General features: G+C 70.4%; 48 protein-coding genes (1 of these 48 cut by a window edge). 31 read left to right on the top strand and 17 right to left on the bottom strand.

From position 1 onward, the window contains the following. The 3 genes in view from ACFXC1_RS31640 to ACFXC1_RS31630 are tightly spaced (at most 32 nt apart) and all read right to left on the bottom strand, a layout consistent with a single transcriptional unit that may run on beyond the window. Window positions 1-411, bottom strand: the 5' portion of a protein-coding gene (locus ACFXC1_RS31640; protein WP_381248965.1) for a carbohydrate ABC transporter permease. It extends 489 nt beyond the left edge of the window; only the first 411 of its 900 coding nucleotides appear in the window; it begins with the start codon at window positions 409-411; its stop codon lies beyond the left edge, outside the window. Between the two features lie 4 nt (window positions 412-415). Continuing rightward, window positions 416-1,306: a carbohydrate ABC transporter permease gene (locus ACFXC1_RS31635; RefSeq protein WP_381248962.1), complete on the bottom strand. Its 891-nt coding sequence runs from the start codon at window positions 1,304-1,306 to the stop codon at window positions 416-418. Window positions 1,307-1,338: 32 nt separating this feature from the next. Then, entirely contained in the window at window positions 1,339-2,643 is a 1,305-nt protein-coding gene (locus ACFXC1_RS31630) for an ABC transporter substrate-binding protein (protein ID WP_381248959.1), read from the bottom strand. Window positions 2,644-2,750: 107 nt separating this feature from the next. Here ACFXC1_RS31630 and ACFXC1_RS31625 point away from each other — a divergent pair, with 107 nt between their 5' ends. The 5 genes from ACFXC1_RS31625 (at window position 2,751) to ACFXC1_RS31605 (ending at window position 8,695) form a co-directional block, all read left to right on the top strand. After that, the gene (locus ACFXC1_RS31625; RefSeq protein WP_381248956.1) at window positions 2,751-3,782 is read left to right on the top strand and encodes a LacI family DNA-binding transcriptional regulator; all 1,032 of its coding nucleotides are present in this window, start codon (window positions 2,751-2,753) and stop codon (window positions 3,780-3,782) included. A gap of 101 nt (window positions 3,783-3,883) precedes the next feature. Continuing rightward, complete coding sequence (locus ACFXC1_RS31620; protein WP_381248953.1) at window positions 3,884-5,218, top strand: endo-1,4-beta-xylanase; 1,335 nt, start codon at window positions 3,884-3,886, stop codon at window positions 5,216-5,218. A 112-nt stretch (window positions 5,219-5,330) separates the two neighbouring features. Then, window positions 5,331-6,383, top strand: coding sequence for an LCP family protein (locus tag ACFXC1_RS31615; protein WP_381248950.1), 1,053 nt, complete (start codon window positions 5,331-5,333; stop codon window positions 6,381-6,383). A gap of 573 nt (window positions 6,384-6,956) precedes the next feature. Then, window positions 6,957-7,313 (top strand): YciI family protein, encoded by a 357-nt coding sequence (locus ACFXC1_RS31610; protein WP_019066747.1) that lies wholly within the window; start codon window positions 6,957-6,959, stop codon window positions 7,311-7,313. Window positions 7,314-7,387: 74 nt separating this feature from the next. Continuing rightward, window positions 7,388-8,695, top strand: a complete 1,308-nt coding sequence (locus ACFXC1_RS31605) for an RNA polymerase sigma factor (protein WP_381248947.1) — start codon at window positions 7,388-7,390, stop codon at window positions 8,693-8,695. An 11-nt stretch (window positions 8,696-8,706) separates the two neighbouring features. On the opposite strand, the gene ACFXC1_RS31600 is transcribed toward ACFXC1_RS31605, so the two are convergent. Then, window positions 8,707-9,078: a S24/S26 family peptidase gene (locus tag ACFXC1_RS31600; RefSeq protein WP_381248944.1), complete on the bottom strand. Its 372-nt coding sequence runs from the start codon at window positions 9,076-9,078 to the stop codon at window positions 8,707-8,709. A gap of 56 nt (window positions 9,079-9,134) precedes the next feature. After that, a complete protein-coding gene (locus ACFXC1_RS31595; protein WP_381248942.1) occupies window positions 9,135-10,316 on the bottom strand; it encodes a THUMP-like domain-containing protein in 1,182 nt (393 codons plus the stop codon). A gap of 101 nt (window positions 10,317-10,417) precedes the next feature. Here ACFXC1_RS31595 and ACFXC1_RS31590 point away from each other — a divergent pair, with 101 nt between their 5' ends. The 5 genes from ACFXC1_RS31590 (at window position 10,418) to groL (ending at window position 14,928) form a co-directional block, all read left to right on the top strand. Then, a complete protein-coding gene (locus ACFXC1_RS31590) occupies window positions 10,418-11,374 on the top strand; it encodes a polysaccharide deacetylase family protein (RefSeq protein WP_381248940.1) in 957 nt (318 codons plus the stop codon). Next, window positions 11,371-12,057 carry a hypothetical protein gene (locus ACFXC1_RS31585; RefSeq protein ID WP_381248937.1) on the top strand — a complete coding sequence of 229 codons (687 nt, stop codon included), beginning with the start codon at window positions 11,371-11,373 and terminating at the stop codon, window positions 12,055-12,057. The genes ACFXC1_RS31590 and ACFXC1_RS31585 overlap by 4 nt, the downstream gene beginning before the upstream one ends. A gap of 79 nt (window positions 12,058-12,136) precedes the next feature. Beyond that, window positions 12,137-12,559, top strand: a complete 423-nt coding sequence (locus tag ACFXC1_RS31580) for a hypothetical protein (protein ID WP_381248934.1) — start codon at window positions 12,137-12,139, stop codon at window positions 12,557-12,559. A gap of 319 nt (window positions 12,560-12,878) precedes the next feature. Further along, window positions 12,879-13,187, top strand: a complete 309-nt coding sequence (groES, locus tag ACFXC1_RS31575; RefSeq protein WP_019066754.1) for a co-chaperone GroES — start codon at window positions 12,879-12,881, stop codon at window positions 13,185-13,187. A 115-nt stretch (window positions 13,188-13,302) separates the two neighbouring features. Continuing rightward, window positions 13,303-14,928 carry a chaperonin GroEL gene (gene groL, locus ACFXC1_RS31570; protein WP_381248931.1) on the top strand — a complete coding sequence of 542 codons (1,626 nt, stop codon included), beginning with the start codon at window positions 13,303-13,305 and terminating at the stop codon, window positions 14,926-14,928. Window positions 14,929-15,022: 94 nt separating this feature from the next. On the opposite strand, the gene ACFXC1_RS31565 is transcribed toward groL, so the two are convergent. The 3 genes from ACFXC1_RS31565 to ACFXC1_RS31555 all read right to left on the bottom strand — a co-directional run bounded on the left by ACFXC1_RS31565 (window position 15,023) and on the right by ACFXC1_RS31555 (window position 17,352). After that, complete coding sequence (locus tag ACFXC1_RS31565; RefSeq protein WP_381248929.1) at window positions 15,023-15,730, bottom strand: ester cyclase; 708 nt, start codon at window positions 15,728-15,730, stop codon at window positions 15,023-15,025. 71 nt (window positions 15,731-15,801) lie between these two features. Continuing rightward, entirely contained in the window at window positions 15,802-16,575 is a 774-nt protein-coding gene (locus ACFXC1_RS31560; protein WP_381248926.1) for an SDR family NAD(P)-dependent oxidoreductase, read from the bottom strand. 108 nt (window positions 16,576-16,683) lie between these two features. Then, the gene (locus ACFXC1_RS31555; protein ID WP_381248924.1) at window positions 16,684-17,352 is read right to left on the bottom strand and encodes an MOSC domain-containing protein; all 669 of its coding nucleotides are present in this window, start codon (window positions 17,350-17,352) and stop codon (window positions 16,684-16,686) included. 80 nt (window positions 17,353-17,432) lie between these two features. Between ACFXC1_RS31555 and ACFXC1_RS31550 the strand changes: the two genes are divergently transcribed. Next, complete coding sequence (locus ACFXC1_RS31550) at window positions 17,433-18,341, top strand: LysR family transcriptional regulator (protein ID WP_381248921.1); 909 nt, start codon at window positions 17,433-17,435, stop codon at window positions 18,339-18,341. A gap of 41 nt (window positions 18,342-18,382) precedes the next feature. On the opposite strand, the gene ACFXC1_RS31545 is transcribed toward ACFXC1_RS31550, so the two are convergent. Next, window positions 18,383-18,712: a WhiB family transcriptional regulator gene (locus ACFXC1_RS31545; protein WP_381248918.1), complete on the bottom strand. Its 330-nt coding sequence runs from the start codon at window positions 18,710-18,712 to the stop codon at window positions 18,383-18,385. Between the two features lie 380 nt (window positions 18,713-19,092). Here ACFXC1_RS31545 and ACFXC1_RS31540 point away from each other — a divergent pair, with 380 nt between their 5' ends. From ACFXC1_RS31540 to ACFXC1_RS31525, 4 genes are all read left to right on the top strand, one after another. After that, complete coding sequence (locus tag ACFXC1_RS31540) at window positions 19,093-19,704, top strand: response regulator transcription factor (protein ID WP_003948568.1); 612 nt, start codon at window positions 19,093-19,095, stop codon at window positions 19,702-19,704. A 266-nt stretch (window positions 19,705-19,970) separates the two neighbouring features. Further along, complete coding sequence (locus ACFXC1_RS31535) at window positions 19,971-20,558, top strand: sigma-70 family RNA polymerase sigma factor (RefSeq protein WP_200715865.1); 588 nt, start codon at window positions 19,971-19,973, stop codon at window positions 20,556-20,558. Between the two features lie 161 nt (window positions 20,559-20,719). Then, window positions 20,720-22,225, top strand: coding sequence for an IMP dehydrogenase (guaB, locus tag ACFXC1_RS31530; protein WP_019066762.1), 1,506 nt, complete (start codon window positions 20,720-20,722; stop codon window positions 22,223-22,225). Between the two features lie 105 nt (window positions 22,226-22,330). After that, window positions 22,331-23,455, top strand: a complete 1,125-nt coding sequence (locus ACFXC1_RS31525) for a GuaB3 family IMP dehydrogenase-related protein (RefSeq protein WP_381248914.1) — start codon at window positions 22,331-22,333, stop codon at window positions 23,453-23,455. Window positions 23,456-24,034: 579 nt separating this feature from the next. Here the strand turns inward: ACFXC1_RS31525 and ACFXC1_RS31520 are convergent. Together ACFXC1_RS31520 and ACFXC1_RS31515 are read right to left on the bottom strand one after the other, a co-directional pair. Beyond that, window positions 24,035-24,586 carry a hypothetical protein gene (locus ACFXC1_RS31520; RefSeq protein WP_381248912.1) on the bottom strand — a complete coding sequence of 184 codons (552 nt, stop codon included), beginning with the start codon at window positions 24,584-24,586 and terminating at the stop codon, window positions 24,035-24,037. 136 nt (window positions 24,587-24,722) lie between these two features. Then, window positions 24,723-25,931 carry a nucleotide sugar dehydrogenase gene (locus ACFXC1_RS31515; protein ID WP_381248909.1) on the bottom strand — a complete coding sequence of 403 codons (1,209 nt, stop codon included), beginning with the start codon at window positions 25,929-25,931 and terminating at the stop codon, window positions 24,723-24,725. 271 nt (window positions 25,932-26,202) lie between these two features. On the opposite strand from ACFXC1_RS31515, the gene ACFXC1_RS31510 reads away from it, so the two are divergent. Beyond that, a complete protein-coding gene (locus ACFXC1_RS31510; RefSeq protein WP_381248906.1) occupies window positions 26,203-27,918 on the top strand; it encodes a glycerol-3-phosphate dehydrogenase/oxidase in 1,716 nt (571 codons plus the stop codon). Between the two features lie 93 nt (window positions 27,919-28,011). Here ACFXC1_RS31510 and ACFXC1_RS31505 read toward each other — a convergent pair whose 3' ends face one another. Then, complete coding sequence (locus ACFXC1_RS31505; protein ID WP_381248903.1) at window positions 28,012-29,055, bottom strand: serine hydrolase domain-containing protein; 1,044 nt, start codon at window positions 29,053-29,055, stop codon at window positions 28,012-28,014. Between the two features lie 171 nt (window positions 29,056-29,226). Here ACFXC1_RS31505 and ACFXC1_RS31500 point away from each other — a divergent pair, with 171 nt between their 5' ends. From ACFXC1_RS31500 to ACFXC1_RS31475, 6 genes are all read left to right on the top strand, one after another. Next, a complete protein-coding gene (locus tag ACFXC1_RS31500) occupies window positions 29,227-31,623 on the top strand; it encodes a serine/threonine-protein kinase (RefSeq protein ID WP_381248901.1) in 2,397 nt (798 codons plus the stop codon). A gap of 164 nt (window positions 31,624-31,787) precedes the next feature. Then, window positions 31,788-34,514, top strand: a complete 2,727-nt coding sequence (locus tag ACFXC1_RS31495; RefSeq protein WP_381248898.1) for a protein kinase domain-containing protein — start codon at window positions 31,788-31,790, stop codon at window positions 34,512-34,514. A 157-nt stretch (window positions 34,515-34,671) separates the two neighbouring features. Further along, on the top strand, window positions 34,672-36,393 hold the full coding sequence (locus tag ACFXC1_RS31490) for a serine/threonine-protein kinase (protein ID WP_381248895.1): 1,722 nt from the start codon (window positions 34,672-34,674) through the stop codon (window positions 36,391-36,393). Window positions 36,394-36,422: 29 nt separating this feature from the next. Continuing rightward, window positions 36,423-38,126 (top strand): serine/threonine-protein kinase, encoded by a 1,704-nt coding sequence (locus tag ACFXC1_RS31485; protein ID WP_381248892.1) that lies wholly within the window; start codon window positions 36,423-36,425, stop codon window positions 38,124-38,126. Window positions 38,127-38,242: 116 nt separating this feature from the next. Continuing rightward, the gene (locus ACFXC1_RS31480; protein WP_381248889.1) at window positions 38,243-39,829 is read left to right on the top strand and encodes a serine/threonine-protein kinase; all 1,587 of its coding nucleotides are present in this window, start codon (window positions 38,243-38,245) and stop codon (window positions 39,827-39,829) included. 87 nt (window positions 39,830-39,916) lie between these two features. Then, entirely contained in the window at window positions 39,917-40,249 is a 333-nt protein-coding gene (locus ACFXC1_RS31475) for a hypothetical protein (RefSeq protein ID WP_381248886.1), read from the top strand. Here ACFXC1_RS31475 and ACFXC1_RS31470 read toward each other — a convergent pair. Then, window positions 40,246-41,142, bottom strand: coding sequence for an AraC family transcriptional regulator (locus tag ACFXC1_RS31470; RefSeq protein ID WP_381248884.1), 897 nt, complete (start codon window positions 41,140-41,142; stop codon window positions 40,246-40,248). The two genes, ACFXC1_RS31475 and ACFXC1_RS31470, sit on opposite strands and share 4 nt — an antisense overlap. A gap of 102 nt (window positions 41,143-41,244) precedes the next feature. Between ACFXC1_RS31470 and ACFXC1_RS31465 the strand changes: the two genes are divergently transcribed. The 4 genes from ACFXC1_RS31465 to ACFXC1_RS31450 all read left to right on the top strand — a co-directional run bounded on the left by ACFXC1_RS31465 (window position 41,245) and on the right by ACFXC1_RS31450 (window position 47,250). Next, the gene (locus tag ACFXC1_RS31465; RefSeq protein ID WP_381248881.1) at window positions 41,245-42,105 is read left to right on the top strand and encodes an MBL fold metallo-hydrolase; all 861 of its coding nucleotides are present in this window, start codon (window positions 41,245-41,247) and stop codon (window positions 42,103-42,105) included. Window positions 42,106-42,149: 44 nt separating this feature from the next. Then, entirely contained in the window at window positions 42,150-43,652 is a 1,503-nt protein-coding gene (locus ACFXC1_RS31460; protein ID WP_381248878.1) for a serine/threonine-protein kinase, read from the top strand. Window positions 43,653-43,800: 148 nt separating this feature from the next. Beyond that, window positions 43,801-45,432 carry a succinic semialdehyde dehydrogenase gene (locus ACFXC1_RS31455; RefSeq protein WP_381248876.1) on the top strand — a complete coding sequence of 544 codons (1,632 nt, stop codon included), beginning with the start codon at window positions 43,801-43,803 and terminating at the stop codon, window positions 45,430-45,432. A gap of 39 nt (window positions 45,433-45,471) precedes the next feature. Continuing rightward, a complete protein-coding gene (locus ACFXC1_RS31450) occupies window positions 45,472-47,250 on the top strand; it encodes a GMC family oxidoreductase N-terminal domain-containing protein (protein WP_381248873.1) in 1,779 nt (592 codons plus the stop codon). A 134-nt stretch (window positions 47,251-47,384) separates the two neighbouring features. Here the strand turns inward: ACFXC1_RS31450 and ACFXC1_RS31445 are convergent, their stop codons facing one another. Continuing rightward, window positions 47,385-48,449 carry an LAETG motif-containing sortase-dependent surface protein gene (locus ACFXC1_RS31445; protein ID WP_381248870.1) on the bottom strand — a complete coding sequence of 355 codons (1,065 nt, stop codon included), beginning with the start codon at window positions 48,447-48,449 and terminating at the stop codon, window positions 47,385-47,387. Between the two features lie 210 nt (window positions 48,450-48,659). Between ACFXC1_RS31445 and ACFXC1_RS31440 the strand changes: the two genes are divergently transcribed. Then, complete coding sequence (locus ACFXC1_RS31440) at window positions 48,660-49,793, top strand: hypothetical protein (protein ID WP_381248867.1); 1,134 nt, start codon at window positions 48,660-48,662, stop codon at window positions 49,791-49,793. A gap of 619 nt (window positions 49,794-50,412) precedes the next feature. Here the strand turns inward: ACFXC1_RS31440 and ACFXC1_RS31435 are convergent. Continuing rightward, complete coding sequence (locus ACFXC1_RS31435; RefSeq protein WP_381249036.1) at window positions 50,413-50,793, bottom strand: chorismate mutase; 381 nt, start codon at window positions 50,791-50,793, stop codon at window positions 50,413-50,415. A gap of 219 nt (window positions 50,794-51,012) precedes the next feature. Here ACFXC1_RS31435 and guaA point away from each other — a divergent pair, with 219 nt between their 5' ends. Next, window positions 51,013-52,584 carry a glutamine-hydrolyzing GMP synthase gene (gene guaA / locus ACFXC1_RS31430; RefSeq protein ID WP_381248864.1) on the top strand — a complete coding sequence of 524 codons (1,572 nt, stop codon included), beginning with the start codon at window positions 51,013-51,015 and terminating at the stop codon, window positions 52,582-52,584. Window positions 52,585-52,596: 12 nt separating this feature from the next. Here the strand turns inward: guaA and ACFXC1_RS31425 are convergent, their stop codons facing one another. Further along, on the bottom strand, window positions 52,597-53,070 hold the full coding sequence (locus ACFXC1_RS31425) for a pyridoxamine 5'-phosphate oxidase family protein (protein ID WP_381248861.1): 474 nt from the start codon (window positions 53,068-53,070) through the stop codon (window positions 52,597-52,599). Between the two features lie 119 nt (window positions 53,071-53,189). Here ACFXC1_RS31425 and ACFXC1_RS31420 point away from each other — a divergent pair, with 119 nt between their 5' ends. Beyond that, window positions 53,190-53,984: a class II aldolase/adducin family protein gene (locus tag ACFXC1_RS31420; protein ID WP_381248858.1), complete on the top strand. Its 795-nt coding sequence runs from the start codon at window positions 53,190-53,192 to the stop codon at window positions 53,982-53,984. 21 nt (window positions 53,985-54,005) lie between these two features. Here ACFXC1_RS31420 and ACFXC1_RS31415 read toward each other — a convergent pair whose 3' ends face one another. Continuing rightward, window positions 54,006-54,905, bottom strand: coding sequence for a DUF4429 domain-containing protein (locus tag ACFXC1_RS31415; RefSeq protein WP_381248855.1), 900 nt, complete (start codon window positions 54,903-54,905; stop codon window positions 54,006-54,008). Between the two features lie 218 nt (window positions 54,906-55,123). Here ACFXC1_RS31415 and ACFXC1_RS31410 point away from each other — a divergent pair, with 218 nt between their 5' ends. Both ACFXC1_RS31410 and ACFXC1_RS31405 read left to right on the top strand, forming a co-directional pair. Continuing rightward, window positions 55,124-56,404, top strand: a complete 1,281-nt coding sequence (locus ACFXC1_RS31410; RefSeq protein WP_381248852.1) for a hypothetical protein — start codon at window positions 55,124-55,126, stop codon at window positions 56,402-56,404. 208 nt (window positions 56,405-56,612) lie between these two features. After that, the gene (locus ACFXC1_RS31405) at window positions 56,613-57,143 is read left to right on the top strand and encodes a DoxX family protein (RefSeq protein WP_381248850.1); all 531 of its coding nucleotides are present in this window, start codon (window positions 56,613-56,615) and stop codon (window positions 57,141-57,143) included. Window positions 57,144-57,261: the final 118 nt, after the last annotated feature.

The raw sequence follows: 57,261 nt of genomic DNA, 5'->3' as shown, positions 1-57,261 counted from the left end.
TCCCAGCAGGAACAGGCGGAAGGCCGCGCTCGACCAGACCGTGCGGGTGCGTACGGCGACGTAGGCGAGCGGCACGCACAGCACGAGCACGATTCCTACGACCGCTGCCGCCACCAGTGCCGTGTTGGCGAGGAAGTGGCCGAAGCCGTTGTGGAGAACGGTGTTGTAGTTGGCGAAGGTCGGATTGGTGGGCGGCTTCAGGGCGTTGTTGCCGAGGGCCTTGTCCTGGCGGGTGAGCGAGGCCGAGATCATCGCGTAGATCGGGACGATGACGACGGCCAGCCAGAGGAGGGAACCGAGACCGGCGAGGGGGTTGGGGCGCCTGCTCCAGTGCCGGCGCCGTCGGGGCCGCGGCTCTTCCACGGGCCTCTCCTCCGTCTTCACCGGACGCGGCAAGGTGTCGTGTGACACTCCGTCACATCCCTTCGCGGGTACTGCGCATGGCGCCGAAACCGGTGAGCCGGACCAGGACCAGGGACAGCGCGGTGGCGGCCACGACCAGGAAGGTCGCGATCGCGCTCGCGTAGCCGAAGTCGTAACTCTTGAAGCCGGCCTCGTACATCAGGTACGGCAGGATCGCCGTGTCCGTACCCGGGCCGCCCTGGGTGAGGATCAGGACGGTCTCGAAGTAGGTCAGCGAGCCGACGATCATCAGCACACTGGAGGTCGTGGCCGTGTTGCGGAGCTGCGGCAGCGTGATCGAGAAGAACTGGCGGTAGCGGCCCGCGCCGTCGATTGCCGCCGCCTGATAGAGCACTTCGGGTATCTGGCGGGCCCCGCCCTGGTAGATCAGCGTGTGGAAGGGGATGAACTGCCAGCCCCCGACGAACACGATCGCGAGGAACGCGCCACTGGTTGAGCCGAGCGTGTCCTGGTGGATGACGCCGAAGTTCGGGTCGAGCAGCGCGTAGAAGAGCAGCGCGATGGCCGTCGAGGACAGCAGGAACGGCACGAAGAAGATCGCGGAGAGGACGGCTCGGTTGCGCTGGCGGCCGGCGGCCCAGACACCCAGCAGCAGCGACACGACCGTTTGGAAAGCCCAGCTGGTGACCGTCAACAGGACGGTGACGGTGAGGGATTGGGTGAGCCGGTCGTCGTGCAGAAGCTTCTGCCAGTTGGCGAGCCCGACGGGTTTCGGGTCCCCGAGCCCGTTCCAGGTGGTGAAGGAGAGATAGACGGCGAGGACCATGGGGGCGACGGCGAAGAAGACGAAGAACAGAACTCCGGGCACAGCCCAAACGCCGTGAGGTGCAGCGCCCCGATAGGGGCGCGGGGAACTGCGCGACCAGCCACGACGCGCCGGCACCCGACGAACCACCCCCGCCGCGGAGCGATTACTCACTTCAACCCCTTCAGCGCCGACACGAACTCCGCCGGCGAACTCTTCCCCACGAACAGCTTGTTGATCTCCGTGAGCATCGGCGTGGACACATCCGGATCCACCGCCTGGTCCCAGCTCAACGTGAACGCGGGTGCCTGCTGCACCAGTTGGTACTGGAACTTGGCGAACTCGGGGTTGGGGGAGGAGTCGAGCAGCTTCTCCGCGTTGGAGGTGGTCGGGATGTCGCCGTTGGCGACCAGATCCTTCGCGTACGCCTCCGACGCGCAGTCCCGCAGAAACGCGATCGCCGCGTCCTTGTTGCCCGTACGGGCGTTCACGGACCAGTAGTTGGTGGGGTTGCCGACCACGTTGCGGATGTCGCCCGCGCCACCCTCGTACTTCGGGAACGCGGCCCACCCGAGGTTCGTCTTGGCGAAGTCCGGGAACTTGCCGAGCTGCGTCGAGTACTCCCACGAGCCCATCAGATGCATCGCCGCCTTGCCCTTGGCGAAGACCGCGGGCGCGCCCCCGTTGACGTACGACACGGAGCTGAAGCCCTTGCCGAAGGCGCCGTCGTCGATGAGTTGCTTGACGGTCTCGGCGGCCTTGAGGACAGCCGGGTCGCCCCAGCCGGACGCGTCGCCGTTCTTGATGCGATCGAAGACTTCGGGTCCGCCGATCCGGTCGACCAGATACTCCAGCCACATCAGCTCGGGCCAGATGTCGGCGCCGCCGAGCGCGAACGGCGTGATGTTCGCGGCCTTCAGCTTCTTGTTGATGTCGAGCAACTCGGCCCACGTGGTGGGTGGTTGGAGCTTCTGCGCGGCGAAGACCGACTTGTTGTAGAAGAGGATCACCGGCTGCATGCCGCGCATCGGGATGCCGTAGTTCTTGCCCTTGAGCGCGCCCGCCGCGAGCACGGAGGGCAGGAAGCCGCTGCTCAGGACCGGGTCGGACTTGATGGTGTCGGTGAGGTCGACCAGCTGGTTGGCCTCCTGGTAGGCCTTGATGGAGCCGCCGCCCCAGTTGAAGAAGACGTCGGGCGCGTTCGGCGAGCCCATCGCGGTGCGCAGCTTGGCCGGGTAGTCGGTACCGGGCACCTTCTCCAGCTTGATCTTGCCCTTGGCCTTCTTGGCCGCCGCCGACGCGTTGAACCGGGTGACGGCCTTGACCTGGACCTTCGTCGCGTCGTCGCCGTAGACGAAGGCGGTGACCGTACTGCTGCTGCCGGTGCTGTCACTGGAGCCGCAGGCCGTGAGTCCGGCGGTGAGCAGGGTGGTGGCACCGGCGCCGAGCACCCAGCGCCTGCTGTAGGACTCCATATGACGGCCTCTTTCGCGAATGTTTCGATCAGTGTTACGAATGTTCCGGGAACGTATGGCGGGTCTGGAGCTTCGTCAAGAGGTCGCGCAGGGATACGATCGCGGGCATGAAACCTTCGAAGGCCGTAGAAGCGCAGACTGCGACACTCGCTGAGATCGCCCGCGAGGCCGGAGTCTCGGCTCCGACTGTTTCGAAGGTCCTCAACGGTCGCGCCGACGTCGCCCCCGGCACCCGCACCCGTGTCGAGGAACTCCTGCGCGCCTACGGCTACCGGCGCCGCCGCGCCGAGGCGACCCGCTCCCCGCTGATCGACCTGGTCTTCCACGAGCTGGAGAGCGCCTGGGCGCTGGAGGTCATCCGGGGCGTGGAGAACGTGGCGCGGGACGCCGGGCTGAGCGTGGTGCTCAGCGAGAGCGCGGGGCGGCTGACGCCCGGCCGGACCTGGGCCGACCAGGTCGCCGCCCGCCGCCCGCACGGCGTGGTCCTGGTCCTGTCCGGGCTCGACGAGTCCCAGCGGGCGCTGCTGACCAGCCGTTCCATCCCGTTCGTGGTCATGGACCCGGCCGGCGACCCGGGCGCCGACGTGCCGTCGATCGGCGCGACGAACTGGCAGGGCGGGCTCGCCGCCACGCGGCACCTGGTCGAACTCGGACACACCCGGATCGGCGCGATCAGCGGACCCTCCCGCATGATGTGCAGCCGCGCCCGCGTGGACGGCTACCGGGCCGCGCTGGAGACGGCCGGGCTGCCGGTCGACGGCTCGCTGATCACCACCGGCGACTTCCACCACGAGGCCGGCTACCGGCTGGGGCTGGAACTGCTGCGCCGCCCGGACCGGCCCACCGCCGTCTTCGCCGGCAACGACCTCCAAGCCCTCGGCCTGTACGAGGCCGCGCGCGAACTCGGCCTGCGCATCCCGGAGGACCTGAGCGTGGTCGGCTTCGACGACCTCCCGGTCGCCCGCTGGGTCGGCCCGCCGCTGACGACCGTACGACAGCCCCTCACCGAGATGGCCGAGGCGGCGGCGAAGCTGGTGCTCGACCTCGCGCGCGAGCCGGAGTCCTCGGCGGCGCGGCGGGTGGAGCTGGCGACGAGCCTGGTGGTGCGCAGCAGTACGGCTCCGCCGGCCGCGGAGTGACGCCGGTGGCCGGAAGGTGACGTATTGACGAGTGGGGGGAGCCGCCCCACACTCCTCCGAGGCCAATCGGTTGCACAACCGAAACTTTCGGAGGCATCCGCATGAGATCTCTGAGAACCGGCTTGTCCCTGGCGGCCCTGGTCACCGGCGCCGCCCTCCTCTTCACGGCACCCGCCGCGCACGCCGCCGACACCCCGCTGCGCGACCTCGCCGCCGCGAAGGGCAAAGTCGTGGGCACCGCGGTCACCGGCTCCAAACTCACGGGCAGCTACGGCGACATCGCGGGCGCGCAGTTCAGTTCGCTCACCCCCGGCAACGCCATGAAGTGGGGGACCGTAGAGCCCACGCAGGGCAGCTTCGACTGGACCGAGGCCGACCGGATCGTCGCCTTCGCACAGGCCCACAACCAGCAGGTGCGCGGCCACACCCTGGTCTGGCACAGCCAGAACCCGAGCTGGCTGACCAACGGGACATGGACGTCAGCCCAGTTGAGCAGCCTGCTGCAGAACCACATCAGCACCGAAGTCGGCCGCTACAAGGGCGAGATCGCCGCCTGGGACGTGGTCAACGAGCCCTTCAACGAGGACGGCACCTACCGCTCGACGCTCTGGTACAACGGCCTCGGCGCCAACTACATCGCGCAGGCGCTGACTTGGGCCCACGCGGCCGACCCGGCGGCGAAGCTGTACATCAACGACTACAACGTCGAGGGCGTCAACGCGAAGTCCACCGCCCTCTACAACCTGGTCAAGTCCCTTGAAGCGGCGGGCGTTCCGATCGACGGAGTGGGGTTGCAAGCTCACCTGATCCTCGGTCAGGTCCCGGCCACCCTCCAGCAGAACATCCAGCGCTTCGCCGACCTGGGTGTGGACGTGGCGATCACCGAACTCGACGTACGCGTCGCGCTCCCGGCCGACAGCGCCGAACTCGCCCAGCAGAAGGCCGACTTCAAGAGCGTGGTCGCCGCCTGCGCGGCAGTGGCCCGCTGCGTGAACATCACCGTCTGGGGCTTCACCGACTCCGACTCCTGGGTGCCGGGCACCTTCCCGGGCTACGGGGCGGCGACGCCGTACGACGAGAACTACGCGCCGAAACCGGCGTACTACGGCATCGCGGAGGCACTCGGCGGCACTCGGTCCACGGCTGGTTGCGCGGCCACGTACGGCGTGACGAGCCAGTGGAGCACCGGATTCACCGGGCAGGTGACGATCGCCTGCACCGGCACCGCGCTGTCGTCCTGGAACGCGAGCTGGACGTACGGCGCGGGCCAGCAGCTCACGCAGGCCTGGAACGCCACGTGCACCCAGTCCGGGGCGGCCGTGACCTGTACGAACGCGACGTACAACGGCACGGTCCCGGACGGCGGCTCCGTGACGTTCGGGTTCAACGCGTCCTGGAGCGGAGGCAACCCGGTACCGGTGGTGACCTTGGGATGAGGGAGGCGGGGGGAGTGAAACGAGGGTGAGAACCGTGAGATTTTCCGCAGAAAACCGTCCCGGGACGTCTCCCCTAACTTTCTCCTAATAATTCGGACTTACGTTCCTCTCCGTGACGGACAACGAGAACGCCGACGGGGACAGACGAGTGGGCCGGCGGTCGAGGGTGCTGAAGATCGCCGGCCTCACTCTGGCGGGCGTCCTGGTCCTGGGCGTAGCCACGGCGGGCTGGGCCTACTGGCACCTCAACAACAACATCAAGAGCGTCGACATCGACAGCGCGCTCGGCGCCGACCGCCCCGCGAAGGCGGTGACCACACCCTCGACGTCCGCCTCCGCGTCCGCCGCCCCCGTGCCGACCGGCTCCGTGAACATCCTGGTCCTCGGCTCGGACTCGCGCAGCGGCAAGGAGAACCAGGCGCTCGGCGGCGGCGACAGCTCCGGCGCCCGCTCCGACACGGCGATGGTCGTGCACATCGACGCGGGCCGTAAGAAGGCCACGATCGTCAGCATCCCGCGCGACACCCTCGTCACCCGCCCGTCCTGCCCGCTGAAGTCGGGGGGCTCGACCTCCGTGGCGTACAGCGCGATGTTCAACAGCGCGTACTCGGTGGGCGGTCCGGTCTGTGCGGTCAAGACGGTCGAGTCGATCACGGACGTCCGCATGGACCACTACATAGAGATCGACTTCGCGGGCTTCGCGAAGCTGGTGAACGCGCTGGGCGGCGTGACGGTCACCACCACCGAGGACATCGACGACGACGACAGCCACCTGCACCTGAAGAAGGGCACCCACCACCTCAACGGCAAGCAGGCGCTGGCCCTCGCCCGCACCCGGCACGGCATAGGCGACGGCAGCGACCTGGGCCGAATAGGCCTCCAACAGATGCTGGTGAAGGCCCTGTTGACCCAGATCTCCTCCCACGACCTCCTCACCGACCCCACCAAGCTCTACGAGGTCACCGACGCGATCACCGACAGCCTCACCACCGACACCGGCCTCGACTCCCTCAGCGAACTCATCAGCCTCGGCGAGAGCCTGAAGGGCCTGTCGGCGGACGCGGTGACGACGATCACGATGCCGGTGGTGACGGCTCCGTCCGATCCGAACCGGGTGGTTGCCGAGGAGCCGGCGGCTAGCAAGTTGTGGGAGTCGTTGAAGTGACCGGCCGCCACAACCGAAGCGCGCGCTGAGCGGTCTCGTTCGGTGACCTGTCGGAGGGACCGCCGTGGGAACCATGGTCTCGGTCAGGGGCTGGCTGGAGTGCGACGACGGACAGCCGGCCCGGATCAGGCAGACCGTGGAAGCGGACGATCCGGAGCGCACCTACAGCGGGGGCCGGGCCTTCCCCGCCCGGCAGTACGACAACCTCGGCCGGGCCTTCGACGGGGGCAGCATCCGCGCGGTGGCCCTCGACCGGTTCGAGGAGAGGCTGCGGCGGATCGCCCGGATCCCGGCCACCGACCCGGACGACGAGTACGACGAGAGGCCCGTGCCTGTTCCTGGTCAGCCACGACGTCGACGGCATGAGCGAGTGGCGGGTCGGCAACGGCGATCCGGTGATCGGTCTTCCGGCCGGGGAGTACCGCTACCTCGACGCCCAGCCGGATCACGCAGTCGTACGAGAAAAAAATCTTCGGGAAATCCCGGCGAGTGTGTCGATCCGCCGCCCCCTCGTTCGACGCATGGTTGAAAGGCCGGGAAGGACCCGGCCGACATCCGACCCGAGGAGTCACCATGCCCCGTTATCTCTCCCTCGTGCAGATCGACGAGAAGACCGCCCCCGCCGAGGGCCCGAGCGCCGAACTGATGCAGCGGATGGGCGAGTTGATCGAGGAGATCACCAAGGCCGGAGTGATGCTCGACACCGCCGGCCTCACGCCGACCGCCCAGGGCGCCCGGGTCCACTGGGAGGGCGGGAAGATCTCCGTCACCGACGGGCCCTTCACCGAGTCCAAGGAGGTCGTCGGCGGCTACGCGATCATGCAGTGCAAGGACATGGCCGAGGCGCTGGAGTGGACGAAGCGGTTCCTGAAGGTGCACGAGGAGTTCTGGACCGTGACGTGCGAGGTGCGGGAGATCGCGGAGGGCTGAGCGGCCCCCGTACTGCCGTGGCCGGTCCCGGTCTTCCTTGGCCCGAGGCCGCCGGGGGTGTTGCATGGTGGGTTGTGACTCCGGAATCACAGCCCACCGCGGCCCCGCACGGCGCCCCCACGGACCGACGTGGCACCGCCACCGACCCGCACACCGCCATCGAGACCGTCTTCCGCATCGAGTCCCCGCGCATCATCGCCGCCGTCGCCCGCACGGTCCGTGACGTCGGCATCGCCGAGGAACTGGCCCAGGACGCCCTGGTCGCCGCCCTAGAACAGTGGCCCCGGGACGGCGTCCCCGACAACCCGGGCGCCTGGCTCATGGCCACCGCCAGACACCGTGCCGTCGACCTGGTCCGGCGCCGCGAGAACTACGCCCGCAAGCTCCAGGAGATCGGCCGAACCCTGGAGACCACGGCCCCGCCCGAGGAGCCCTCCGCCCCCGACGACATCGACGACGACCTCCTCCGCCTCGTCTTCACCACCTGCCACCCGGTCCTGTCCCCGGAGGCCCGCACCGCCCTCACCCTGCGCCTCCTCGGCGGCCTGACCACCCCCGAGATCGCCCGCGCCTTCCTCGCCCCCGAACCGACGATCGCCCAGCGCATCGTCCGCGCCAAACGCACCCTGGCCACCAAGAACGTCGCCTTCGAGGTCCCCTACGGCCCCGACCGCGAGGCTCGCCTCGGCTCCGTCCTCGACGTCATCTACCTCATCTTCAACGAGGGCTACGCGGCGACGGCGGGCGACGACTGGCTCCGCCCCGGCCTCTGCGAGGACGCGCTCAGGTTGGCCCGTCTGCTGACGGGCCTGATGCCGAAGGAGCCCGAAGTACACGCCCTGGCCGCCCTGTTGGAGTTCCAGGCCTCACGCTCGGCCGCCCGCACCGCCCCGGACGGCGACCCCGTTCTCCTCAGGGACCAGAACCGCCGCCGCTGGAACCGCCTGCTCATCGCCCGAGGCATCACCGCCCTCGGCCGCGCCGACACCGTGTCCACCGGCGCCCCCGGCCCCTACGCCCTCCAGGCCGCCATCGCCGCCTGCCACGCCCACGCGTACACCTACGACGAGACCGACTGGCCGACGATCGCCACCCTCTACGGCCTTCTCGCCGCCCGATCCCCGTCCCCCGTGGTCGAGTTGAACCGCGCGGTAGCCGTCTCGATGGCGGACGGCCCGGCCCCGGCCCTGGAGATCATCGACACCCTCGCCACCGAACCCGCCCTGCGCGACTACCACTTGCTGCCCAGCGTCCGCGGCGACCTGCTGCTGCGCCTCGGCCGTACGGCGGAGGCGAAGGCGGAGTTCGTACGGGCGGCCTCACTGGCACGCAACGAACGCGAACGCCAACTCCTGCTGCGCAGAGCCGAAGAGGCGCACTAGTGGCTGCCCGCTCAGGTCCGGGAGGACTCGTCGGAGTCGGCCGCTGCGGTCTTGCCCGCGACCCCTGACCGGGCGACGTCGCCGACCGCCACACAGATGCCGAAGACGCGGTCGTGGCCGGTCCAGCCGTTGACGCGGCCACGGTTGTTGCTGATCTGCACCCGCTTCCTGGCGAGGTCCACGGACGACACCAGGTGCAGGTGGACCGTCCCCGCGACACGGGCGAGGACGATGTCTCCGACCTCCACCTTCGACGGGTCGACCGGAGCGACGACCACCCGCTGCCGACTGCGTATCAGCGGGACCATCGAGGAGCCGCTGGGCCGGAACGTCACGGTGGCCCCACCGGCGACCCTGCCCGCCACAGCGTCCAATGCACCCATCCGACGAGCGTGGCAGATTCCTCCGCCTCACCCCACCGAATTACTGCTGATGTGCACTAAACCGGCCGCCCGATCAACATCGCCGGCGCCCCCGCCACCCGAGTCAGAAACACCGTCGCCGAGTTGGGCCCCTGAGGCTTCACCTTCCGCCGCAGTTCCTCCGGTTCGACGGCCGACCCCCGCTTCTTCACGGTGAGGACGCCCACCTCCCGTTCCCGGAGCAGCGCCTTCAACTTCTTTACGCCGAAGGGGAGTTGGTCGGTGATCTCGTAGGCGGAGGCGTACGCGGTCGGCCGTAGGTCATCGGCCGTCACATACGCGATGGTCTCGTCGACGAGCCCCCCGCCGACCTCCTCCGCGACCTCGGCGACGAGGTGGGCGCGGATGACGGCGCCGTCGGGTTCGTACAAGTACCGGCCCACGGAACGGACTTCGGGGTCGGGTAGTCCGCGGCCGTGCAGAACGCGTGGGCCGGGGAGGAGAGTTGCCCGTACGGCACCCGGCCGTACCCCCGCCCCGAACCACAGCACCGCCTCCTTCACATCGCCCCCGTCCGAGATCCACTCCGCCTCGGCCGTCGCCGGGATCGCCTCGTGCGGCACGCCGGGTGCGATCTTCAGCGCGGCGAGCGGGGCCGTCGTAGCGGCGCCGACGGCCCAGGACAGCGGGGGCGAGTAGGCCTCGGGGTCGAAGATGCGGCCCCGGCCGCCTCGACGGGCCGGATCCACGAACACGGCGTCGTACGTGGACGTGTCGACGTCCGTGACGTCCGCCTCGCGTACCTCGATCAGGTCGGCCAGGCCGAGCGCCTCCGCGTTCGCGCGCGCCACGGCGGCCGTCAGCGGGTCGCGGTCCACGGCCAGCACGCGTACGCCCGCCCGGGCCAGCGCGATCGCGTCGCCGCCGATTCCGCAGCAGAGGTCGGCGACGGAGGTCACGCCCAGTTCGCGCAGGCGTCCGGCGCGGTAGGTGGCGACCGCCGCGCGGGTGGACTGTTCGAAGCCGTTCGGGGTGAAGAACATCCGGTCGGCGTCCTCGGGCGCGAACTTCGCCACCGCCGCCCGCTGCCGCAGCCGGGCCTGGCCGAGGGCCGCCGAGACGAGGTCGGCGGGGTACTCGCGGCGCAGCCGGGTCGCGACGGCGAGTTCCTTGGCGGGGTCGGTGCCGCGGACCTCGTCGAGGAGGGCGTGGCCCTCGGGGGTGAGCAGGGCGGCGAAGGCGAGTACGGGGTCGTTCACCGGGACATTGTGGGCCAGTCGGTGGACGGTGTGCCTCCGGTGGCGGTGTGTTGGCGGTGTCGCCACGGGATCGGGGCCGGGGCCTGAAAAGATCCGACGTCATGCGAGTAGTCGTACAAAATGACATCAATCGGGCGTACGGAAACGGGGCGACTCGGCGTCGGAGGGCGGGCGTCCGTGGCGCGCTCGCCGCCCTCGCGCTCGCCGCCGTCGTCTCCGGCTGCACCCAGCCAGGCGGCGCCGACAAGGCCGCCCCTCCGGCGCACGGCGCGCAGCCCCTGCACGCGCCCCCGGCCCGCGCGCTCGACTCCTACGCCTCCAGGCTGCGCGCCGCCTACGCCGCCCGGGGCGCCGCCGCGAAGCGCTGGGGGCTGGCCAAGGTGCCGCTCCAGGCCCCGCCGGCGCCCGCGCACAAGCCGGAGATCACCGCGCGCAAGGGCTTCGAGGTGGACGACCAGGAGGAACTGAACCTCCCGCCGGTCTTCACCACCATCCCCACCAAGCAGAAGATCGTGTTCCTCACCATCGACGACGGCGAGGAGAAGGACCCCGCGTTCCTGCGGATGATGAGCGACCTGAAGATCCCGTACACCGCCTTCCTGAGCAACTACCTGGTCAAGGACGACTACGGCTACTTCAAGAAGATGCAGGCCGAGGGCCACACACTCAACAACCACACCCTCACGCACCCGTACCTGCCCGGCCTGTCCTACGCCGAGCAGAAGCGCGAGATCTGCGGCATGCAGGACATCATGAAGAAGCAGTTCGGCCAGGCGCCGACGGTCTTCCGGCCGCCGTACGGGAACTACAACCACGACACCCTCGTCGCCGCCAAGTCCTGCGGCATCAAGTACGCCCCGATCTGGGACGAGGAGGTCTACGTCGACCACTGGGAGTACCGTGAGGACGACCGGGACCTGCACCCCGGGGACATCGTCCTGACCCACTTCCGGGGCCGCGCGGACTGGAAGGGCACCATGGTCGACGACATGCGCCGCTTCCTCGGCAAGGTCACCGCCGAGGGGTACGCGGTGGCGCGCCTCGAGGACTACCTGTGAGGGTCCGGGTACCGGTGGCCGTCGCCCTGGCGGCCACCCTCCTCACCGGCTGCGCCCAGTCCGTCGACCCCATCGAACGGCTCGGCAAGAAGGCCGCCCAGCACGTCCGCCCGCACGGATCGTCCCGCGAACAGCCGTACCGCCATTGGGGTCTGACGGCCCCCCTGGCCCCCGCCCCGAAGCCGTCCCCAGGACCCCCCGCCCGCTCGGCGGGCCCGGCCCTCCCACCCGTCGTGGACCACGTCCGCACCCGCGACAAGGTCGTCTTCCTGACCTACGACCACGACGCGGGCGCCCGCCCGGACCCGGGCTTCGCCGACATGGTCCGCGAACTGCGCCTGCCCGTCACCGAGTTCGGCACTCCCCAGGACCGCCGCCCCGTCGCGGGCCTGCCCTACGACACCCAGCGCACCGAGATCTGCGGCACCCGGACCCGGCTGCTCAGGCCCCCCTACGGCACGTACGACACGACCACCCGACGGGCCGCCGCCGACTGCGGCGTCTCCGCCCTGGTCCTCTGGCGCGCCTCCACGACCACCGGAACCGTCACCTACGCCCGAGGCCCCCACCACCTCACCGCGGGCGACATCGTCCGCATCACCCCGACCGACACGACGGCCCGGCTGCTCCGGGGGATCCAGGAGCGGGGCCTGACGGTGGGCCGCCTGGAGGACTACCTCTGACGCGCCGGGCGGGAGTGTCAGAGGTCCCGGATAGCCTGCCGCGCACGTCGAACGGCGGTGAGCGGAAAGGGGCTTGCGAATGGGTGGCGACCAGTGGACCTCGACGGGGCCGTACCGGAAGGATCTCGAGTCGGCCTTCCGGCAGGCGCAGGAACAGAAACTGGCCGAGGACGACCACGGGTTCCCGGGGCGGGACATCGTCGATCTGTGGGAGGACGACGGCTGGAGGGAGTACATCCTGACGGGCGGCACCTCCTCCGTGCTCGACTTCTACGACCTCGTCGACGCCGAGTCCGGGGACGACTTCGCCATGATGCGACCCCTGACCGAGGACGAGGTGCGCGACTGGGCACCGGAGGGCAGACCCACCCGCGAGCAGTGGATCGCCGCCCTCCGCACCTGGACCCTGGACTTCCCGGGCCGCGGAACAGGCCGTTGCACGATCCTCTATCGCGACGGCGAGCCGACGGAGATCGGCTACTGGGGATGCACGGCGGACTAGTGCCTCTCAAATGCTGGTCGGCCCCATCAGCCCGTCCGGCGTTTGAGGACGAGGCCGTCCAGGCCGAAGCGGGGGTCCGGGGGCGCAGCCCCGAGGGACGGCAACCACAGCCAACGGTCACCAAAATTCCGCCCAAGCGCCGCAGGCATTGGCACTCCGCTTGACCGAGTGCTAATCGCAGTCATAGTCTCAGGTCTGGCACTCCCCCCTGGAGAGTGCCAATAGCGACGGGCAGGTCCGGCACCCGCGACGACGGATCCACCTGGTCGCCACCTCAGACAGTTAACCCCGTGAGATCTCCGAAGGGGGAGGTCGGATCGTGACGACCACCAGCTCCAAGGTTGCCATCAAGCCGCTTGAGGACCGCATTGTGGTCCAGCCGCTCGACGCCGAGCAGACCACGGCCTCTGGCCTGGTCATCCCGGACACGGCCAAGGAGAAGCCCCAGGAGGGCGTCGTCCTGGCCGTGGGCCCGGGCCGCTTCGAGAACGGCGAGCGTCTTCCGCTCGACGTGAAGACCGGCGACATCGTGCTGTACAGCAAGTACGGCGGCACCGAAGTGAAGTACAGCGGCGAGGAGTACCTCGTCCTCTCGGCCCGCGACGTGCTCGCGATCATCGAGAAGTAATTCGCTTCACATTCAGTATGTGAGCTACGCCCCTGGCCCCCGCGACCTTATGAAGCCGGGCGTCAGGGGCGCAGTTCGTTTCACCCACGTTTTCCGAGAGGGCTGAACCGCTCCCATGGCGAAGATCCTGAAGTTCGACGAGGACGCCCGTCGCGCCCTCGAGCGCGGCGTCAACAAGCTTGCCGACACGGTCAAGGTGACGATCGGCCCCAAGGGCCGCAACGTCGTCATCGACAAGAAGTTCGGCGCCCCCACCATCACCAACGACGGTGTCACCATCGCCCGCGAGGTCGAGCTCGACGACCCGTACGAGAACCTCGGTGCCCAGCTGGTGAAGGAGGTGGCGACCAAGACCAACGACATCGCGGGTGACGGCACCACCACCGCCACCGTGCTCGCCCAGGCGCTCGTCCGCGAGGGCCTGCGCAACGTCGCCGCGGGTGCCTCCCCGGCCGCCCTGAAGAAGGGCATCGACGCCGCCGTCAAGGCCGTCTCCGACGAGCTGCTCGCCACCGCGCGGCCCATCGACGACAAGGCCGACATCGCGGCCGTCGCCGGTCTGTCCGCGCAGGACAGCCAGGTCGGCGAGCTCATCGCCGAGGCGATGGACAAGGTCGGCAAGGACGGTGTCATCACCGTCGAGGAGTCCAACACCTTCGGTCTGGAGCTGGACTTCACCGAGGGCATGGCCTTCGACAAGGGCTACCTGTCGCCGTACTTCGTGACGGACCAGGAGCGGATGGAAGCGGTCCTCGAGGACCCGTACATCCTCATCCACCAGGGCAAGATCAGCTCCATCCAGGACCTGCTGCCGCTGCTGGAGAAGGTCATCCAGGCCAACGCCTCCAAGCCGCTGCTGATCATCGCCGAGGACGTCGAGGGCGAGGCCCTGTCGACCCTGGTCGTGAACAAGATCCGCGGCACGTTCAACGCGGTCGCGGTCAAGGCCCCCGGCTTCGGCGACCGCCGCAAGGCGATGCTCGGCGACCTCGCCACCCTCACCGGCGGTCAGGTCATCGCCGAGGAGGTCGGCCTCAAGCTCGACCAGGTCGGCCTGGACGTGCTCGGCTCCGCCCGCCGCGTGACGGTCACCAAGGACGACACGACCGTCGTCGACGGTGCCGGTGACGCCTCCGAGGTCGCCGGCCGCGTCAACCAGATCAAGGCCGAGATCGAGAACACCGACTCCGACTGGGACCGCGAGAAGCTCCAGGAGCGCCTCGCGAAGCTGGCCGGCGGCGTGTGCGTGATCAAGGTCGGCGCCGCCACCGAGGTGGAGCTGAAGGAGAAGAAGCACCGTCTGGAGGACGCCATCTCCGCGACCCGCGCCGCGGTCGAGGAGGGCATCGTCTCCGGTGGTGGCTCCGCTCTGGTCCACGCCGCCAAGGTCCTGGACGGCGGCCTCGGCAAGACCGGCGACGAGGCCACCGGCGTCGCGGTCGTGCGCCGCGCGGTCGTCGAGCCGCTGCGCTGGATCGCCGAGAACGCCGGACTGGAGGGCTACGTCATCACCTCCAAGGTCGCCGACCTCGAGCCCGGCCAGGGCTTCAACGCCGCGACCGGCGAGTACGGCGACCTGGTCAAGGCCGGCGTCATCGACCCGGTCAAGGTCACCCGCTCCGCCCTGGAGAACGCCGCCTCCATCGCCTCCCTCCTCCTCACGACCGAGACCCTGGTCGTCGAGAAGAAGGAAGAGGAGGAGCCGGCCGCCGGTGGTCACAGCCACGGCCACTCCCACTGAGTCACCCCGCACGAAGAAGCCCCCGTTCCGGTGCGGAACGGGGGCTTCTCCCTTCGCGGGCGGTCCTGTTGCCGGGGGTCCTGCCCCGACGCGTTCAGCGCTCCAGCGCGTCCAGCGCCCCCAGCTGAGCCATCAGTCCCAGCCGGTCGTACTGCCACCAGGCCTCGGCGATCCGGCCGTCGTCACCGCACCGGTGGATCGTCACGCCGGTCATGACGACGCGTTTCCCGGTCGCCGGGAGCCCCATGAAGTCACCGGTGTGGGTCGCGTTCCAGGTCCACCGCGTGCACACCCGGTCGCCCTCGGAGATCTGGTCCTCGATCACGAAGCCGAAGTCGAACCCGCTCCGCCACGTCCCGACCACGCGCCGCAGCTCGTCCACCCCGGTGGTGTCCTGCTCGTTGGACGGATCGTGGTCGCGATAGTCCTCGGCGACCAGATCGTCCAGCGGCGGCAGTTCGCCCGGCACGGCGGCCGTCTCGAAGAACCGCCGTGCGGTGGCCGCGTACAGCGCCTCGTCCCGCACCACGTCGAGATCGGTGAACGTCGGCGTCTCGTCGCACAGGGCGACCATCTCCCGGAAGATCCGGTCGGTCTCCGGCAGTTTCGAGTTCCGCATCGCCTCCTCGTACGAGGGGAACTCCACGATCTCCACGAAGTGGGAGGCGTCGGAGCGGTCCTTGCCGATCACGCTGTGGGCGGCGGTCCGCTTCCCTTTGGTCTGTTCGACCCAGGTGTCCATCAGCCGGTTCATCTCGTCGAACCGACTGGTCTTGCAGTCGATGAGCTGTACGAACGTCATGACACCGCCTCCGGCCCCCCTGGGTCCGGTAGATGTGCCCATTCTCCCACCGGAGCGGCGGCGTCACCCAGTCACTGCGGCCCGTACTTCCGCCCGGTCTTCGACGTGATCCCGCCCAGCACCGACTGCGGAGTGATCTTCACCAGGCCCATCAGCGCCTTGTAGCGCGGGTCGGGGATCGACAGCGACTTGCCGCGCGCCAGATCCGCGAGCGCCGCCGCGACCAGCTTGTCCGCGTCCAGCCACATCCAGTTCGGGATGTTGTCCGTACCCATCCCGGCCCGCTCGTGGAACTCGGTCCGCACGAAACCGGGCGCCAGCGCCATCAGCCGTACGCCGGTCCCGGCCAGGTCCTTCGCGGCCCCCTGCGTGAACTGCACCACCCACGCCTTCGACGCGCCGTACGTCCCGCGCGGCACGAAGGCCGCCACCGACGCCACGTTGACGACACCGCCGCGCCCGCGCTCCCGCATCCCCTCGGTCGCCGCGCTGGTCAGCCGCAGTACCGCCTCGCAGTGCACCTTGAGCATCTTCAGCTCGTCCGCCATCGGTACGTCGAGGTAGCGGCCCTTGTTGCCGAAGCCCGCGTTGTTGACCAGCAGGTCGACCGGGTTCTTGCGGTCCGCGAGGCGGGCGGCCACCGTCTCGATGCCCTCGTCCGTGGCGAGGTCGGCGGTCAGCACCTCCGCCTCGATGCCGTGCCGGTCGTGCAGTTCGGTGGCCTGCTCGCCGAGCCGCTCGGTGTTCCGCGCCACCAGCACGAGGTTGTGTCCGTCCGCCGCGAGCCGCCGCGCGAACGCGGCACCGATCCCCGCGGTCGATCCCGTAATCAATGCCGTTGTCATGGCGCAAGATTAGTGACCCGGGGCGAGCCGGTCCGATCTCTGCACAGGCCCTCCCGATCCGTGACGAACACGTGTCGAACAAGGCGTCGAACAGGCCGTGACGGCAGGTCAGCCCGCGTGCTCCGCCACATATTTCCGGGCCTGCGCGAGAACCTCCGGATGCAGCGCCTCGCCCGCCAGGAGCAGCCGCGGCAGCAGCGCCCGCTCGGTCGTCACGGCCCGGAACTGCAGGGCCACCGTCACCTCGTGGCCCGGCCGGTGCACGACCTCGATCGCGTCCCCCGCCCGGATCTCACCGGACTCGATCACCCGCAGATACGCCCCCGGCGCGCCCTTCCGGGTGAACCGCTTCACCCACCCCCGCTCGCCCAGATGGTCCTGGAACGTACGGCACGGAATCCGCCCCGAGGTGACCTCAAGGACGACATCGGCCCCTATCCGCCACCGCTCCCCGATCCGCGCGCCGGACACGTCGATCCCCAGGGTCGTCAGGTTCTCCCCGAACGAGCCGTTGCCGAGCGGGCGCCCCAACTCCCGCTCCCAGTCGTCGAGATCCTCGCGCGCGACGGCGTACACCGCCTGGTCGTCGCCGCCGTGGTGGCGCAGATGACACACCGTGTCCCCGTCGAGCCCGCTCCCCGCGACCCCCTTGGGACCGGGCGCGCTCACCCGGACGGGCCCGTCGGCAGGCCGCTTGTCGATCCCCGTCACGCCGTCCGGCTGGTCCGTGTACGGCACGGCCGTGGCCCGGCCCAGATTCAGCGAGAGAAGCTTCATGACGTCACGGTAGGCGAGGGAACCTCAAAGGCGCACCACATTATTCACCTGCACCCCCAAGGTCGGCTTATGCTCGGTGCGTGATCGAGGCCCGACATCTCCGTGTGCTGCGCGCAGTCGCCGCCACCGGCTCCTTTTCGGCGGCCGGGCGCGAACTGGGCTGCACCCAGCCCGCCGTCAGCCAGCAGATGAAGGCCCTGGAGACCTCGGTCGGCACACCTCTCCTCATCCGCACCGGTCGCGAGATGCGCCTGACCCAGGCGGGCGAGGCCCTGGTCCGGCACGGCGCCGGCATCCTCGCGGGTCTGACGGCGGCAGAGGAGGAGGTTGCCGCGATCGCGGGCCTGCGCGCGGGCCGGGTCCGCCTGGTCTCCTTCCCGAGCGGCAGCTCGACCCTCGTCCCCACCGCCCTCGCCGCCCTGCGCGCCGCCCACCCCGGCACCCGCGTCTTCCTGGAGGAGGCCGAGCCGCCGAACTCCGTCGAGCTGCTCCGCGAGGGCGACTGCGACATCGCGCTCGCCTTCCGCTACGAGACCGCGACGGCCGCCGAGGACTGGTCCGACCTGGTGGTACGACCCCTGCTCCGCGACCGCCTGGTAGCCCTGGTCCCGGAAAAGCACCGCCACGCGCGCGTGCGGTCGGTCGCCATCGGAGACCTCGCCCGCGACCCCTGGATCGCCGGCTGCCCGCGCTGCCGCGGCCAGCTGGTCGAGGTCTGCGAGGCGGCGGGCTTCACCCCGCGCATCGACTTCGCGACCGACGACTATCCGGCGGTCGTCGGCCTGGTGAGCGCGGGCCTGGGCGTCGCCGTACTGCCCCAGCTCGCCATCGAGTCCGTACGGCCCCGGGGCGCGCGGACGGTGACGCTGGAACCGGCGGTGCGGCGGGAGATCGTCGCGCTGACCCTGCCCGACCTGGCGCAGGTGCCCGCGGTGGCGGCGACGCTGGACCAGCTGGCGCGGGCGGCCACGGCGAGCCGCGAAAAGTAAGGGGCACGCGTGCGCGTGCCCGTTCTTGCAGAAACGTTCCTTCAGTTGTTCGAAACGGTGTCCCCGCCGGCGGCCGAGGCCGACACCAGCCGGTTGCGGGCCCGCCCCATGAGTTCTTCGCGCTCATCCTCGGTCAGGCCGCCCCAGACGCCGTACGGCTCGCGCACCGCCAGCGCGTGCGCCGCGCACTGTGCGCGGACCGGGCACCTCATGCAGACCTCTTTGGCCGAGTTCTCACGAGCGCTTCGTGCCGCACCGCGCTCGCCCTCGGGATGAAAGAAGAGCGAGCTGTCGACCCCTCGGCAGGCAGCCAGGAGCTGCCAGTCCCACAGGTCCGCGTTCGGTCCGGGAAGGCGGGAGAAATCTGCCATTGCGTGACCCCTTGTAGCCGTTATGGGCGGATACGGTGTCCACGACCGTACAACTACGATCTAAGGAGATGAAAATATGACTCATTGCGAATCTAGCCTCAGACACCAGTAAAAGGGAAGAAATAGGGCTGAATGGGGCACCGGTTGTGATGAAAGCTTGAGGGTCGGCCGCGCACGCCTCCACCGTGTCCGCACCCTCACGTAGAGTGCCGAAGACGACACACGGCCCCGTAACTCTTTCGAGTGACCGTCGTTGAGAGTGCGAGGCGGTTGCAAACACAAGTGCTCGGGCAGGCGTCCGAGACGGTCGACCGCACAGGTGACGATTTCGTACCAGCCTGGAGGCTCAAGGTGACGCGCATCAGCTGCGGAGGGCGGCCATGACATCCGTCCTCGTCTGTGACGACTCCCCGCTTGCCCGAGAGGCGCTCCGCCGGGCGGTCGCGACCGTACCCGGTGTCGAGCGCGTGACGACCGCGGCCAACGGGGAGGAAGTCCTCCGCCGCTGGGGCGCCGACCGCTCGGACCTCATTCTGATGGACGTACGCATGCCCGGACTCGGCGGTGTCGAGACCGTGCGGCGGCTGCTCTCCGCCGACCCGGGCGCACGCATCATCATGCTCACCGTCGCCGAAGACCTGGACGGCGTGGCCCTCGCGGTCGCGGCCGGCGCCCGCGGCTATCTGCACAAGGACGCCTCGCGCGCCGAACTGCGGGCCACGGTCACCCAGGCCCTCGCCGACCCGACCTGGCGGCTGGCCCCGCGCCGGCTGCGGTCCGCCGAGATGGGCGCCGCGCCGACGCTCACCGCGCGCGAGATCCAGGTCCTCGAAGGCATGAGCCACGGCCGCTCCAACGCGGAGATCGGCCGTGAGCTCTTCCTCTCCGAGGACACCGTCAAGACCCACGCCCGGCGGCTCTTCAAGAAACTCGGCGCCTCGGACCGGGCGCACGCCGTGGCGCTCGGTTTCCGCTGGGGTCTGGTCCGTTAGGGCCAGGTCAGTGGGTCGTAGCGGGGGTACGGGAATCCCCGCCCGCCTCAGGGCGGGCGGGGAGGGTGACGGGGCCCGCCGGGTGCCCGCTGCTCGTTTCGCCGCGGATGCCGCATCCTTGAGGTGTGGAGTTCCTCGGGGACGAGTCGGTCGAGCGGGAGGGGAGGGCGCAGGAGATGAGTTCCGGCGCACCTGCTCATAACGCTTCGGTGCACAACAACGGACGCGGTGCCACGGACCACACGGCCGCAAGGCACCATGGACCGATGCGTGACGACGAGGGGGCCAGTGCCCAAGGGGCGATTGGTGGACTCGTCCTTCGCGCGGTCGACGGAGACGAGCAGGCAACGCACGATCTGCTCGCCCACGTACACCCACTGGCCCTGCGCTACTGCCGCACCCGGCTGTCCCGACTCCCGGGCGACGCACGGCACTTCGTGGAGGACCTCGCCCAGGAGGTCTGCGTAGCCGTCCTCCTCGCACTGCCCCGCTACAAGGACACCGGCCGCCCCTTCGAGGCCTTCGTCTTCGCCATCGCCGCCCACAAGGTCGCCGACCTCCAGCGCGCCGCGATGCGCCACCCGGGTTCTACGGCGGTCCCCTCCGACGAGATGCCCGAGCGGCCGGACGACTCCCTCGGCCCCGAAGAGCGCGCCCTGCTCAGCAGCGACGCCGAATGGGCCAAGAAACTCATGGCCAACCTCCCGGAGAACCAGCGCGAACTGCTCCTGCTGCGCATCGCCGTGGGCCTCACGGCCGAGGAGACCGGCCAGATGTTGGGAATGTCACCCGGCGCCGTCCGGGTCGCCCAGCACCGCGCGCTGAGCCGGCTGCGGGCACTGGCCGAGCAGTAACACCGGCACGGGCGGCGCCTTTTTTGAACAGCCGGGCACCGGGTTCCGTACGAATATACGAAGCCCGGAGTCGGGCGTAGCCGTCGAATCATGGAATTCGCGGCCCCTGCTTCCCGTTAGCATGGACATCCGCACCGATCAAGGCCATTGGGGAAGGTGTCATGACTGCCAACGTCGACGGAGTGCCCGCCAAATTCGCGACACTGGGGCTGACCTACGACGACGTGCTGCTGCTGCCGGGTGCATCCGAGGTGCTTCCGAACGCGGTCGACACCTCGTCCCGCATCTCGCGCAACGTCCGGGTCAACATCCCGCTGCTCTCCGCGGCGATGGACAAGGTGACCGAGTCCAGGATGGCCATCGCGATGGCCCGCCAGGGCGGCGTCGGCGTCCTGCACCGCAACCTGTCCGTCGAGGACCAGGTCAACCAGGTCGACCTCGTGAAGCGCTCCGAGTCCGGCATGGTCACCGACCCGATCACCGTGCACCCGGACGCCACGCTCGCCGAGGCAGACGCCCTGTGCGCCAAGTTCCGCATCAGCGGCGTCCCGGTGACCGACGGCAACAAGAAGCTGCTCGGCATCGTCACCAACCGCGACATGGCCTTCGAGACCGACCGCTCCCGTCAGGTGCGCGAGGTCATGACCCCGATGCCCCTGGTCACCGGCAAGGTCGGCATCACCGGCGCGGACGCCATGCAGCTGCTGCGCCGCCACAAGATCGAGAAGCTTCCCCTCGTCGACGAGGCGGGTGTCCTCAAGGGCCTCATCACGGTCAAGGACTTCGTCAAGGCCGAGCAGTACCCGCACGCCGCCAAGGACGCCGAGGGCCGCCTGATCGTCGGTGCCGCCGTGGGCGCCAGCCCCGAGGCGCTGGACCGCGCCCAGGCCCTCGCCGAGGCCGGCGTGGACTTCCTGGTCGTCGACACCTCGCACGGTCACAACAGCAACGCCCTCAGCTGGATGTCGAAGATCAAGTCGAGCGTCGGCGTCGACGTGATCGGCGGCAACGTAGCGACCCGCGACGGCGCCCAGGCCCTGGTCGACGCCGGTGTCGACGGCATCAAGGTCGGTGTCGGCCCCGGCTCCATCTGCACCACCCGCGTCGTCGCCGGCATCGGCGTCCCGCAGGTCACCGCGATCTACGAAGCCTCCCTCGCCGCCCGCGCGGCCGGCGTCCCGCTCATCGGCGACGGCGGCCTGCAGTACTCCGGCGACATCGGCAAGGCGCTCGCCGCCGGCGCCGACACGGTGATGCTCGGCAGCCTGCTCGCGGGCTGCGAGGAGTCGCCGGGCGAGCTGCAGTTCATCAACGGCAAGCAGTTCAAGTCGTACCGAGGCATGGGCTCGCTCGGCGCGATGCAGTCCCGCGGCCAGGGCCGGTCCTACTCCAAGGACCGCTACTTCCAGGCCGAGGTCGCCTCCGACGACAAGCTCGTCCCCGAGGGCATCGAGGGCCAGGTGCCCTACCGCGGCCCGCTGGCCAACGTGCTGCACCAGCTCGTCGGCGGTCTGCGCCAGACCATGGGCTATGTGGGCGCGGCCACCATCGGCGAGATGGAGACCAAGGGCCGCTTCGTCCGGATCACGTCCGCGGGCCTCAAGGAGAGCCACCCGCACGACATCCAGATGACCGTCGAGGCACCGAACTACAGCCGCAGCAAGTAGTCGGCAGGCTTCCTCAAGGGCGGCTCCGGACACACCGGGGCCGCCCTTGTCGTGCCCGTCGGCGATACTGGAAGACGCTGAGACGCAGAAGGAAAGGCCACACACGTGACTGAGATCGAGATCGGGCGCGGCAAGCGCGGCCGCCGGGCGTACGCCTTCGACGACATCGCCGTCGTCCCCAGCCGCCGTACGCGGGACCCGAAGGAGGTCTCGATCGCCTGGCAGATCGACGCCTACCGCTTCGAACTGCCGTTCCTGGCCGCCCCCATGGACTCCGTCGTCTCCCCGGCCACCGCGATCCGCATCGGCGAGCTCGGCGGCCTCGGCGTGCTGAACCTCGAAGGCCTCTGGACGCGCTACGAGGACCCGCAGCCGCTTCTCGACGAGATCACCGGCCTCGACGTGGACGCCGCGACGCGCCGCCTCCAGGAGATCTACGCGGCTCCCATCAAGGAGGAGCTGATCGGGCAGCGCATCAAGGAGGTGCGCGACTCGGGCGTGGTCACCGCCGCCGCGCTCTCCCCGCAGCGCACGGCCCAGTTCTCCAAGGCCGTCGTCGACGCGGGCGTGGACATCTTCGTCATCCGCGGTACGACGGTCTCGGCCGAGCACGTGTCGGGCTCGCACGAGCCGCTGAACCTGAAGCAGTTCATCTACGAGCTGGACGTCCCGGTGATCGTCGGCGGCTGCGCCACGTACACGGCGGCCCTGCACCTGATGCGCACCGGCGCGGCCGGCGTCCTCGTCGGCTTCGGCGGCGGCGCCGCGCACACCACGCGCAACGTCCTGGGCATCCAGGTCCCGATGGCCACGGCCGTCGCCGACGTGGCCGCCGCCCGCCGCGACTACATGGACGAGTCCGGCGGCCGGTACGTCCACGTCATCGCCGACGGCGGTGTCGGCTGGTCCGGCGACCTCCCCAAGGCGATCGCCTGCGGCGCCGACGCGGTCATGATGGGCTCCCCGCTCGCCCGCGCCACGGACGGCCCCGGCAAGGGCCACCACTGGGGCATGGAAGCGGTCAACGAGGAACTCCCGCGCGGCAAGAAGGTCGACCTCGGCACGGTCGGCACGATCGAGGAGATCCTCACCGGCCCGTCCCACATCCCCGACGGCTCGATGAACATCTTCGGAGCGCTGCGGCGGGCGATGGCGACGACCGGTTACAGCGAGCTGAAGGAGTTCCAGCGCGTCGAGGTGACGGTGGCGGACTCGCAGCACAAGCGGTAGTCGGTAGGCGGTTCTACGACGCTTCGAAGGGCCCGGGCCTGGGTGGTCCGGGCCCTTTCGTGTGCCCAAGTGGGGCTGGTGGGGCGCGTGTTGGGACTTACGGGGCGCACGGTTGCGTTCGGGGTGATTACCCGCGGTATGGCCGTGTCGGGCGGCTAGGGTCCTTGATCGGCGGCCCAGTTCTTGTGGGTCGCCCCCTTCCAGGGACATCGTTCCGGACCCGGGCTCTCGGGGCCCGGCCCGAGTTCCGACGAGCCGCCTACCGGGTCAATGGGTGGCGTCGTGGAAGGGGGCGCACCCATGGGTCGTCACCGCAAGCCCACCCGCTGGGACCGGATCCGTCTTCGGATGGTGAAGCAACGGAGGAGGTGGATCTTGTGGATTCACGGCGGAAAGTGAGCGGCCACCCCTATAAGAACTAGGGGTGGACACTCCGTTCACTTTTCAGGAGCCTGCCGCAGGGCCTACTGCGGTGGGCTCCACCTACTTCTCACGGTACCGGCGCCGCGAGTCGCACGCCACCAGCCCCCGACGCACACCCCGCCCCAAGCGCCCCCCTGCACAACCCGTGCGCCGGGGTCAGAGCGCGGCCTTCTTGGCGCCCGAGAACGCGGCGAACGCGGCGATGGCGAAGAAGACGAAGGTGAGCGGGTCGGCGTCGGCCTTCCAGGCGTCCTGGACGACGTCGAAGTGGTCGAAGAAGACCTTGCTGAAGTTCACGCCCAGCTCGTCCGCGCCGATCATCGCCTCGCCGACCAGCTGGCCGAGGTAGACCGCGCCCAGGGCCAGCACGGCGCTGACTACGGGAAGCGCGGGGTTGCGCCCACCGAGCTTGCCCGCAGCGAGACCGATGACGAAGCCGACGCCGACCGCCGCCCAGCCGATCTCGTGCTTGGTGGTGCCGATGACGACGCCGTAGATGCCGGCGGCGACCAGCGCGGCGACGACGGCGGTCACCAGGCCGAGCGCGATGTTGTTCTTCGGGGGAGCGGGCGGCGCGTACTGAGCCGGGGGCGGCGGTACCGCGCCGGGCTGCTGGGCGTACGGGTTGCCGTCGACCGGCTGCGGCGGCGCGGGCTGCTGGGCCTGCGCCTCGGCCTGCGGCTGCGGTGGCGTGGCTGACTGGCTCATGACAGAAATCCCCCCACGGGATACGAAGACAAGAAAGGTGAAGCGGAGATGCGCGCGCACGCATATGAGACAGCTGTGCGACGAGTGAGGGGAGATTAGCAGGTTGAAGTGGCCCGGCGACCAGTCGTTTTCGCGCTCAGAGCCGGTGTGCGGCCCCGGTCGGTGTTGCCCCCCGCGTGTCCAGCAGCAACTGGGCCTTCACCGACAGGCCTTGGAGGTCGTACGTCCGGTGCTGCTGGAGCAGGATCGTCAGGTCGGCGTCGGCCGCCGCCTCGTAGAGGGAGTCCGCGCGGGGGACCGGGTGGTCGAGGACGCTCCAGGAGGGGATGTGCGGGTCGTGGTAGCTGACGGAGGCGCCGAGTTCCATCAGGCGGATCGCGATCTCCTGGGCGGGGGTGGCCTGTTGGTCGGCGAGGTCGGCCTTGTAGGTGACGCCCAGCAGCAACACCCGTGCTCCGCGCGCGGACTTGCCGTGCTCGTTGAGGAGCGTGGCGGCGCGCTGGATGACGTAACGGGGCATCTGGTTGTTGACCTGCTGGGCGAGTTCGACCATGCGGAGCGGGCGGCCGCCGTGTGCGGTCAGGTCCTGGGGGACGGCGTGGCCGCCGACGCCGGGGCCGGGGCGGAAGGCCTGGAAGCCGAACGGCTTGGTCTCCGCGCAGCGGATGACGTCCCAGAGGTCGACGCCCAAGTCGTGGCACAGGACGGCCATTTCGTTGACGAGGGCGATGTTGACGTGCCGGAAGTTGGTCTCCAGTAGCTGCACGGTTTCCGCTTCGCGCAGTCCACGCGCGCGTACCACCTTGTCGGTGAGGCGGCCGTAGAAGGCGGCGGCCGATTCGGTGCAGGCCGGGGTCAGGCCGCCGATCACCTTGGGGGTGTTGGCGGGGGTGAAGTCGCGGTTGCCGGGGTCGACGCGGCTGGGGGAGTAGGCGAGGTGGAAGTCGCGGCCCGCGCGGAGGCCGGATCCCTCTTCGAGGAGGGGGCGCAGGAAGTCCTCGGTGGTGCCGGGGTGCACCGGTGACTCCAGGATCACCGTGGTGTGCGGTCGCAGGTGGGCGGCGAGGGCGCGGGCGGCCGTCTCCACCTGGCTGAGGTCGAGGCCGCCGTCCGCGTCCGGGGGTGTCGGCGCGCAGATCACGGCGGTGCGTACGCGGCCGAGCTCGGCGGGGTTGGTGGCCGGCCGGAAGCCCCCCGAGAGCATCCGGCGCAGTTCGGCGGGGCTGAGGGAGCCGGCCTCGGGGCCGGTCTTGAAGCCGACCGTGGCGATACCGGCGGCGACAGCGGCCTGGGCCAGGGGCAGGCCGAGAGGACCGAGTCCGATGACGGCGAGATCTGCGGGCATGGCGTGGGCCGTCCTTCCCAGTAACCGAAGCGGGACAGGTGCGCAAGCCCTGTGGACAGAACGAGCGAGCGCAATGTCAGACTAGGAGTAAATATGACCGTTATGTGGGATTGGGTGGCTGTGTTTTTCGGCAGTCCTGTGATTGTTGTCCACAGGCTGGGGGCGAGTGGTGGCTGAAGTCGGGCAACCCGGTCAGAATTTGGGCAGGAGGGATACGAACCGGGCTTCGCCGAACGGGTGCGGCCGGCGCTACCGATAGCGGGAGGCAGCGGTGAGGACAGCGACACTGGGTCCGGCGCAGCGGGCCGAGGCACTGGCGGGAATGGCCGAGCGCGAGCTGGACGTGCTCGTGGTGGGCGGAGGCGTGGTCGGCGCGGGCACCGCCCTGGACGCCGTGACACGCGGCCTGTCCACGGGACTGGTCGAGGCGCGCGACTGGGCGTCCGGCACATCGAGCAGGTCGAGCAAGCTCATCCACGGCGGCCTGCGCTATCTGGAGATGCTCGACTTCGCGCTCGTCCGCGAGGCCCTGAAGGAACGCGGACTGCTCCTGGAGCGGCTCGCCCCGCACCTGGTGAAGCCGGTGCCGTTCCTGTATCCGCTCCAGCACAAGGGCTGGGAGCGCCTGTACGCCGGCTCGGGCGTCGCGCTCTACGACGGCATGTCGATGGCCCGCGGCCACGGACGCGGACTGCCCACCCACCGCCACCTGAGCCGCCGTCACGCCCTGCGCGTGGCGCCCGCGTTGAAGAAGGACGCCCTGGTGGGGGCGCTTCAGTACTACGACGCTCAGATGGACGACGCCCGCTATGTGGCCACCCTGGTGCGCACGGCGTCGTCGTACGGCGCGAAGGTCGCCAACCGCGCGCGCGTGACCGGGTTCCTGCGCGAGGGCGAGCGGGTGGTCGGCGCCAAGGTGGAGGACGTCGAGGCGGGCGGCGAGTACGAGATCCGCGCCAAGCAGATCGTGAACGCCACTGGGGTGTGGACCGACGACACCCAGGCCATGGTCGGCGAGCGCGGACAGTTCCACGTCCGCGCCTCCAAGGGCATCCACCTGGTCGTCCCCAAGGACCGCATCAACTCCAGCAGCGGACTCATCCTGCGCACCGAGAAGTCCGTGCTGTTCGTCATCCCCTGGGGCCGGCACTGGATCGTCGGCACCACCGACACCGACTGGGACCTCGACAAGGCCCACCCGGCCGCGTCCAGCGCCGACATCGACTACCTCCTGGAGCATGTGAACTCGGTCCTCGCGGTACCGCTGACCAGAGACGACGTCCAGGGTGTGTACGCGGGGCTGCGGCCCCTGCTGGCCGGCGAGTCGGACGCCACCAGCAAGCTGTCGCGCGAGCACACCGTGGCACATCCGGTGCCGGGACTCGTCGTCGTGGCGGGCGGCAAGTACACGACGTACCGGGTGATGGCCAAGGACGCCGTGGACGAGGCGGTGCACGGGCTCGACATGCGGGTCGCCGAGTGCGTCACCGAGGACGTGCCGCTGATCGGAGCGGAGGGCTATCGCGCGCTGTGGAACGCGCGAGCGCGGATCGCCGCACAGACCGGTATCCATGTGGTGCGCGTGGAGCACCTGCTGAACCGTTTCGGTTCGATGGCGGAGGAGGTCCTCGACCTCATCGCCAAGGACCCGACACTGGGCGAACCCCTCCAGGCCGCCGACGACTATCTGCGCGCCGAGGTCGTCTACGCCGCCTCGCACGAGGGCGCACGCCACCTGGACGACGTGCTGACCCGCCGCACCCGCATCTCCATCGAGACCTTCGACAGGGGCACCCGCAGCGCCCGCGAGGCCGCCGAGCTGATGGCACCGGTGCTCGGCTGGGACAAGGACCAGATCGAGCGCGAGGTCGAGCACTACGAGAAGCGGGTGGAGGCCGAGCGTGAGTCGCAACGCCAGCCCGACGACCTGACGGCGGACGCGGCGCGGTTGGGTGCGCCGGACATCGTGCCCACGGAGGGCGACTGAGACTCCGCCGGGCGCGCACTGCTGCTTCATTCGCCGTCGGCTTCACTCGAACGAGTGTCGTGAGCTGGGATCTTTGTCCGGAACCCGGCCGTTCTACGAGGTGCGGGGGCAGAACTCGGCGGCGAGCAGGGCCGGTTCGAGGCCGGGGCCTGCGATCTCGCTCGTGTTCACCCGGAAGGTGAGGACGTGACGGCCGTCGACGGTGGCTGCGGTGCGCACGTAGCTGCCCGAGATCCGGCCGTTGTGCCCCCACACCGTGGTGCCGCACGGCAGCTTCACCGGGAACAGCCCCATGCCGTACGAGCCGTGTGCGGTACGGGTGTTGAGCATCTCGCGCAGCCAGTGCGAGGGCAGCAGTCCGCCGCCGAGCAGGGCCGAGTAGAAGCGGTCCAGATCGGTGAGCGTGGTCACCAGCTCGCCCGCGGCGCCGGCCACCCGCGGGTCGAGATCGGTGACGTCGGAGCCGTCGGTCGCGTAGGCGCGACCGTGCGGCGCGGGAAGAGTGGTGCGGGACCCCGGGAAGGAGGTGCCCGTCAGACCCAGCGGAGCGATGATGCGGCGCTCGGCCTCGGTGGCGTACGAGTGGCCGGTGACCTGCCGGATGACCAGGCCGAGCAGGACGTAGTTGGTGTTCGAGTAGGAGAAGCGGCCTCGATCGGCCGGAGGGTGGGTGAGCGCGACACGGACGGCGGCAAGAGGTGACACGGGGACCGTGCCCCTGGTGGTCCCGGTGAAGTCGTACAGTCCGCTGGTGTGGGTGAGCAGGGAACGCAGGGTCAGCGCGCGCCCGTCGTTTCCCGCTCCGCGCACCAGGCCCGGCAGGTGCTGCTCCACCTTGTCGGACAGGGACAGCCGGTGTTCGGCGGCCAGTTGGAGGACCACCGTCGCGATGAAGGTCTTCGTGATGCTGCCGGCGCGGAAGTGGTCGGCACGGCTGATCCCGCTTCCGGCCTGCGTGTAGCGGAAGGCTGTCCCGTCGTGGGCCAGTAGCGCCGCGGCGGGGGCTCTGCCCCGGGTGACCAGCAGCCGGACCAGGGCGTTCGTGGCCGGCGTCGGGCCTGCCTGCGAGGCGGATGTGGACAGGCAGAGGAGTGCCAGGGACAGCGGAATGGCCTGCAGTGTCCGAGGGATGGGCATCGCGAACCTCCGTTCTCGGCGGTCATCCTGCCCGGCTTGTCTGTGTGACCTGCGCCGGACGTCCGACGGGATGTGCGGGGGGGTGCGCGAGGAGAGGCCCCCTGGGCGTTGGGCACTTGTTCGGTGGGGGACAATGGAGGCTCTGTCAGGGCGGGTTGCATGAGGGGACGCATGTCGGAGGCGGAGCGGGCGGGGACATCCCGTCAGGACACTCGTCGGGACAAGAACGAGCGTCTTCTCGCCGGGCGGTACCGGTTGGGAGAAGTGCTCGGCCGCGGAGGCATGGGCACGGTGTGGCGTGCCGAGGACGAAACCCTGGGCCGGACGGTCGCCGTCAAGGAGCTGCGGTTCCCGTCCAGCATCGACGAGGACGAGAAACGGCGGCTGATCACACGGACGCTGCGCGAGGCCAAGGCCATCGCGCGCATCCGCAACACCAGCGCGGTGACGGTCTACGACGTGGTCGACGAGGACGACCGGCCGTGGATCGTCATGGAGTTGGTCGAGGGCAAGTCGCTCGCCGAGGCCATCCGGGAGGACGGTCTGCTCGAACCGCGCCGTGCGGCGGAGGTCGGGCTCGCGATACTCGACGTCCTGCGGTCCGCACACCGCGAGGGCATCCTGCACCGCGACGTGAAACCGTCGAACGTGCTGATCGCCGAGGACGGCCGGGTCGTGCTCACCGACTTCGGCATCGCGCAGGTCGAGGGCGACCCGTCGATCACCTCCACCGGCATGCTCGTCGGCGCGCCCTCGTACATCTCCCCGGAGCGGGCCCGCGGGCACAAGCCGGGGCCGGCGGCCGACATGTGGTCGCTCGGCGGTCTGCTGTACGCGGCGGTCGAGGGCGCACCGCCGTACGACAAGGGTTCCGCGATCGCCACGCTCACCGCGGTGATGACCGAGCCGCTGGAGGAGCCGAAAAACGCCGGGCCGTTGAAGGACGTCATCTACGGTCTGCTGAACAAGGACCCCGCCCAGCGTCTCGACGACGCCGGTGCCCGGGCGATGCTCAACGCGGTGATCCACGCGCCCGAGCCCAAGGCCGAGCCGGAGCCCGTACCGGTGGACGCGACGACGGTCGTGCCGTTGCCCGCGCAGCCGGGGCCCGCCGAGTCCGGCGGCAAGAAGAGCGGTGGCGGGGCTTCGGCGGGGGCCGAGCGGTTGCGTGGGGCGTTGCGGTCCATGCGGAAGGCCGCCGGGGCTTCGGCGGGGGCCGGGGCGGCGACTGCGGCGGCCGCGGGTTCGAGTGCGGCCGCGGCTTCGGCCACGACTGTGGATTCCGCTGAAGACGCGCCTTCAACTGCCGTTGCCGGCAAGCCGGGTGGCGCGGGTTCGGGTGCCAGTGCGGCTGCTGCCAGGACGGATGTGGCCGGCTCGGGCAGCGCTCCGGGTAAGGGTGCCTCCAGTACTTCGGAGGTCGGTGGCTCCAGCGGGACGAAGAGCGCAACGGCTGCTGGTGCTGGGCCTGTTGGTGCTGAGACTCGGACGCCTGAGGTGCCCTCTGCTCGGTCGGGAAGCGCGTCCGGTGCAGTGACCGCCGGTTCGGCGGCGAAGCCCGGTGCGGCGGACTCGGGTACGCGTGACCTGGGTGTTGAGGCGTCGGGTGTGCAGGCGTCGGGGCTGCGGGAGACCGGGCTGGGGGACTCCGGTGCCAAGGAGCCCGGTGCCAAGGATCCCGGGGCGACGCACGAGGTGGGTGCGCGGGGGGCCAACTCGGGTTCGGGCGGGCGGAGTTCAGGGTGGCCCGTGATGACGCCGCCGGATCTGCCGCCGCGGCCCGTGCCGAGGGCGCCGCTCACCGATGTGGTGCCGAAGCGGACCTTGGTGATCATCGCGGTGGTCGTCGTGCTCGCGGTGATCGGTGCCGTGCTGGCGCTCACGCTCGGTGGCGGTGACGACAGCGGCTCGAAGGGGTCGAAGAAGAACAGCGGCGGCAAGGCGGTCGCCAGCGCGAGCGCGAGTGCGAGCGGTGGAACCGACACCAAGAAGGACGACAGCGACACGGCGAGCACGGGCGGTGCGCAGACCGACTCCTCGTCGACGGCGTCGGCCTCGGGCGGCACGTCCACGTCCACCGGTACGAACGCGTCCGGCGGCAGCGGTGACCAGACCGACGGCGCCTCGGGCGGCGCCGCGGTCGTGAAGACGTACAAGGGGAGCCAGGGGTTCTCCATAGGCCTGCCCGCCGGTTGGTCGTACCAGTCGACGGACTCCGCCGGAGTCCGGCTGGTCGGCCCCGACGGGCAGAAGCTGCTGATCGCCTGGACCAGTACGCCCAAGAACAATCCGGTGGCGGACTGGCAGAACCAGGAGCAGTACATGACGCGCTCCGGGTACACGCGGATCCGAATAGCGGGGGTGAGCTACCGGGGCTGGAACACGGCCGACTGGGAGTTCACCTACACGGACGGCGGGACGAAGTACCGGACCATCGACCGCGGGTTCGTCGTCAACGGTCATCTCGGTTATGCGCTCATGTACACCGCGAAAGCCGCCAATTGGGACAGTGAGCTGCGTAAGGACACCTGGACGACACTGACGAAGACGTTCGAACCGAAGTCGTGAGGCGGGTGGGTCCGGGTTTGGCGCGCCAGATCCGTCAACCCCTCTTTGTGGGTTGCCTCCGGCACGTATCGTGAGTGGTTGCGGACCGTACGCATCCAGGTATGAGGGCGGAACGGGGCGCAAGGCGAACGGAATTGACCAACCGGGCGGCCGGGGGAGGCAACGTGGACGACTATGCGGGTCGGGTGCTCGCCGACCGCTACCGCCTGCCGCTGCCGCCCTCCGAGGAGTACGAACTCACCGAGACCCGGGCCTTCGACACCTACAGCGGGCAGGAAGTCCTGGTACGCCAGGTGCCGTTGCCCGAGGTCGTCGAGGCGGAGGTGCTCGGCGAGGACGGGCTGCCCGACGGGTTCACGGCCCGCGACCGGGGCGCACGGCGGCCGGCCGCGGCGCGCACCGCCACGCGACGCCCGACCGATCCTGCGGTACGGCGTGCGGTCGAGGCCGCTCAGGCCGCGGCGCGGATTCCCGACCATCCCCGGCTGGACCAGGTCTTCGACGTGTTCGCCGAAGGCGGTTCGCTCTGGATAGTGAGCGAACTGGTGTCCGCCCAGCCCCTTGCCGCGCTTCTCGCCGAGAAGCCGTTGTCGCCGTACCGAGCGGCCGAGATCGCCTCCGACGTGCTGATGGCGCTGCGGGTGCTGCACGCGCACGGCTGGGTGCACCGGAACATCACCGCGCGCACCGTACTGGTCTGCGACGACGGCCGCGTGATGCTGACCGGCCTCGCGGTCGGCGCGGCGGAGGAGGCACTGTGCGGCTACGACCCGGTGCCCCCGCAGGACGGCGAGGCCGAGGGCGGCAGCGGCCACCCCGGACAGCACGGCGGCGCCACGCCTCCGCCAACTCCCCGAGTTCCTACGGGTTCTACGGCACCAGCTGCTTCTACGGCCCCTGCGGTCCCCGGTGCCTTCCGCGGAGCCGGAGCCGGAGCCGGCACTGGTACCGCGCGGCACGGTGAAGGCCCCGGTGGTCCAAGTCGTCCCGTGAGTCCCGTCGGTGTGGACCCCGAGGCCGCTCGGCGGGCCGCCATCGAGGCCAGGGCCGCCGGAGGGCTGCCCGGAGCCGGGGTGGAGGGCGGTGGCGGGAGCGGGGCGTCGGCCGCGCTGGCCCGCAGGGAAGTGGACACCGGCGGTGACGTCCGGGCCGCGCGGGCCGGGGCCATCGCCGCCTACCGGGCGGGAGCGCGCGCCGCCGCCCGGGTGCAGGAGGCCCAGCAGCCGGGACGGCCGGCGTTGCCCGGCGCCCGGCCCGCCGCCGAGGGCGGGAACGGCGGTGCGCAGCCGGGCGGTTCGGCCGCGCTGCCGTCGGCGCCACGGCCGTATGCCGGTGGCCATGGAGTGGAGCACACGGGCGGCGGTACGCCGCCGGGCCAGATCACCGACCCCTACGGCGTCCGCAACACCGCCTCCTGGCACGGCGCCGCGCCGCGCCCCGCCGCACCGTCCCCGACGGACACGTTCACCGGAGCGGGCGCCTCGGCTCCCAGCCTGAACAAACCCGCCCCTCCCACCACAACCCCCGTCCCCGACAACTCTCCCCAGCCTCATCCCTACTCCCAGGCCCAAACCCCCGCCCGCTGGGACGAGTTGGCCGCCGCCGGAGCTCCCGTACGGCGTGGTCCCGCGACCGCGCTGGCGGCCGAGCGGGCCCGGCAGGTGCGGATGACCGTCGTGGGGCCCGTCACCGAGCGGTGGGCGCCGGAGCAGGCCGTGCCGGTGCATGAGAACTGGCAGTTGGCCGCGCCGATCGGGCCCGCCACCGACCTGTGGGCGCTCGGCGCGCTGCTCTTCCGGGCCGTACAGGGGCACGCGCCCTACCCGGAGGAGGCGACCGCCGAGCTGGTGCAGCTCGTGTGCGCGGAGCCGCCCGCCTTCGCGGAGGAGTGCGGGCCGCTGCGGCCGGTCGTGGAGTCGCTGCTGCGGCAGGACCCGACCGAGCGGCTGGACTTCGAGGAACTGCGGGGCTGGCTGCGGTCGTTGGTGCGCTCGGCGCCCGAGCCCGAGGCCGGTGTCCATGTCGTCGCCACTCCGCCGACCGACCCGCGGCGGCTGCCGATCGTGCGGCGGCGCGGCGAGCTGGTGCGCAGGCGGCGGGCCGGGCTGCCCGCGACCAGTCCGCACGGGCGGCACAAGCGGGCCAAACAGGAGGTCACCGGGTCGCCCCGGCGCCTCGGCCGGACCCTGCTGGTGCTCATCTTCCTGCTGCTGGCCGGCGCGGTCGCGTACGCCATGCTCTTCCTGCCCAAGTCCGGGGAGGACACCGGCGCCGGACAGGGGGACAAGACCGGAGCCGCGGGGGAGGTCAGCCCCGCGCCCAGCCAGTCCTCGGCCGCGGCGAGCAGTCAGCCGCAGCCCGACCAGACGTCACCCGAAGCCTCCAACACCCCCTCCAGCTCGGCCGGTTCGACCGAGACGCAGACCGGCTCGAACGTCGCCGACGGCTTCGTGCTGCGCAAGGACTCCGTGGGATTCCAGGTCGCCGTCGCCAAGGGCTGGACCCGTACGCCGAAGAACGGCAGCGGCCAAGTGGTCTACTCCCACGGCGACTTCGAGCTGATCGTCGTAGCAGGGCGGGACAGCGCAGCGAAGTACGGCAGCGACCCGATGGTGTACCAGCGGGACACCGAGCGGGAGTTGCAGCCCTACCGCGACTCCAGCTGGGCCACTGCGACCGGGCTGCGGACCATCACGGTCGGCGGGAAGACCATGGCCGAGGGGCAGTTCACCTGGACGGACAGCCAGGGCGGCGACCTGTTCGTGCGCAACATGGTGTTCCTCATCGACGGCCGCTACCACATCGTGCAGATACGCGGCCCGGAGGCCCAACGGGACGAGGTGACACGGCTGTACGAGCAGGCGTCGTCGACCTACCAGTACACCGGCTGACCCGCGAAGGCGGCGCGCCGGAGCCAAATGGTTCCCGTTCGGGCGCAGAAGCGACAACCGTCACAGTGCGGTCTCCTTGGTACCCCGCTGGTTCCCTGTCGGAGGGCCGGTCCTTACGCTGAGCCCGTCAAGAGCATTGCGGGGCAACGTGAATCAGATGCAGGGCCTGCTCCTCGCGGGGCGCTATCGGCTCGCCGAATCGATCGGCAGCGGCGGCATGGGCCGGGTGTGGCGTGCGCACGACGAGGTGCTGCACCGGGCCGTCGCCATCAAGGAGTTGACGGCCGCGCTCTACGTGTCCGAGAGCGACCAGCCGAGACTGCTGGCGCGCACCCGCGCCGAGGCGCGCGCCGCCGCGCGCATCAACCACTCCGCCGTCGTCACCGTGCACGACGTCCTCGAGCACGACGGCCGCCCCTGGATCGTCATGGAGCTGGTCGAGGGCAACTCGCTGGCCGACGAGGTCAAGGAGCAGGGCCGCATCGAACCTGCCGAGGCCGCGCGCATCGGCATGTGGGTGCTGCGCGCCCTGCGCGCCGCGCACGCCGCGGGCGTCCTGCACCGTGACGTCAAGCCCGGCAACGTACTGCTCGGGCAGGACGGGCGGGTGCTCCTCACCGACTTCGGTATCGCGCAGATCGAGGGCGACAGCACCATCACGCGCACCGGAGAGGTCGTCGGCTCCGTCGACTACCTCGCCCCCGAGCGCGTCCGCGGCGCCGACCCGGGACCCTCCTCCGACCTGTGGGCGCTGGGCGCCACGCTCTACACGGCGGTCGAGGGCCGGTCGCCCTTCCGCCGCACCTCTCCGCTGTCCACCATGCAGGCCGTCGTCGAGGAGGAGGCCGGCGAACTGCGGTACGCCGGCCCCCTCGCGCCCGTCATCGTCGCGCTGCTGAACAAGGACCCCGACCTGCGGCCGAACGCGGACCAGACCGAGCAGATGCTCGCGGAGGCCGCCGAAGGCCGACGGCCGCGGTCGGCGGAGGAGTGGCTGCCGACGCAGCGGGTGGGCTCACAGGCGGAGAGCTTCACGAACACGCCCGGCGCCGGCGCGACACCGTACGCCGGCACAGGCGCGACACCGTACCCGGGCACGGGCGCGACGCCGTACGTGGGTGTGGGTGCGGGTGCGGGTGCGCCGTCGTATGCGTCGGCGACGGGGGCCACGTACCAGCAGCAGACGCCGGCCGTCTCCCTTGTGGGTCCCGGCGGTACCGCGCCCGCTCCGCCTAAGCGCCGCCGGTTCCGTTCGGTCGTCCTGGTGGTCGTCCTCGCCGCGCTCGTCGGCGGCGGTACGGCGCTGGGGCTGCAGAAGTGGCACCAGGACCGGGACCAGAGCGCGGGCGGCACCCCGGGCACGTCGGTCTCGCAGAGTTCCACGCCGAGTTCGACGCCGAGCTCGGATCCCGCCAACTGGCAGGTCTACCACGACCCTTGGGGCTTCGACATATCACTCCCCAAGGGTTGGGCGCGGAAGGTCTACGGCGACTCCGACGGCATCAGGCAGGTCGACTACACGCCCGACAACGGCAAGCACTTCGTCCGCATCGCCATCGACTCCTCTCCGGACTTCCCCACCGCGAACGCCCACCAGCTGGACCTCGAAATACAGCTCCAGAAGCTGGTCGCCTACAACAGGGTGACCCTGGAGGCGAACACCTACCGCGACCGTCCCGGCTCCCTGTGGGACTACACCTGGACCGCGCTGGCGAAGGACACGCCTTTCCCGGGGCCTCGGCGCGCCATCGAGGAGACGTACACCTCCCGTGACGGGGTCGAGTACGCGATCTACATGTCCTCACCGGCCGCGGACTGGGCCACGACGAGCAAACAGTTCAAGTCGGTCCTGCAGAGCTGGAGTCCCGACTCGGGCTGACCGCTTCCGGTTGCGTCATGATGGTGCGCATGGGGACCGAGGGGGAGAACGTCCGGGTGATCGCCGGGCGTTACCGACTGGAGAAGCGGCTCGGGCGCGGCGGCATGGGTGTCGTGTGGCGGGCGACAGACCAACTGCTGGGCCGGCAGGTCGCCGTCAAGGAGATCGCGCAGGACGACTCGCTCTCCGAGGAGGAGGCCCGGCAGCACCGCGACCGGACGCTGCGCGAGGCGCGGGCGGTCGCGCAGTTGCGGCATCCGCACATCATCGTCGTGCACGACGTGGTAGAGCAGGACGAACGGCCTTACATCGTCATGGAGTTGATTGACGGCGGCTCGCTCGCCGACCGGATCAACACCCACGGCCCGGTCGACGCCGCCGAGGCCGCGCGGATCGGTCTCGCCCTGCTCGGCGCGCTGCGCACGGCGCACGCGGCGGGCGTCCTGCACCGGGACATCAAACCGGCGAACGTGCTGCTGGAGACCGCCTCCGACGAGGCCGACGCCGACGGCGACCGGATCGTCCTGACCGACTTCGGTATCGCGCAGGTCGCGGGTGCCACGACGCTCACCGAGAACGGCGCGTTCGTCGGCTCGCCGGAGTACACCGCGCCGGAGCGGATGTCCGGCGTGCGGACGGGTCCCGCGTCCGACCTGTGGTCCCTGGGCGCGCTGCTGTGCACGGTGCTGAGCGGTGAATCGCCGTTCCGGCGCGACTCGTTGGGCGGCATCCTGCACGCCGTCGTCTTCGACGAGATCCGGCCACCCGAAGAGGCCCGGCCGCTGCTGCCCGTCGTACGGGGACTGCTCGAACGCGATCCGGAACGGCGGCTGGAGGCGGCCGAGGCCGAGCGGATGCTGCGCGCATTCCTGAAGACGGGGCGCACGCCGAAGGCAGGTACAGGGACAGGGCATACGCCTAAGGCGGCGGCCGGGCGGGCCGCGCACCCGACGCCCGGTTACACGCCGACCCAACAGGACGTTCCGCTGCGGGAGTTGGCGCCACCACCCCAACCGTCGACGCCGTCACCCACACCCCCCGTCACGGAAGTGCCGCCCCCTCGGCGGTCCACGCGCGGTGTCCTCGTGGCCGCGTTGCTGGTCGCGGCGATGGCGGGTGCGGGGGTGTCGGCGGCGGCGCTGTTGATGCGCGGGGACGACAAGGGGGCTTCCTCGCCGGTGAGTTCGGCGCCGTCGACCTCGACGAGCGCCGGTCCGACGTCACCGTCACCCAGCCGCTCGGCCGCGCCCTCGCCCACCCCCACGCCTTCGAAGACCGCCAACTCGCCCACCGCGCCCTCCGGTTACCGCGTAGCCAACGACCCCGACGGCTTCGCGCTCGCAGTACCGGAGGACTTCACACGCGTCCCGCAGGGCGAACGGATCTTCTACATGTCGCCGGGGGAGACCTTCCGCCTCGGCATCAAGATGTCGGACCCCGAAGTCGGCGGCCCGCTCGCGGTGATGAAGAGCGCGGCGGCCAAGGGGGCGGACACCAACCCCGGTTACCGCGACGGCAAGGTCACCGACACCACCCACTACGGACACCCCGCCGCCCTCTGGGAGTTCACCTGGAACGGCTTCAGCACGACGGAGGGGCCCCGGCACACCTACGACCTGTGCTGGGAGGAGGGCGGCCGGATGTACGACGTGTGGGTGTCGGCGCCGGTCGGGAAGGTGCGGGAGGCGAAGGAGTACTTCGACGTCGCGCTGGACACGTTCGTACCGGCGTGACTCGGCGCGCCCGTACCGGAGTAAAAGGGAGATAGGTGACCGTTCGAGTCACGGGTGTGTGACCGGAACGCGTTCACTGTGGATACGGGAGCGGTCGCCGCGATATGGATGGACCCATGAGCAGCGACGGGGGACAGGGCGGCGGGTCCGACGAGACGACGAGTTTTGTTCTGCAACCGCCCAGACCGAAGGTGCCACAACCCTCGCGGGACACCGGCACCGGACGTCTGATCGCCGGGCGCTACCGACTGCTCGGCAAGCTCGGGCACGGCGGCATGGGCACGGTGTGGCGGGCCCGGGACGAGACGATGGACCGCGAGGTCGCCGTCAAGGAGCCCCGCGTCCCGGATCATCTTCCCGAACGCGAACGTGACAACGCGTTCGAACGAATGCGCCGCGAGGCACGCGCCGCGGCCCGGCTCGACCATCCTGCCGTCGTGACCGTGCACGACGTGGCCGTCGTCGACGGCCGGCCGTGGATCGTGATGGAGCTGGTGACCGGCCGCTCGCTGGGCGAGGTGCTGCAGGAGGGCACTCTCGGCGCGCGCGACGCGGCCCGTATCGGCCTCCAGGTGCTCGGGGCCCTCGAAGCCGCGCACGCGGCGGGCGTCCTGCACCGTGACGTCAAGCCGGACAACGTCCTGCTCGGCCGCCACGACCGGGTCGTCCTGACCGACTTCGGGATAGCCCAGATCGAGGGCGAGACGAATCTGACCGACACCGGCGGCTTCGTCGGCTCGCCCGAATACATCGCGCCGGAACGGGTGTTGGGCCAGCGCCCCGGCCCCGCCTCCGACCTGTGGTCCCTCGGCGTGGTCCTCTACGCGTCGACGGAGGGCGTCTCCCCGTTCCGCCGCAGCAACACCCCTGCCACCCTCCAGTCGGTCCTCAACTCCGTGCCCGCGCCCCCGGTTTCGGCGCCGGGCCCGCTCGCCGGGCTCATCACCGGCCTGCTGGCCAAGGACCCGGCGAGCCGCCCGGACGCGGCCCGGGTGCGCGCCGTACTCGAATCGGTGGCGAACCCGCCGGCTCCGGCGTCGACGCAGGAGGTGCTTTACGCCCAACGAGCCGCGGGAAAACGCCGGTTGGGCCGCAGGACATGGTTCGGGCTCGGTGCCGTGGTCGTCGCCGGTGCGGTGGCAGCCGCGTACCTGGTGATCGCGAACCCGTTCGCGGGGCCGCTGCCGCACGGCTGGAAGAAGCACCACGAGTCCGATGTGGCCGCGACGCTCGCCGTCCCGGCCGCCTACAAGAGGACCACCCCCGACCGCACTTCGGACAAGAGCCACTGGGTCACGTACACCGACCCGAGCGGCAGCATCTGGGTCTTCCTGAGCCTCGACAAGAAGTCCGAGGACACCAACGGGTACATCAAGGACTCGGCGGCGGCCGAAATGTACTCGGACAACGGCGACTTCAAGACCAACGGCAGCGTCGACCTCGACATGGGCAAGGCGGCGAAGACCGTCCCGAAGCCGACCGGCACCTACCGGGGCGAACCGTCCGCCGAGAACACGGTCGTCTACGACTCCAACGACACCCAGAACCCCCTTCCCCGCGAGCTGCGGATCCTCTACTACAAGACCTCCGCCGGGGACATGTACCGGCTCACCGTCAGTTATCCGGGCAAGGGTGACTTCACCGCCCGTGGCCGCGAGGTGGCGAGGGCGGCGATCGCCAACCTGGACGTCGACAGCCTGTGAGCGGTGCGGCGGCCGCGCGCGATTGGTTTGTCAGTGGCGGTAGTTGAGGTCATTCTCTCTTCACGGTTTCCTGGGAGGGGACTGACCTTGTCGGCGGGCCACGAGGACCTGGCGGTCGCGAGCGTGCGCGCGCTCGCCGACCGAGGTCTGCCGCAGGACGTGCTCGCCGTGTACGCGGCCTGCCGCCACTTCTCCGTCATCGAACTCGAACAGCTCGGACTGCGGGACGCCGGGCCGGAGTTCGACCTCACCGGCCTGCGGGACCGGCTGGAGAGCGTGGTCTGGGTGAGCGACGAGGAGTTCGCGGCGCACGGACTCGACGCGGAGGAGATCGGGCAACTGCGGCGGTGGGCCCTGGACTGGGAGTCCGACCTGGGGCTGCGACTGGCGGAGGAGTACGACGACCCCGACTGCGACTAGGACTCGAAGTCCCCCGATGCGCGGTACCTCCCCGGTGTCACCCCGAACTCCCGGCTGAACGCGTGCGACAGGGCGTACGGGCTCCCGTATCCCGCCTCGCGGGCCACAGTTGCCAGGGAGGCGTCCGTGTCCCGCAGGCGGGTCGCCGCCAACGTCAGCCGCCACCACGTCAGATACGCCATTGGCGCCCGCCCCACCAGCGCGGTGAACCGGCGGGCCAGAGTCGCCCGGGACACGCCCGCCGCCGCGGCCAGCCGGTCGTTGGTCCAGGGGGCGGCCGGGTCGGAGTGCAGCGCCCGTAGCGCGGCCGTGGTCACCGGATCGCTCAGCACGGACGGCCAACTGCCCGTCTCCGCCTCGCTCATCCACGCCCGCACCATGTAGATCAGCAGCAGGTCGAGCAGGCTCGGCAGCGCCAGGCAGGCCCCCGGCCGCCGTTCGTCCAGCTCCTGTGCCAACAGGTCCACGGCAGAACGGAGTTCGGGATGGCGGCCGACCCGGTTCGGCAGATGGACCACCTCCGGGAGTTCCGCCATCAGCGGATGCGTACGGCTCCGGTCCAGCCGGTACTTCCCGCACAGCAACTCCACCTCGGGCCCGTCCCCGAGCGGCCGTCGCATCTCCTCGAACGGCACCGCCCGTACCGTGTCGCCGGACGGGTCGGCCAGGACATGCCCGGCTCCGTGCGGCAGCAGTACGACATCCCCGGCGCCCAGCGCCACCGCCTCACCGCCCCCGTCGGGCACCAGCCGGCAACTCCCCGCGAGCACGACATGGAACCCCGCACCCGCGTACGGCGCCAGCCGGGTGCACCAACTCCCGCCCACCCGCAGCCGGTTGGAGGAGGCCCGCCCGGTCCGCACGGCGGAGATCGCGTCGCTCACCACGTCCATGAGGGCACACTACGGCAGAGGTGCGATGGTGAGCTGTATGCGTATTCAAGTGAGCAGATCTCGTATTGAGACACTCATCTATGGCTTCCTAGGCTTATTTCCATGACCGAGGAGAACGTACAGACCTTCATGATCGGTGACGTCGAAGTCGTCCGAGTCGTCGAGTGGGAGAGGCCCTACGTGCCTGTCCTGACCCTCGTCCCGGACCTGCCCCCCGAAGCGTGGCCGGACGACCACGACACGCCCGCGGTCGTGGCGCTCCAGACCTGGGTGCTGCGCAGCGCCGGCCGGACCGTGCTCGTGGACACCGGTGTCGGCAACGGCCGGGAACGGCCCGGCAATCCGCTGTTCCACATGAGCCAGGGCGACCTGCCGGGCCGGCTGGCGCGGGCCGGTGTGCGGCCGGAGGAGGTCGACATCGTCGTCAACACCCACATCCACGGCGACCACGTCGGCTGGAACACCCATGACGTGGACGGGAGTTGGCAGCCGCTGTTCCCCAACGCGCGCTATCTCCTCCCCGCCGCCGACGACTTCCACTTCGGCCCCGAGAACAACTACGGCGGCGAGGTGCGGCCCGACGACCGGCTGACCTACGAGGACAGCGTCGCGCCCGTGCACCGCGCCGGGCTGGCCACTCTGTGGAACGGCACCCACCGCGTCGACGAACACCTCACACTGGAGTCCGCGCCCGGACACACCCCCGGTTCCGCGGTCCTCCGGGTCGCCTCTGGTGGTGAAGGGGCCGTGTTCGTAGGGGACTTGCTGCACAGCCCGGTCCAGATCGCGCACCCCGAGTGCAGCAGCTGCTTCTGCCTCGATCCGCGCCAGGCCGCTGCGAGCCGCCGGCGTGTGCTCGAACGGGCGGCGGACGAAGGGGAGTTGGTGATTCCGGCGCACTTCGGCGGGAGCGGCGTCGCGGAGGTGCGGCGGGCGGGCGACACGCTGACGCTCGGGAAGTAGGACGCGCGTCGACAAGGCCGTATCCGGCACGGTACTGATGGGGCATGAGCGAAGTCGGCGAACAGGTGCGCGACGGACGGCTGGTCGGCGGCCGCTACCGGCTGCTCGAACGGATCGGTTCCGGCGGCATGGGCACCGTATGGCGGGCGTTCGACGAACTCGTGGACCGCGAAGTCGCCGTGAAACAGCCGAGGTTGCCCGGCGGCCCGGAGGACGAGGAGTTCCAGCGCGCCGCCCACCGCCTCTACCGCGAGGCGCGCGCCGCTGCCCGGGTCGACCACCCCTCAGCCGTCGCCATCCACGACGTCGTCGTCGAGGACGACCAACTCCCGTGGATCGTCATGGAGTTGGTGCGCGGCGAGTCCCTGCACGAACTGCTCAGGCGCGGACGCCTCGCCCCCTCCGAGTCCGCGCGCATCGGCCGCGCGGTCCTCGGCGCCCTCAGCGCCGCGCACGCCGTGGGGATAGTGCACCGTGACGTGAAGCCCGCCAACGTGCTGCTCGGCCCCCACGACCGGGTCGTCCTCACCGACTTCGGCATCGCGCACATCCAGGGCGAGGAATCCCTCACCGCCAGCGGAGAGTTCGTCGGCTCGCTCGAGTTCATCGCCCCCGAGCGCATGTCCGGCACCGGCGCCGGACCGGCCTCCGACCTGTGGTCCCTCGGCGTCCTCCTGTACGCGGCCGTCGAAGGGGCGTCCCCCTTCCGCCGTACGACCGTGGAGTCCACCCTCGGCGCGATCCTGTCCGGCGAACCGCCCGAGCCGACCCGGGCGGGCCCCCTCGGACCGCTGATCGTAAGGATGTTGGCCCGCGACCCGGCGGAGCGCCCGGGGGCGGAGGAGGTCGGCGCGGTACTGGAGGCGGTGGCCGCGGGGAAGGACGTACCGGAGCCGGCGGTCGCCGTCCAGGACACGGCGCCCGAGGAGCCGGCCCCTGCCGCCGTACCCGAACCCGAACCCGAGCCCAGACCCGAACCCAGGACCGAACTCAAGCCCAAGCCCAAGCCCAAGTCCCGCCCCCGCCGCACCCTTCTCATCGCCCTCGGGGTGGTACTCCTCGCGGGCCTCGTCCTCGGCACCGTCCTGGAGAGAGTCCTCGGCAAGGATTCGGGCTCCTGGACCGCTCACCAGCGGGACGGTATGAACGCGGTCCTCTTCCTCCCGCCCCAGTACCAGCTTCTCGAGACACAGGCGGCAGCCGGCAGCCGCACCGTCACCTACGGCACCGGTGCCCTCCGCGTCCGCCTCACCGAGTGGGGCAAGGCCGCCGACGCGCCGCTCGCCGAAGCGCACGCCCTGGGGCAGGGCACGGCGAACCCGCAGTACACCCGCACCAGCTTCCGCGGGAACAAGGACGCGGTCCTCGCCGACACCACCTACACACAGTCCGGCGTCCCCACCCGCGCCATGGCCCTGATCATCCGCACCGCCGACCACCGCATGTACGAACTGCGCGTGGACATGCCCAAGGGCACACCCGCGGAGAAGAAGGGCACCGCGCTCTTCAAGGGCGCCCGAGCCCGGCTCACCCTCCCGGAAAAGTGAGCCGTAGGGGATCCAGTGATGATCGTCCCCGCACAACGCCCTGATCAGCGCGTTCGTTGCCAGTGATCGCTGGCGTGGTGTGAGCGCCTGGTGAATCCCGATTACCGACGGGTACCCAAACCCTTCGTGGCGGCATACCCTGCCGCACATGACGGACTCGCAGGCCCCGGAAAAGACCGGTACGGAAACGACGACCGGCACCAACCCCCTCGCGCCGGCCCCCACAGGCGCCCGTACCGCCGCCGATGTGGTCACCCCGGAGCTGGTCGCCCAGCTCACAAAGGGTGTGGCCGGTTCCGGGCGGACCGCCAACCACACGCCGTTCACCGGTGAGAAGCTCGCGGACCTGCCCGAGTCCACCCCCGAGGACGTGGCGAAGGCCTTCGACGCGGCCCGCGCCGCACAGGCCCTGTGGGTGCAGACGCCGGTACGGCAGCGCGCGGCCGTCCTGCTCCGCTTCCACGACCTGGTGCTCGCCCGCCAGGCCGAGGTCCTCGACCTGATCCAGCTGGAGACCGGCAAGGCGCGGCTGCACGCGCACGAGGAGGTGCAGGCCGTCGCCGTCGCGGCCCGCCACTACGGCCGCAAGGCCCCCGCCTACCTCAAGCCGAAGCGGCACACCGGCGCCGTCCCGACCCTCACCAAGGTCACCGAACTCCGCCACCCGCGCGGGGTGGTGGGCCAGATCGCCCCCTGGAACTACCCGCTCGAACTCTCCGTCGGCGACGCCCTCCCGGCCTTCGTGGCGGGCAACGCGGTCGTCATGAAGCCGGACACCGAGACCTGCCTGACCGCACTCTGGGCCCGCGACCTCCTCATCGAGGCCGGCCTGCCCGCCGACGTCTTCCAGGTCGTCCTCGGCGAGGGCCCGGTCGTCGGCCCCGAGGTCGTCAAGCACGCCGACTACGTCTCGTTCACCGGCTCCACCCGCACGGGCCGCGAGGTCGCGCAGGGCGCGGCGGCCCGCCTCGTCGGCGTCTCCCTCGAACTCGGCGGAAAGAACGCCATGTTGGTCCTGGAGGACGCCGACCTCGACAAGGCGGCGGCGGGCGCGGTCCGCGCCTGCTTCTCCTCCGCCGGCCAACTCTGCATCTCCATCGAGCGGTTGTACGTCCACGAGTCGGTCGCCGACGCCTTCCTGGAACGCTTCGCCGCCCGCACCAAGGCCATGCGCCTCGGCACCTCCCTCGCCTACGGCGCCGACATGGGATCGCTCGTGGGGGAGCGCCAGTTGGAGACGGTGACGCGCCACGTGGAGGAGGCCGTCGCCAAGGGCGCCAAGCTCGTCGCGGGTGGAGTGGCCCGCCCGGACATCGGCCCGTACTTCTTCGAACCGACCATCCTCGACGGCGTCGAGGCCCCCATGGCGGTGTGCGGCGAGGAGACCTTCGGCCCGGTCGTCTCCATCTACCGCTTCAAGACCGAGGACGAGGCGGTCGAAGCGGCCAACTCCACGTCCTACGGCCTCAATTCCTCGGTCTGGACGAAGGACGGCCGCCGCGGCCGCGCCGTCGCCGCCCGCCTGCGCACCGGCACGGTCAACGTCAACGAGGGCTACGCCTCCGCCTACGGCAGCGTCCAGTCCCCCATGGGCGGCATGAAGGACTCCGGCCTCGGCCGCCGCCACGGCTCCGAGGGCATCCTCAAGTACACCGAGGCCCAAACGGTCGCGCAGCAGCGGCTGTTGCCGATGGCCCCGTCACTGGGCATGACCGACGAGGCGTACGCGCAGTTCATGAGCAGGAGCCTCCGGGTGATGAAGGCCTTGCGTCTCAAGTAGCAATCCCTGGTTCTCAACGGTTCTCAACGAGGAGAGCATGTGCCACAGGACACCTACGACTACGACGTCATCGTCGTCGGCTCGGGCTTCGGTGGTTCCGTAACCGCCCTGCGCCTGACGGAGAAGGGCTACCGCGTAGGTGTCCTGGAGGCCGGCCGCCGCTTCACCCGGGAGTCCCTCCCCAAGAACTCCTGGGACCTCAAGAACTACCTCTGGGCCCCCAGGCTCAACCTCTACGGCATCCAGCGAATCCATCTGCTGGGCAACGTCATGGTCCTCGCCGGCGCGGGCGTGGGCGGCGGCTCCCTGAACTACGCCAACACCCTGTACGTCCCGCCCAAGCCGTTCTTCGAGGACCCCCAGTGGCGTGACATCACGGACTGGCAGGAGGAGTTGGCCCCCTACTACGACCAGGCCCGCCGCATGCTCGGCGTGCGGCTCAACCCGACGATGACCCCGTCAGACGTCCATCTGAAGGCCGCGGCGCAGCGGATGGGCGTGGGCGACACCTTCCACATGGCCCCGGTCGGCGTCTTCTTCGGCGACGGCGAGGACGCCGACGGCACCGCGAAGGCCAGGCCCGGCGAACAGGTCGCGGACCCGTACTTCGGCGGCGCGGGCCCGGACCGCAAGGCCTGCACCGAGTGCGGCGAGTGCATGACCGGCTGCCGGCACGGCGCCAAGAACACCCTCAACGAGAACTACCTCCACCTCGCCGAGAAGGCGGGTGCCGAGGTCCACCCGATGACGACGGTCGTGTCCGTCACGGACGACTCGCAGGGCGGCTACGCGGTGGCGACGCTGCCCACGGACGCGAGGAAGTCGTCGAAGGGCCGCACCTTCAAGGCCCGCAGGGTCGTCCTCGCCGCCGGCACCTACGGCACCCAGACCCTCCTGCACCGCATGAAGGCGGGTGGCCAACTGCCGTACCTCTCCGAGAAGTTGGGCGAGCTCACCCGCACCAACTCGGAGGCGCTGGTCGGCGCCCAGACGGACGACCGCCGTTACCGAAGGGCGACCGGCACCCCGAAGGCCGACTTCACCCGCGGAGTCGCCATCACCTCCTCGATCCACCCCGACGAGAACACCCACATCGAACCGGTCCGCTACGGCAAGGGCTCCAACTCGATGGGCGGCCTCTCCATCCTCCAAGTCCCGTACGCCGAGGGCTCGTCGAGGGTGCTGGCCTGGCTGGCGAACGCGGCCCGTCACCCGCTCCTGGTCCTGCGCTCGCTCTCCAACCGCCGCTGGTCGGAACGGACCATCATCGGCCTGGTGATGCAGTCGCTGGACAACTCCCTGACGACGTATCTGAAGGAAGACGGCGTGGGGAAGGGGCTGTTGACGGCCCGTCAGGGTCACGGTGCCCCCAACCCCAAGCAGATCAGGGCGGCTTCGGAGGCCGCGACGGTCATCGCCGCCGAGATCAACGGCTTCGCGGGCTCCAACGTCGGCGAACTGATGGGCACCCCGCTCACCGCCCACTTCCTCGGTGGCTGCCCCATCGGCGCCTCCCGGGAGACCGGCGTGATCGACCCGTACCACCGCCTCTACGGCCACCCCGGCATCTCGGTCGTCGACGGCGCGGCCGTCTCGGCGAACCTCGGCGTCAACCCGTCGCTCACCATCACCGCGCAGGCCGAGCGCGCGATGTCGTACTGGCCCAACAAGGGCGAGCCGGACCCGCGTCCGCGCCAAGGGGCTTCGTACGAACGGCTGAAGCCGGTGGAGCCGACTCAACCGGCGGTCCCCGAGGGCGCGTTCGGCGCGCTGAAGCTGCCGTTCCTGGGGATGCCGACGGTGCCGCCGAAGCCGTAGAGAGGTAAAAGCCGTAGAGAGGTAAAAGTCGTAGAAAGGTAAGAGTCGTAGAAAGGTGAGAAAGGTATTCGGCACAAACAGAAGGACCTGCGCCCCCCTCCGAGCGCAGGTCCTTTGTCGAGCGAGCTACGTGCTTACGCGCTCTCTCCGGTCTTGCGGCGGCGCACCATGACGACCGCGGCGGCACCCGCGACGACCGCCGCGCCACCCACGAGGCCGATCACCGGCAGGGCGGAGCTGGAGCCGGTCTCGGCGAGGTTGCCGGTGGCCTCGTTGACCGAGCCCTGGGGCTTCACGTCGCTGGTCCCGGTCGGCTTCTGGCCGGTCGGCTTGGCCTCGCCGACGTCGCCCGGCTCGCTGCTGCCGGCGGCGAGCACGGAGAACTCGTAGTAGTCGCCGTTGACGTAGCAGGACTCACCCTTGCCCGCGTACACCGCCTGGCTCAGCGCGAACGACGAGCCCGCGGGGGCCTTGGGCTTGATCTTCACGCGCAGGTCGAGCGTGGTCGAGGACTGCTTCTCCAGGGTGGGGAGCACCGCGACGATGCTGCCGGACAGCGTGGTCTCGTCGCTGCCGGTGCCGACGGTCTCCTGGTAGGAGTCGGTCCACTTGCCGTCCTGCTTCAGCTGGATCTCGGCCAGGTCGAGCATGAGCGAGGAGTCCTCGTTCACGTCGTCGCTGTACTCGGTGAGCGCGTTGATCCAGACGTTCTGCAGGTCCTTGTCCGAGGCGTTCTTCACCACGAACTTGAAGTTGTGCCAGCCGGAACCGGCGACGATCTTGTTCGGCAGCCCGGTGATCGACGCGGAGAGCTTCTCGTCCAGGTCGAAGGTCTTGCAGTCCGCGTACGGGTCGAAGTCGTCGCCCGGCTTGCTCGGCGACGCGGACGGGCTCGGCGAGGCGCTCCCGCTCGGGGTGCCCGACGCGGCGGGGCTGCTCGTGTCCGCCGCCGGGGAACTGGTGTCCGAGGCGGGCGTGCTGGTGTCGGCCGCCGGGCTGCTCGTGTCCGACGCGGGAGTGCTGCCGTCGGCCGCGGGGGTGCTCGCGTCGCCCGCCGGGGTGCTCTCCTCGGCCGCGGGGCTGCTGGACGACGTGACCGGCGAGTCGCCGTCGGCGAACGCGGCCGGCGCCGACAGCAGGGCGAGGGGGGCGATGGCGGCCGTCGTGGCGACCGTGGCCATGACACGGCGAAGCTTCATGAAGTCCTCAAGAAGTCCGGAGTGCTGCGACAGTGCAGCACGCTGGGTCGGAGGGCTCCGCGTGTGGGGCGCGGGTGTGGCCCTTGTTATGGCAGGTGTGACCCGGGAAACCTGTGAATGGTTGCGCTAATCCTCACCAGATTCTTATGTGGGCTGTGTCACACCTGGGTTCTGCTTGTGAACACGCTTTCGGACGCCTACAACTACCTGGTGTCTGACAAACCGTCCGAGGAACCGTCCTCGACCCCGGAGATCCCCGACGACGTCTGGGACAAGTTCGCCCGTGACACGGAGCGTGACATCCGGGCCTCCGCACAGAAGGAACCGTCCGCGCGCGCCCGCCAGGTGACCGAGCGGCTCAAGAAGGCCGAGCAGCCCGAGGGCTGGCGTACCGGTCCTGCCTGGCAGGAGATGAACGGGCGGGCCCGGCGCAGGCGTCGCCTGTGGGCCGTACTCGGCGTCCCGTTCGCCGTGGCCGTCGCCGTGGTCGCGATGCGACCCTCGCTGCTGCCCGGCGACCCCTTCGGCGCCAAGGCGGACTCGGACTCCGCGTCCCCGCTCGCCCCGGAGACCGCCGCCCCGACCGCCGCGCCCTCCTCCGTCGATCCCCAAATACCCACCCTGGACCGGCCGTTCGCCGGTTCACCCGCTCTGAACTGGGCCGACGGCGAGGCCGGCATCATCCTGCCGAAGGCGACCGCCGTGGGCAGCTTCTCGAAGGACCGGGTCGAACTGGCCCTCCAGCAGACGAAGATCCTGCTCGTCGCGTCCAACCTCGACCCGAAGACGATCGCCGGTGCCCGCCCGTCCGCCGCGCTCGCGGTCCTCGACCCGAAGCAGCCCAAGGTTCTCACCGAGCTGAAGGCCTCCCTGGCCCTCCCGACCAAGGCCAACGACCCCACGCTGCTGTTCAGCCGCTTCGATCCCAAGGACGTACGGCTCGTCGGCAAGGTGGTGAAGACCCGCGGCCGCATCACCTTCGCGAAGGACTCCAGCGGGGGCGTCACCGTCCACGCCGACTACACCTTCGTCTACCCGCTGGTCCGGACCGACGGCTCCACCGAGGTCGCCCGCACCATCGTCCGCCGGGTGATCGACACCGAGATCCTCGACCCCGCCCGCTACCAGGTCACCCCCGGCCTGCTGACCCTCACCCTCAACAACGCGGACTTCGGCAACTCGGCCTGCGACATCTACGACGGCTATCTGCACCCGCAGTTCGCCTCCGACGCCACGTCGGCCCCCACGGGCGCGACCCCCTCGGGCCCGACGACGGACCCGTACGACCGCAGCAAGGACATCAGCAAGGGGCAGGGCACCTGCGGGACGGTGAGCAGGACCTAGACCCGGTCACGGCAGGCCGGTCACGGCAGGCCGGTCACGGTCATGGCTGACGGGCAAGCGAAGGGCCCCGCGGGACGGAGCCGCGGGGCCCTTCTCCGTCAGCACCGACGTCAGGGCAGCGCCGGTGCCTGGGAGCGGCGCCGGGGGGTTGCGCCGCTGGTCTGAAGTTGTCTTCAGTGCCCCGGGTCGGCGCCCCGGCGCACACGGGGCGCGCGCTTGGTCTCGACCTTTGGCAGTGGGACGGTGCACCGCAATGCGGGTGGCTGCCTTGGGACTTGGGGCCCGGAGGAGAGCTCGGGGGCTTCTACGCATCGTGCTGGATGGAGACGACGATCGCAACCGTTCGGTCCGGCTTTGTGCATTTTTGCAGTTTCCGCCGGGCGGCCCCGGGCGTCCCCGGAGCCGACCGTTCTCTTGGGTGACCGGGCTGCTGTCCCCTGCCGTCCGGTCACGACCCTGGAGCGAGGTCCCACGACGTACGGCACGATCCGTACGTCTCATCGCCCCAGCGAGCCACGCGTGGTTCTTTCGGGCCCGCCCCTGGCTGGCACGGACACCCCCACCAACGAAGCGGTTCCCGGGGCGGTCACGCGCCGTACGGGTGAGACGGGGCTCGAACTCAGATCCGCCCCCGCGACAGTTCGAGCAGCGTCATCGCGAGGGCCGTGCCCGGCTTGCCCAGCGCGTCCCTGTAGTGGCTGAGGATCTCGTTCTCACGGGACAGGTGCACGCGCCTGCCGCCGGAGGCGATCCGTGTCTCCTGCACGACGGCCGACACGGCGACCCGTTCCTGGATCAGCCCGATGATCCGGTCGTCGAGGGCGTCGATCCGCTCACGGGCGTCGGCGATGGTCTGCTCGGGGGTGGTGGTGGTCATTCCGGGCTCCTTGTGGTGGGAGCGCCCCCGGTCGACAGATCCGGGAAAACACCAGGCGCCCCGGACCTGTCGGCCCGGGGCGCCTGGGAAGTCGCTTGTCAGTAGCTCAAGCAGCACGACCATGGCAGCCGGCGGGCCGGTTGCCATAGGTAAAGAGGAAGGTCGGGTGCGTGAGCATGGGGCGAGTATGCCACAGCACTTCTGCGGCGGGCCGGGTCGGGCGGTGGCGGGCACAGGTCCAGGGGGTCCGGGGGCGGAGCCCCCAGCACACGGAGAGGTGTCCCACGCGACCCCCGTTAGAATCGGTACCCAAGACCCCCGCCCCACCGCCGGAAGGCCCCCGTGTCAGCAGCGACCCCCGCCCCCGACACCGTCCTGGTCGTCGACTTCGGCGCGCAGTACGCCCAGCTCATCGCCCGCCGCGTCCGCGAGGCCCGGGTCTACAGCGAGATCGTGCCGAGCACCATGCCGGTCGCCGAGATGCTCGCCAAGAACCCGGCGGCGATCATTCTCTCCGGCGGCCCCTCGTCCGTGTACGCGGAGGGCGCCCCCCGCCTGGACCGCGAGCTGTTCGAGGCCGGCGTCCCGATCTTCGGCATGTGCTACGGCTTCCAGCTGATGGCGACCACCCTCGGCGGCACCGTCGACAACACGGGCGCCCGCGAGTACGGCCGTACGCCCCTGCACGTCTCCCGCTCGTCCTCGACCCTCTTCGAAGGCACTCCCGACGAGCAGTCCGTCTGGATGTCCCACGGCGACGCCTGCTCCGCCGCCCCCGAGGGCTTCACGGTCACCGCGTCCACGGACGTCGTCCCGGTCGCCGCCTTCGAGAACGACGAGAAGAAGCTCTACGGCGTCCAGTACCACCCCGAGGTCATGCACTCCACGCACGGCCAGCAGGTCCTGGAGCACTTCCTGTACCGCGGCGCGGGCCTCACCCCGTCCTGGACCACCGGCAACGTCATCGACGAGCAGGTCGCCGCGATCCGGGAGCAGGTCGGCGACAAGCGCGCCATCTGCGGTCTGTCCGGCGGCGTCGACTCCGCGGTAGCGGCCGCGCTCGTGGCCCGCGCCATCGGAGACCAGCTGACCTGCGTCTACGTAGACCACGGTCTGATGCGCAAGGGCGAGACCGAGCAGGTCGAGAAGGACTTCGTGGCCGCGACCGGCGTCAAGCTCGTCGTCGTGGACGCGGAGGAGCGCTTCCTCACCGCGCTCGCCGGGGTCTCCGACCCGGAGCAGAAGCGGAAGATCATCGGCCGCGAGTTCATCCGCGTCTTCGAGCAGGCCCAGGCCGAGATCATCGCGGACGAGGGCCCCGAGGTCGCGTTCCTGGTGCAGGGCACGCTGTACCCGGACGTCGTCGAGTCCGGCGGCGGCACGGGCACGGCCAACATCAAGTCGCACCACAACGTCGGCGGTCTCCCCGAGGACCTCGAGTTCAAGCTGATCGAACCGCTCCGCAAGCTGTTCAAGGACGAGGTCCGGATGGTCGGCCAGGAGCTCGGCCTCCCGGACGAGATCGTCCAGCGCCAGCCCTTCCCCGGCCCCGGCCTCGGCATCCGCATCGTCGGCGAGGTCACCAAGGACCGCCTCGACCTGCTCCGCGACGCCGACGCCATCGCCCGCGAGGAACTGACCGCGGCCGGCCTCGACCGCGACATCTGGCAGTGCCCGGTGGTCCTCCTCGCCGACGTCCGCAGCGTCGGCGTCCAGGGCGACGGCCGCACCTACGGCCACCCGATCGTCCTGCGCCCGGTCTCCTCCGAGGACGCCATGACCGCCGACTGGTCCCGCCTGCCGTACGACGTCCTCGCGAAGATCTCCACCCGCATCACCAACGAGGTCGCCGACGTCAACCGGGTCGTCCTCGACATCACCTCGAAGCCCCCGGGGACCATCGAGTGGGAGTAGCCCTCAGGGGGCTCAGGTCCGCTTGAGGGTCCGCACCGGCCCTCCGGGCTTCCAGACCTGCACGACGAGGTACTTCTCGTCCTCGACGTAGGTCCGCACGACCTCCGTCAACTCGGTGCGGAAGAGGTGGAACGGCTCCGGCGGTTCCACCTCTTTGCTGTACGCCCCCTTCGCCGCCGCATCCGTCACCTCCATCGCCCGCCCGCTCACCCGTACGTCCCCGCCGCCCATCTCCGTCCCCGGCCCCGGGTTCGCCTGGAGCGCGAAGCGCGCATCACGCCGCAGATCCAGCGCCTTGAGCGAATCGGGCATCATCCCGAGCCACAACTCGCCGTCCAGGAACCGCACTTCGAGCCCGGTCGTACGCGGCGACCCGTCCTTGCGCAGGGTCGCGAGGATGTGATGCGTGAACGCCCCGAACCGCTCCTCGACGGTCGCGGCGAGGTCAGGTTCGGCGGCGGTGAAGGTGGCCCAGTTCGCTGTCATACGGCGAGTGTTCCGCCGATAACCGACAACCTCTGTCTTCTTTACTGACCGGCACTGCCCTTTTCGACCGACCGGCGGTAACTTCTCGCCCTTACGACAAACCCAGTGCTGGAGGACCGATGCCCGGGCCGACGCCGCCCTCCCCCCTGCCCACCGACCGGCTGCGGTTCGCCATGCCGCCGATGCACGAGTCGGTCGAGGACGAACGCCGGCACCGCAAGGAACGGCTCGCGGGCGCCCTGCGCCTGTTCGGCCGGCTCGGCTTCGAGGACGGGGTCTCGGGGCACATCACCGCCCGCGACCCCGAGTTCACCGACTGCTTCTGGGTCAACCCCTTCGGGATGCCCTTCCGGCATGTCACCGTCAGCGACCTGGTGCTCGCCAACTCCGAGGGCCAGGTCCTCCAGGGCGGCCACCATGTCAACCAGGCCGCCTTCACCGTGCACTCCCAGGTCCACGCCGCCCGCCCGGACGTCGTCGCCGTCGCCCACTGCCACTCCGTGCACGGGCGCGCCCTCTCCGCCCTCGGTGACTTCCTCGACCCGATCAGCCAGGAGAGCTGCGCCTTCTACGAGGACCACGCGCTCTACGACTCCTACAGCGGTGTCTCCGTCGACGCCGAGGAGGGCAAGCGGATCGCCGCCGGGCTGGGCTCCCGCAAGGCGCTCGTGCTCCGCAACCACGGCCTGCTGACCGTCGGCGACTCGGTGGACGCGGCGGCCTGGTGGTTCCTGTCCATGGAACGCTCCTGTCAGGTCCAGCTCCTCGCCAAGGCGGCCGGCAGACCCCTGCTCATCGACCACAAACTCGCCGTCGCCACCCGCGAACAGACCGGCGGCGACCTCGTCGCATGGATCAACTACCAGCCCCTGTGGCAGGACATCAGCCGCAGCGAACCCGACCTCCTCAGCTGAACCCCCCTCTGCGTGAGCTCCTTATCCGAAACCGCGGAGCACCGCCGCCTTGGTCATCGTGAACTCCTCGTCCGTGAGCACCCCTTCCCGGTGCAGCTCGCCCAACTCCCGCAGCCTGCGCAGGAGTACGTCGTGATGGTCGGCCGGCGGCGGAACGGCGGCCGCCCGTCGAGGACCGTCCGCGAACTCGCCGTTGTCGCGTTCGTGTTCACGGGCCGACGGATGCGGCAGCCGCGCGGTCACCGCCGTCGCCACCAGCGCGGTGAGCAGATCACGGCGGGTGCTGCCCCACAGGTCGAGGGCGTAGGGGTCCTTCTCCGGCGGCAGCTTGGAGAACACCGTCTCCCGGGTCACGAACCGCATGAACCCGTCCTCGTAGCCGGAGTTGGGCAACCACTCCACCTGCACCAGATCCCCCACGGCGACTATCCGCGGCCCGGTCGCCCGCTTCACGCGCTCCGAGGTGTCCGCCCAGTCGATCCGCACCTGGGCGCCGTCGAAGGAAACCGTGCCGTCGGAGGACCGGACCGAGACCGGGACCGGCGGACCCGGCAGCAGATAGGCCTTGGTGGGTTCCTTGGGGATCTGGTCCAGGAGCAGCGCGTGCCGGATCTCCTCCGCCACGTACTCGGCGACCCCCGACCGGTCGATGTCCACGATCAGCCGGTACGGATCCGCCGCGTCCGGCAGCCGCCCACCGGTCGCCTGCAACAGCGGATCGGCCCCCTCGCGCAGCCTCAGCCGCAGTCGGCCACGCTTGCGTTCGGGCTCGTAGACGACGCCCGCGACGGCTTCGAGGGGCACCGCGATCTCGCCGTACGTCTGCCGGAACAGTGGCACGGAACGGTGAAGTCCCGGTGTGATCCTGACCGTTGTGCCGTCGAAGGCCCAGGTCCCGTCGCGCTGGATGATCTCGGCCATACGGAAATTCTCGCAGCCGGGTCAACACGGCGGTCGTCACTTCACCCGCGCTGACCAGACCTGCCGGACGCGGGCCGTGTCCCGTAGGGCACAATCCGCTGTTGTCGTGCGGGAGTTGCAAGGCGGTGGCCAAAGGCTTTGGAGCCGGTCGCCGAACGTGAGGGCCCGGGTTCGAGGGCCGAGGTCCATGAGGGTCGTGGGGAAGGCAGGCGTCGGGCGTGGCGGTGCAGGAGGCGAGACAGGGCGGCGAGCACATCGGTGCCCACGGAGGTGGCTGCACCTGCGGGGACTGCCCGCACGGAGCACGCGAGGGGCATCGGCGCGCGGTCGCCGCGTTCCTGGTCAAGCGGGACGGCTTCGCGGCCGGCGAGGGGCTGCCGGCCGCGGTGGCGCACTCGGCGTCCGCCTCCCGGCAGTGGGTCTCGGACGAACTGACCCAGTCCGCCGACGCCGTCGCCGAACGCGGCCGGGCCGAGGGCGGCGCCTGGCTGGCGCGCCTGTGGCACCGCACGGCCTTCGCCGTGTGGGGCGGCTTCGTCGTCCTGCTCCTGGTGCAGGCGCTCACCGCGATCGGCGCGGGCTGGACGGCGGCCCGCACGGCGGGACTGCTGGCCGCGTTCGTGGTCGCGGGCGCGCTGAGTGCCGCCTCCTGGTTCCACCGGGCGCGCGGCGGGGCGCTGGCTCCGGTCATCGGTGAGGACAACCGGCTGTCGACCTCCCGCGCGGTGGCCGTTTCCTGGGTGCTCTTCGTGGCGTACGCGGTGCTGGTCCTGGCCGGCCGCCTCGCCGCCGCCTCCGACCACGCCGAGCGCGACGCCCTCATCTCCGGCCTCGAACTCGCCCGCGGCGCCGGTGTGGTGACCGTCCTCGCCGTGGTCTGCGCGATCGCCGTGCTCGTCCGCCGGGTCGTCGGCCTGCGCGTGCTGGGCCAGCGCCTCCAGAAGATCCCCGCCGACCGCCCGCGCGCGGCCGACCTCCTCACCGACGACGCCGGCCGCGGCACCTTCGCCGACATCCAGTACGTCGCGATCAGCGCCGTCGCCCTCGTCTTCGCGGCCGTGAGACTCGCCCGCCGCCCCGACCAACTGCCGGACCTGCCCTGGGGCTTGGCGGTGGTCGTCCTGATCTCCGCCGCGACATACCTGGCCGGCAAGTACGCGGAGGGCGGTCGTCCGGTCATCCTCTCGGTGGTGCGGTCCCGCGAGGCGGGCGACCTCGACGCCCCCATCCGCACCGGCGACGACATCGAGATCCGCGGCGCCGGTTTCGTCCCCCCGGGCGCCCAGACGGCGGACCGGCTCTCCCGCATGGTCGTCCGCATCGGCCCGGTCAACGTCCACGTCCCCCTGGTCCCGGTCACCGGCGGCTTCTCCAACCCGACGGACACGCTCCTCACCGTCCCGGTCCCCGTGGACGTCGAGCCCGGCCGCGTGGAAGTACAGGTCGTGACCGCGGCGGGCGTGGAGACGAACGCCTGCGTGGTCGATGTGACGGACTGAGACGGCCGACGGTCGATGAGCGAGGACGTCCTGTGGGTGTACGGCAGATCCGCGCCCACATCTGATGAATATCCATAGAACGCGGCCGACCGCCGCCCGAACTCGGCCGAAGTCCGAAAAACTGTCCGAAGCATGGTTGAGCGGGTCCCCCTTTTCGTACGTATGGTCTGTTGAGGGGTCAACGGCGGGCGAGAGGCGGCTAAGGGCGATGACTCACGGCACTCGAATGGATACGCAAACCCCGTACCTCGACGGCGACCGGAACTGGCGGGACACCGCCACCCGATACGCCCTTCTCCCACTGCGCGTCTTCCTGGGCGTCACCTTCATCTACGCGGGTCTGGACAAACTCACCGACAGCGCCTTCATGAAGGCCTCCGGCGCCGGGTCGGTCGGCGAGACGATGCGCGCGGTGCGCGACTCGTCCGCCATCCCGGCCCTGGTCGACCTGTCCCTGAAGAGCCCCGTCGGCTTCGGCTACGCCATCGCCTTCGGTGAACTCGCCGTCGGCATCGGCACGTTGATCGGCCTGCTGGCCCGCATCGCCGCACTCGGCGGCGCGCTGATCTCCCTCAGCCTGTGGCTGACCATCAGCTGGCAGTCCGACCCGTACTACTACGGCAACGACCTCGCCTACCTGATGGCCTGGCTGCCCCTCGTCCTCGCCGGCGCCTCCGTGTTCTCCCTGGACGCGGCACTACGAGCGAGGCGAAGGCAACGGACGGGTGGCTATCGGTAGTCAGCCCGATATCTCTGGACCGGGGGGGGGGGGGGGGGGTGGGCGCGCCCCGGGGGGGGGGGGGGGGGGGCCGGGGGGGGCCCCCCCCCCCCCCCCCCCCCCCCCCCCCCCCGGCGCG

This window comes from Streptomyces hokutonensis, from assembly GCF_042751305.1.
Taxonomy (GTDB): Bacteria; Actinomycetota; Actinomycetes; order Streptomycetales; family Streptomycetaceae; genus Streptomyces; species Streptomyces hokutonensis_A.
The sequence above is the reverse complement of the archived record's forward strand: the minus strand, read 5'-3'. Positions and strand labels throughout refer to the sequence as shown.

What these genes read in the sequence shown, in the direction of transcription:
- ACFXC1_RS31425 (WP_381248861.1), bottom strand. Translation starts at nt 53,070, where the DNA reads ATGACAGCGAACTGGGCCACCTTCACCGCCGCCGAACCTGACCTCGCC.
- ACFXC1_RS31630 (WP_381248959.1), bottom strand. Translation starts at nt 2,643, where the DNA reads ATGGAGTCCTACAGCAGGCGCTGGGTGCTCGGCGCCGGTGCCACCACC.
- ACFXC1_RS31480 (WP_381248889.1), top strand. Translation starts at nt 38,243, where the DNA reads ATGAGCAGCGACGGGGGACAGGGCGGCGGGTCCGACGAGACGACGAGT.
- ACFXC1_RS31455 (WP_381248876.1), top strand. Translation starts at nt 43,801, where the DNA reads ATGACGGACTCGCAGGCCCCGGAAAAGACCGGTACGGAAACGACGACC.
- ACFXC1_RS31540 (WP_003948568.1), top strand. Translation starts at nt 19,093, where the DNA reads ATGACATCCGTCCTCGTCTGTGACGACTCCCCGCTTGCCCGAGAGGCG.
- ACFXC1_RS31460 (WP_381248878.1), top strand. Translation starts at nt 42,150, where the DNA reads ATGAGCGAAGTCGGCGAACAGGTGCGCGACGGACGGCTGGTCGGCGGC.
- ACFXC1_RS31500 (WP_381248901.1), top strand. Translation starts at nt 29,227, where the DNA reads ATGTCGGAGGCGGAGCGGGCGGGGACATCCCGTCAGGACACTCGTCGG.
- ACFXC1_RS31490 (WP_381248895.1), top strand. Translation starts at nt 34,672, where the DNA reads ATGCAGGGCCTGCTCCTCGCGGGGCGCTATCGGCTCGCCGAATCGATC.
- ACFXC1_RS31485 (WP_381248892.1), top strand. Translation starts at nt 36,423, where the DNA reads ATGGGGACCGAGGGGGAGAACGTCCGGGTGATCGCCGGGCGTTACCGA.
- ACFXC1_RS31470 (WP_381248884.1), bottom strand. Translation starts at nt 41,142, where the DNA reads ATGGACGTGGTGAGCGACGCGATCTCCGCCGTGCGGACCGGGCGGGCC.
- groL (WP_381248931.1), top strand. Translation starts at nt 13,303, where the DNA reads ATGGCGAAGATCCTGAAGTTCGACGAGGACGCCCGTCGCGCCCTCGAG.
- ACFXC1_RS31620 (WP_381248953.1), top strand. Translation starts at nt 3,884, where the DNA reads ATGAGATCTCTGAGAACCGGCTTGTCCCTGGCGGCCCTGGTCACCGGC.
- guaB (WP_019066762.1), top strand. Translation starts at nt 20,720, where the DNA reads ATGACTGCCAACGTCGACGGAGTGCCCGCCAAATTCGCGACACTGGGG.
- ACFXC1_RS31520 (WP_381248912.1), bottom strand. Translation starts at nt 24,586, where the DNA reads ATGAGCCAGTCAGCCACGCCACCGCAGCCGCAGGCCGAGGCGCAGGCC.
- ACFXC1_RS31420 (WP_381248858.1), top strand. Translation starts at nt 53,190, where the DNA reads ATGCCCGGGCCGACGCCGCCCTCCCCCCTGCCCACCGACCGGCTGCGG.
- ACFXC1_RS31560 (WP_381248926.1), bottom strand. Translation starts at nt 16,575, where the DNA reads ATGACAACGGCATTGATTACGGGATCGACCGCGGGGATCGGTGCCGCG.
- ACFXC1_RS31565 (WP_381248929.1), bottom strand. Translation starts at nt 15,730, where the DNA reads ATGACGTTCGTACAGCTCATCGACTGCAAGACCAGTCGGTTCGACGAG.
- ACFXC1_RS31505 (WP_381248903.1), bottom strand. Translation starts at nt 29,055, where the DNA reads ATGCCCATCCCTCGGACACTGCAGGCCATTCCGCTGTCCCTGGCACTC.
- ACFXC1_RS31610 (WP_019066747.1), top strand. Translation starts at nt 6,957, where the DNA reads ATGCCCCGTTATCTCTCCCTCGTGCAGATCGACGAGAAGACCGCCCCC.
- ACFXC1_RS31515 (WP_381248909.1), bottom strand. Translation starts at nt 25,931, where the DNA reads ATGCCCGCAGATCTCGCCGTCATCGGACTCGGTCCTCTCGGCCTGCCC.
- ACFXC1_RS31415 (WP_381248855.1), bottom strand. Translation starts at nt 54,905, where the DNA reads ATGGCCGAGATCATCCAGCGCGACGGGACCTGGGCCTTCGACGGCACA.
- ACFXC1_RS31600 (WP_381248944.1), bottom strand. Translation starts at nt 9,078, where the DNA reads ATGGGTGCATTGGACGCTGTGGCGGGCAGGGTCGCCGGTGGGGCCACC.
- ACFXC1_RS31580 (WP_381248934.1), top strand. Translation starts at nt 12,137, where the DNA reads ATGGGTGGCGACCAGTGGACCTCGACGGGGCCGTACCGGAAGGATCTC.
- ACFXC1_RS31465 (WP_381248881.1), top strand. Translation starts at nt 41,245, where the DNA reads ATGACCGAGGAGAACGTACAGACCTTCATGATCGGTGACGTCGAAGTC.
- ACFXC1_RS31405 (WP_381248850.1), top strand. Translation starts at nt 56,613, where the DNA reads ATGACTCACGGCACTCGAATGGATACGCAAACCCCGTACCTCGACGGC.
- ACFXC1_RS31445 (WP_381248870.1), bottom strand. Translation starts at nt 48,449, where the DNA reads ATGAAGCTTCGCCGTGTCATGGCCACGGTCGCCACGACGGCCGCCATC.
- ACFXC1_RS31535 (WP_200715865.1), top strand. Translation starts at nt 19,971, where the DNA reads ATGCGTGACGACGAGGGGGCCAGTGCCCAAGGGGCGATTGGTGGACTC.
- ACFXC1_RS31625 (WP_381248956.1), top strand. Translation starts at nt 2,751, where the DNA reads ATGAAACCTTCGAAGGCCGTAGAAGCGCAGACTGCGACACTCGCTGAG.
- ACFXC1_RS31435 (WP_381249036.1), bottom strand. Translation starts at nt 50,793, where the DNA reads ATGGTCGTGCTGCTTGAGCTACTGACAAGCGACTTCCCAGGCGCCCCG.
- ACFXC1_RS31545 (WP_381248918.1), bottom strand. Translation starts at nt 18,712, where the DNA reads ATGGCAGATTTCTCCCGCCTTCCCGGACCGAACGCGGACCTGTGGGAC.
- ACFXC1_RS31555 (WP_381248924.1), bottom strand. Translation starts at nt 17,352, where the DNA reads ATGAAGCTTCTCTCGCTGAATCTGGGCCGGGCCACGGCCGTGCCGTAC.
- ACFXC1_RS31590 (WP_381248940.1), top strand. Translation starts at nt 10,418, where the DNA reads ATGCGAGTAGTCGTACAAAATGACATCAATCGGGCGTACGGAAACGGG.